Genomic DNA, 57,671 nt, shown 5'->3' on the forward strand with positions numbered 1-57,671 from the left:
AAGGCCGCCCGTTATGTTGGTTATAATTCTTTTCATCGTTTTAAATGGTATTCGAGATGCAAAGATAATATTTTTTTGAGTAGTTAAAGGAGTTAGAAGTAGTTAAAGGAGCTTGTTTAAGTGAAGAACGAAGAGTGAAGAGTGAAAAATTCGATACTCTTGTGGATTATTGTTATTTCACTTTTCATTTAACCGCTTGTGCAACCGATATGAATCAACAAAACTAATGTGCCGGCTGATTTGTAATCTGCCGGAATTAAGTATAAGGATTTTAATCCGCTTGCTTCCTATTTTTGATTAATAGGTATGAATCTCGGATCAAAGATCCTGATACTTTATGCTGTCGGATAGCATATCCGACAGAACAATAGCCATGTTGTTTCTTTTCGTTCCAAGCCGCAAATTCTTTGGATTGCCTTATAGTTACAAGACTAATGCGCCACTTGTACAATAGATTTGAGCCAACAAAGCTAATGTGCCGGCTGATTTGCAATCTGCCGGAATTGAATATAAGGATTTTAATCCGCTTGCTTCCTATTTTTATTTTAGGTATGAATTTCTAATCAAAAAAATAGCTATTAAGGTATGAGTTTTGGATCACAGATCCTAATATTTAATGCTGTCGGATAACATATCCGACAGAACAATAGCCTTGTTGCTTTCTAATGTTTTTATAGTTTCCAAGCCGCAAATTTTTTGGATTTCATTTAATCAGCAGTTCTTGCTTTAAGTAAAAACTTAGGACAAAATATTTTTTCAATCTGGAAAATCAAAAGATAACGGATGTTAATTGCATGGCGCGAAAACGCTAAATGGTTAACATTCGTTTGCTTATCAGGATGGATAACGAGTCAAAAAACATGGATTTTGAGCTGTAAAAGCATGGTTTTAGAGTCATTAAAGGGTGGTTTTGAGAGTATAAGTCGGCCACTTTTGGAGCGTAAACGGCAGAGTAATATTTTTTAACTATTGAAGTTTTGAGCTTGAAACGGCATAAGATATTGAATGACAACGACTTAACCATAAAGTCTGTTTTTTGCCGTTTTTCACGCCAAATCACAGACTTGCGATGAACATCGCTATTCTGAGAGCGTCAAACGGACGGAAAACATCGGAAATATTTACAAACAAAGAAACGTTATTAAGTGAAAAACGAAAAGAGAAAAGTGAAAAATCCGATACTCTTGTGGATTATTATTTGGAGTTAAAGGAGCATATTTAAGTGAAGAACGAAGAGTGAAGAGTGAAAAATCCAAATGCCAAGTAGCAGATTATACCCACGAGGCATTTGACTTTAACTACTTTAACTACTATAACTACTTTAACTCCAAATAATAATCCACAAGAGTATTAATTGATATCCGCGCCTGCTCTTCGCTTAAATTTATTTTCTCAATGTGAAGTCGAAGCGGAGACCGCCTGTGAGGTTGTTGCTAACCTTAATTGTTCCGCCATGCAGCAGCACGGCGTTCTTTACAATGGCAAGACCAAGACCTGTGCCGCCCATCTTGCGGCTGCGGCCCTTGTCTACACGATAGAAACGCTCAAAGATGCGTGCCAGATGCTCATGAGGAACACCGACACCATTGTCGCTGAAGGTGAAACGCCAGCAGTCGTTGTCATTAACGGCTGAAAGAGTTATGGTGGTGCCTTCGCCGGCATAAGCTATGGCGTTGTCTGTCAGGTTGCGGAACACGCTGTAAAGCAGCGACTGGTTGCCCTTAACCTTGATGCCGTCAGGCAGCATGTTGCTGAATGTCATCTTGCGTTCAGACAGCTGCAGCGCCGTGTCGTTGACAATATTAGACACCATCTGGCTGACGTCAACCACATCGAAGTCGACCATCTCGGGAGCATCGTCGAGCCTGTTGAGCGTAGAAATGTCATGAAGCAGAGAGGTGAGGCGCTGCGACTGTGCATAGCAGCGCTGCAAGAACTGCTCCTTGGTGGCCTCGTTGATGTTGGGATTTTCGAGTATTGTCTCAAGATAACCCTGAATGCTTGCAACGGGCGTCTTCAGTTCGTGGGCGATGTTCTGCGTCAGCTGGCGCTTCAGGATGTTCTGTTCCTCCTTGGTTTTCTGCAGGCGCTTGTATATCTTTATTATACGCTCTGCAATCTCGCCGAGTTCGTCGCCGGGAAAGTCAACAAGGTCTTCGGTGTCGAGACTCTCGTTGTGGTCAGCACGGCTCGCAAAGAGGCGCAGCTTGGTGATGTTGTCGCCCAGACGGCTCACAAAGCGGTAAAGGATAAAGACAAGCACAAGCATGGCCACGAGCGAGAACCACAGATAATGCTGGTCGGCACGCAGAGTCTTGGCAAGACTGTTGTCGTAGGGCAAGGCACTGCGCACAATGAGCGAGCACTGCGGAACATAGGTGGCAGAATAGAAATAGTCTTGATTGAGAGTGGAGCTTACGCGGCTGAAGTCGTAGCCGCTGCCGTCCTTGAGTGCCTCTCTGACCTCCCTTCGCGAAAGATGGTTGCCCATCTTCTTATAGTTCTTATATACATTGTCATAGACAACCTTTCCGCTGCGGTCGATAAGCGTAACGCGCAGACCATGAATGTAATGGTTGGCCACGTAGCCGTCGAGCGTCTTGTCCGACCTGTCGTCAAGATAGCGCAGCGACTCCATCATACGCTCGTTGTAATCCTGCAGACGCGTGTTGAGCGTATTGATTTTATACTCACGCTCACGTGCGTGCTGAAAGATGATGAAGGCCACAGCGAAGACCACAAATACGGACAGCACGCTGATGTAAAGACGCGTGCCAACAGATGTTCTGCACATGTTTGCTTATTTTTGTATGTTGATGTTATGATTAATGCCGGCTCAGGCGTCGAAGTAATAGCCGAAGCCGAGGCGTGTTACGATGCACTTTGAGAAGCGCCCTATCTTCTTGCGGAGGCGCGTTATGTTTACGTCGACAGTGCGGTCGAGCACTAGCACATCCTTGGGCCAGATGCGGTCGATAAGTTCCTGACGGGAGAACACACGGCCCTTCTCGTCGAGCAGAAGGTGAAGAATTTCAAACTCGGTCTTGGTAAACGGAATGTCCTCGCCGTCTATGCTTACGGTCTTTTTGTCGAGGTTAAGCTCGAGTCCCTGATAACTTATCACGTTCGACTGCGGAACACCGTTGTGCTCGGCTGTACGGCGCAGCACGGCGCGCACTCTTACCAGCACCTCACGTATAGAGAATGGCTTCGAGATATAATCGTCGGCACCGAGATTGAAGCCTGTAACGGTGTCGTTTTCAGTGTCACGCGCCGTGAGGAATATTATTGGGATGTCTTTTGTGGCAGGTTCGGCCTTGAGCTGCTTAGCCAGCGCGAAGCCCGACATGCCGCCCATCATAACGTCGAGCAGCAGAAGGTTGAAACTCTCGATGTTCATCTCGAGAGCCTCCTCGGCTGAGTTTGCCATCTCAACGGTATATCCGTCGGTCTCAAGGTTAAACTTCAAAATCTCACAAAGGTCTTGTTCGTCGTCAACCACCAGTATTCGATAATTATTATCCATAAGTCATTCTGTTTTTTAATAATAACCGTTGCAAAAGTAATGATAACTGTATTCATATTTATTACAGACGTGTTACAATGCCGTTACAACACAATACGCCACAAGAAGGCAGCCACGCAGCGACTGCTCACGGACGGCGTCAGGCCTGAGAGTCGTCGTCGGGCGATATGTCTGGCAGCGGACGGCGCGGATTCTCCTTCGCGCCCATCTCAACGAGCTTGCGCGCCGACACGATGAAGCTCTGATTGCCTTTTATGGCCTTGCGCGCATCATCAAACGATTTCTGCACGGTTTCAATGTTCTTGCCTATCTTCTCGAAACGTTCAACAAACAACCCTACGCGCTCGATGAGCGTGTCGGCAAGTCCGAACACGAGTTCCTGGTTATCGGCCTGGCGCTGCTGTGTCCACGCTATCTGCAAGAGGCGCAACAACGAGAAGAGATTCTGCTCACCGGTGATGACCACCTTGCGCTCAAAGGCATAGTTCCAGAGCGACGGGTCGGCAGACACGGCAAGCTGCATGGCTGCCTCCTGCGGCACGAACATGATGACAAAGTCGAGAGTGGTGCCGCCCTCCATTGAGTATTTGGCGTAGTTCTTTGCCGAAAGCTCGTCTACATGGCGGCGAACGCTCTTAACATGCTCGTCGAGAGCCTTGCGGCGCTCGTCGTCGGTCTCGGCGTTTACATAATTAATAAAGGCAGTAAGCGAAGCCTTCGAGTCGATTATCACGTCCTTATGGTCGGGATAATGCAGCACCACGTCGGGGCGCATCATGTCGTTGGTGTCGTCGTTGTGTATCACGTTGCCCTTTGCGTCGCGCATGGTGTACTGCACGTCATACTCAACGCCCTTGGTAAATCCGAACTTATCGAGAAGGTCGTTGAGCTTCATCTCGCCGAAGTCGCCCTGAATCTTAGGACCTGTCTGAAGCGCACGCGACAGCTTTTCGGCCTCAGCGCCGAGCGATGCCGTTGTGGCATGCATCTGCCTTATCTGTTCGCCGAGCGATGCCGTGCTGCGTGTGAACGACTCGCGGTTGTCGTCCATCGACTTTTTCATCTCTGTCATTACGGCTTTCAGCGGAGCTATTATCGAGTCCATCTGGCTGCGGTTGCTCTTGTCCAGTTCGTCAGCCCGCTGCTTAAGGAGTTTCTCGGTTGTTGTGCGCAGCTGTTCCTGCAATAGCTGCAATCTCTCCGCGAACTGTTTCTCCATAAGCATCTCGCGCCCTGCCCTCTCTTCGGCATGCTTGCGCTCGGCATCAGCCATGAGCCGTTCATACTGGCGGCGCAATTCGGTCAGCCGCCGTTCGGCATCCTCACGCGCATCGCCCAACTGTGAACGCAACATGTCGGCCTCGCGGCGGCTTGCGGCAGCCTCGTTAGACAAGCGTGCGTTGTTTTCTTTTGAGCAGCAGCGTTGCGCTGCGACACTATCATCATTGCCACTACGGCAATAAGAAATCCTGCTATAAAAAATAAGAATGATGTCATTATAACTATTTATTTTTTACTTGAAAAAGACTAATTACACTATGTGAAGTAATGAATGCAGAATAATATAAATGTCACCCTTCCGTCTGCGTCTTGGGCCAGTTTACGAGAAAGAGTTTCTCTGTGGCACGCGTGAAGGCTGTGTAGAGCCAGTGGATATAGTCGGGCGAGAGCATGTCGTCGGTCATGTAGCCCTGGTCAACATATATGTGCGCCCACTGTCCGCCCTGCGCCTTGTGGCAGGTAACGGCATAGGCATATTTTATCTGCAAGGCATTGTAACAAGGGTCTTGCCTTACCTTCTTCAGGCGGTCGGCTTTCAGCGGCACATCCTGATAGTCTTCCATAACTCCGTTGAAGAGCCGCTCGCTCTGTTCGCGCGTAAGAGCCGGAGCCTCAGCCATAAGACTGTCGGTTACGGCGGTTACCATTATTTCATAATTGTCGTAATCTGGAAACTGAAGCCACACGTCGGCAAAATGAAGGCCGTAGAACTCGCGCAGGTTTCTAACCCTTACCACCATGGCCCTGTCGCCGTTGGCAATAAACGGCAACGCCTGGCTTTCGGCTTTACGTCCGTCGCCGTTGCCCGTGCTGCTGTCCTCGAGAGCCTTTTCCTCGGCGGCAGCCTTCTCGGTCCAGTAGTAGTTGTTTCTCACCACCATGAGCATGTCGCCCGTAGTCAGTTCTTCCTCACGGCCCAACACCATGCCGCGTATGCCGGCGTTGTAGGCATTGGCGCGCTTGTTGCTGCGCGTTATCACGATGGTCTCGTCGGTGCCCACTTCAGAGTAGCTGCTGTTAAGCTGCTCAATGAGTTCGCCGCCCGACACCATGCGTATGTCGGCAAAGCCTGAAAAAGTTATTTTAGGAAGACGCGTAACCTCGTCGTGGGTTATCATACTTCGTATTATCGTGGCATTGTAAAGAATGCCCGAACCTGATGCCTGTCGCAAAATTTCATTAAGGTCGCACTGATAAACCTTCAGTCCGTAGCCCGCCATAAAATCAGCCATCAGCGCGGGCGACTCTTCCTCGCCCACCGGCGGCAGCTGTGCCATGTCGCCAATGATCATCATGCGGCAGTTGCGGCCGCCGTAGACGAAGCTAACCATATCGTCGAGCAGGCAGCCCGTGCCGAAGACTGCGCCCTCGCCGCCTCCGCCGTTGGCTATCATCGACGCCTCGTCGACAATGAAGAGCGTGTCGTGATACATGTTGTCGTTAAGACTGAAGCCCGTCGACTCGCCCGCAAAGGTCTTCTGACGGTATATGCGGCGATGTATGGTGAAGGCCGGACGACAGGCATTGACCGAAAACACCTTGGCGGCACGTCCCGTGGGGGCAAGCAGGATCACCCTCTGGCGCAACTTTACAAGCGTCTTAACGATGGCTGCGGCAAGCGACGTCTTGCCCGTACCGGCAGAGCCGCGCATAATCATCACCGAGCTGCCGTCGCGGTCGAGCAGAAAACGGCTGAACACGGCCGTGGCCTTAGCCTGGTCGGCAGTAGGAACAAAGCCGAAAGTCTGCATTATCTGAGTTGCCAGTTCTTCAACAATCATCAGTTTTTATGCCAAAGGTTTGATTTTACGAATTATTTAGTGTAATTTTGCAAATGCACAGAATGCGAAAGCATAATGCAAACTTACATAAAATAATTGATATTTTATGCCATGTGAACTAAGAAAATATTGTTCTTAACCACAGCCGGCCATAAATAGCAGGTCAATAAGGCAATGATAAAAATCAGCAACAATCACATTCTGGCACTCATAGCCGCCATGCTGGCCATAACATGCGTCATGAGTGTGTGCTCGCCCATAAGATTTGAGCGGCAGCAGGCCGGACGCGAGCAGGCGGTGAAGGAGCGGCTGGTGAAGATAAGATATGCCGAAGAGAAATACCGCAGAGCCAACGGCACTTACAGCGGAAGCTTCGACATACTGGTCAGAGAAGGCTATCTGGCCGACTCGCTGCAATACATTCCCTTCGCCGGAAAAAAGAAATTCGACCTTACGGCAACGACGCAGATAAGCAAGTCGGGCAGGCAAATACCGCTGATGGAATGCGGAGCCATGTATAACGACTACCTGTCGGGGCTCGACGAGAACAGCATAGCCAACCTCATCGAAGAGGCTAACAACGCGGGGAGATACCCCGGACTGAAAATTGGAGACATAACCACACCTAACGATAATGCAGGAAACTGGGAATAACATAATAACAAAAAAGCCGAGGCTTACCATACGCATAGGCAGGCACTCGCTGTCGTTCTCTGCCCTGAGCGCAGAAAATCCCGAGGGTATAACCTTTGAGCCTTATACCGTGAGGAGCGGCATATCCATGGCGGCTAACCTCAGAGAGGCGTTCAGGGAGATTGACCTGCTGAACAACGGATGGCAGAGAGCAATGGTGATGATCGACTCGCCCGTGATAATGATACCCATAGACGAGTTTAAGGACAGCCAGAAAGAAATGCTCTACCACTATGCCGTTACCGGACATGAGGGCGAAGTGGTGATGTCGAGCGTGCTGCCTTCGCTAAACGCCGTGGCCGTATACTCTATAAACAAAGACCTGAAGCTGGTCATCGACGACCACTTCGGCGACGTAAGGTTTGCACACGTGTGCGAGCCGGTGTGGAATCATCTCTACCGCCGCAGCTTCACCGGCATAAGGATGAAGCTGTATGCGTATTTCCACGACAAGAGGATAGACGTGTTCAGCTTTCAGCAGAACAGATTTAAGTTTACAAACAGCTTTGACACCGACCTGGCACCCGACGCCGTATACTTCATACTGAACGTATGGAAGCAGCTTACCTTCGACAACAAGCGCGACGAGCTGCACCTCGTAGGCGAACTGCCCGCCAGGGAGGAGCTGACACAGGAGCTGCACACTTTCATACAGAACGTATACGTGATAAACCCGAAGGCCGAGTTCAACCGCGCTCCGATTACGGCAATAAAGAACATTCCTTACGACCTGATAACATATTTCGTGAAGAGCTGAGCCGCAGGCTGCACACGGACAGCGGTAACGCCTGAAAGCCTACGCCGCAGAAACAGCATGAGGCGAAACTGCAGGCAGATCACTACAAGCCCCCAGACGGAGCACTGACAGGCAGCAGGCCTCAACAGAAAGCCACAACAACATTAGGAATAAACTGAAATGAGAATAATTACAGGAATATATAAAGGACGCCACTTTGACATACCGCGCACGTTCAAGGCAAGACCGACGACGGACTTTGCCAAAGAAAACATATTCAATGTGCTTAACGGATACATCGACCTTGAAGACGCCATTGCGCTCGACCTCTTCTCGGGCACGGGCAGCATATCGCTCGAACTGGTGTCGAGAGGATGCCAGAGCGTGATAAGCGTGGAGGCCGACCGCGACCATCATGCCTTCATAAAGCAATGCCTGAAGAAGCTCGGCACCGACAGATGCATCGCCCTGCGAGGCGATGTGTTCCGCTTCATAAAGAGCTGCCATCAGCAGTTCGACTTCATCTTTGCCGATCCTCCCTACGCCCTGCCCGAACTGCCCACCCTGCCCAAGCTGATACTTGAGCGCGGACTGCTGAAGCCCAACGGCATCTTCGTATTCGAACACGGCAAGAACAACAGCTTTGAGGATGTGCCCGGATTCATTGAACACAGGGCATACGGCAGCGTGAACTTCAGCATCTTCTCTAACAGAGAGCCGGAAGGCGAGGATGAATAACCGCCGTCCGGCCTAAGCCTATTATTATTTGCATTTTCGATTGAAAGTCAGACTCAACTGACATGAGTTGAAAAGATGACGGATTATAACATCTAATCTGAAAGAGATTACGGCTGAAGCAAATAAGAATATACCATAAATAAAATACAAAAGGCGGCAAACTGCATCGCAAAAGGTATGCTTTTGTATCCTGAAACACGGCCTTTTGCAAGACCAAAGCACAGCTTTTCGGCTGAATAAGTTATTCTGTTAATGCGTAATACCATAAAAAAGTTTTGTTAAAAACTCGTCACTCATCACAAAGCCGCTTAATTCACTAATAATCAAGATGTTATAGTGTGACGAGTTTAATTTGCAACTCATCACATCGAGGTCTACCAAAATCAGGAAAGGCCACAAAGGCCATGGTGTGACGAGTTGCGAAACCAACTCATCACACCATAACGCTATGTATATCAACACGTTACGCACGAATGTGATGAGTGATGAGTTTTAAAGAAAATTATTTACTGTTGATTTACGGATTGTCCTTTCCTAATTTAGGTCGACTTCAAACAGAGTCGTACAAATCAGCACTGTCAAAGATTTTTTATTACCAGCCATTAACATCAACGGCTGCACAGGCAGGTACATAAAAAAGGAAGAGGCTTCCCGCATACAGCAGAAAGCCTCTTTGTAATAAACCCAGAATATTGAATTATCTCTTTACAACTTTAACAGCATGTTTCTGTCCGTTCTGAGTGTAGACAAGGATGTAAGCGCCGTTGGCAACATCAGACAAATTAAGACTGCCTGCCACAACACCGCACTTGCGTACGAGTGAACCAGAAACGGTATATACACATACGTCATTAACCGGCTGTGATGTATAGAGAGTGTTGCCGTCGAAACGAACAGAAGCTTCGTTGTCAACACCGTTAATACCGGTTGAGCCCTTAGCCACCAGATTAAGCTTGCTCCAGTTAGCATCTGCTGCAAAGATGTCATAAACATCCTCATTTACAGTAAGAGTGATGGCCTTAAGGTCAGATATGCCGTCGAACATTCCTGAATAGAATATAGGTGCGCTGTCTTTTGTATAGCTTGTCCAGTCGATGTTTGCCAAAGCTGTACAGTCGCTGAATGTAGCTGAAGCGAAAGCTATCTCTTCGGGCAATACGACATCTGTAAGAGCCGTACAGCTCTTAAATGTGCTGGCCATGCTGCTAACGCCGGTGAGAGACTTAGAGTTGAGCAGATTAACCTTTGTCAGAGATGTACAGCCCATGAAGGCGCTGTTAAGACTCGTAAGGCCTGCACAGTTCTGCAAGTCGATGTCAGAGAGTTTCTCGCAGTTCATAAACGCATTTGTAAAGTCCTTGAAGTTTGCAGCCTCGGCAGCAGCCGGCATAGCCACCTTCTCAAGAGCCTTGCAATTTACAAAAGCACCATTCTTTGCCAGTCCGCCCTGAACATAGAGGTCAGTACCTTCTTCAATAAGAGCCTCTGACATATCAACAGAAACGAGCGTGGTGTTAGATGCTCCGAAAGCAGTAGTACCTATAGCCTGAGCCAGTTCAGTAAATTTGCTTGTGTTCCATGTTCCAGTCAGTTTGATTTCAGCTGCCTTCTTAAGGTCGCTTGGAATATCGTCAGAAGGTACAGTAACAACGTCTTCGTCACCGCCGCCGGGAGTAGCACCGCCAGGACATGCAATCTCAATAGGTTTCTTCTGATAGCTGGTCTGCAGCTGTTCCAACTCTGAGCCGTCGCCAAGCTGTCCACCCTTGTTTCGTCCCCATGCATAGAACTTTCCGTCTGTAGTAAGCACGAATGAATAGCTCTGTCCTGATGCCAGCATTGAGTAAGTTGCGCCTTCTGGCAGAAGTGGCTTAACAGGTTTTGCCGAGAACGGCATTTCGTCTGAAGATGATGTAGCTGTAAGCAGTTTGCCGTTGCCGTCGCCGAGAGCTCCGTCACTGTTGCTGCCAATAGCATAAATCTCCGTGATGACACCGTCTTTTCCTATGGCAATGGTCGTAGTGTTCTCGCATCCTGATACAGAAAGCACACCATCAGGAACGGTCGTTACCTTTGTGAACTCATAGTAAAGCGACACAAGCTCCTCGTCAGACTGATTAAAGCCGAGCAGGTTTGAATAGTTGTCACCTGTTGCCCACAATGTACCATCAGCCTTTATCGCATAAGTACGGTTGTCGATAGCCTTGACGTAAACCCAGTCGTTAGCAGTTCCGATCTGTACCGGAGAAGACTGGCTCGTAGCATTGCCAAGTCCTAACTGTCCTGAGTTATTCTGTCCCCAGCCCCATATTGTGCCGTCTGTCTTCAAGGCTACACAGTGAGAACTTCCTAAAGACACTTGTTTCCAGTCTGTATCAGTTCCAATCTGTACCGGAGTAGTGCGTGTATTTCTGTCACCGAGACCCAGCTGCGAACTGGTATTTTCGCCCCAGCCCCATATTGTGCCGTCAGTCTTGAGTCCGATTGCGCTATATCCCCAGAAATGACTTGCCGTAACGTCAGCCCAGTCATTATCAGTTCCTACACGTACAAGTTCTTTATGGTCCATTCCGTCACCGGTTCCCTGCACACCGCTCTCTGATGTACCTGCTGCCCATAGAGAGCCGTCTTCCTTTATGAAGAAGGCGTAAGCCTTGCCACCTATCACTTTCTTCCAGTCTGTATCAGTTCCTACACACTGCCACTCAGCTGTTCTTTCCGACACAGCCGGTGCACCCAGCTGTCCTTTCTCGTTCCAACCGCAGCTCCACAGAGTGCCGTCGTCACGAATAGCATAGGTAGAGGCGTCTCCTGTTGCAACGTATTTCCATACATGCTCCTGTGCATTAACCGATGTAGCCAGAGCCAATAGCCCCGCAACTACAAATGAACGTGTAATCTTTTTCATAAGCATTATTATTTAATTCAAAATTTGGAACAAATGTTCCCTTCTTATTTTTGTCATTTATTTACCAGAACTTTCTTGACATCAATCTGCTTTCCGTCGCGGAACACCTGCACAAGATAAAGTCCTGCCCCTGGCAGTGTAAGGCTAACATCCTGTCCCTTGACCATATTACGCTCACACACCTTCATGCCGGCGGCATTTACCACGCTTACAGATGTTGCATCGTCGTTGCCTATTGTAAGATTGAGCGAGCTGACCTGCAGCCTTGTTTCGCAGCCACTGACAAGACTCGGAGTTATGCCTGTAGCGTCGCCGTCCTTATTGTCGACAATAGGACAGATCATAAACGAAGCACCCGGCGCAGCGCCGAAATAATTAACCGGCATGTTATAGCCCATGTCGTTATAGTTTACAAAAGAATTGTGAGCAAGCATGCTGGTCATCTGCTCCTCGGGTATATCCTGCCCCATTACTTCAGTCAGCATAACGATATCAGACTCTGACGGATCGTCGCCAAAACCTTCAACGGTAACAAAGAACAAAGGCTTGTCCCATATCTGCAGAGGCTGTTCAAAACGGAACTCGCCAACTGCCACATTCTTTATAGGAAACTCGCCCTCATAAGCATCACGAATTTCGCTCACCGGCAACTCAACCACCTCTAACGGCAGACCTGTGAACTCCATGTTGCCCTCGCTCTCCATAGGGTACCACACACGAAGCATCAGCTTTGCATCGGCAGGATATTTTGTAGGCTTAAAGGCGAAATACACGTTTACGCCTGTAATATGGGCATTACCGTGAGCCGTCATGAACAAGTTGCCATAGCCCTTCAGTCCGGCACTGTTGGTTCCGCCGAGATAGCCAGCCGAACCACCGTTTAAAGGCAGATAGCCAAGCTGATATGTCTCGTTCCATTTACGGCAGTTTGCCGTGCTTATTTCGGCCTTACCGCTCACAAGCAGCTCGCCTTCGGCCTGATACGTGCTCTTTTTGCCAGACGCGTCGGTAACTTCAAGTGAAGGAAATGCGTAATGACCTAATTTAGTGTATGTTGCAGTTGCGCTTTCTGTTGCGGAAGTTTCTTCTGATGTTCCAGGCAAAGACCAATTATAGGCGGATGCGCCGCTCACATTACTTATATATGTAACAGGCTTGCCTGTAGGTGCCCATAAGAAGTAGTTGCCGTTGGTAAGGCGGTTGGGCGAAAGATAATTGCACACAGGCTGATTCTCAGAAGAATATGTGCCAAGACGGCTCAGTCCGTCAGGATAACTGTATGCAGGCTGATTGTCGGCACGGGTTATGGGATAACTGTCGGACAAGACAGACACTACCGGTTTTTCAACTTGCGGCAACAAAACGCCGACATCATCCTTGGCTCCGTCCACTGCAGAAAAAGCATTCTGGGCCAACAGGCATGACAGAATAATAAAATGCATCCTTTTCATAGTAAAAAATTGTTTAAGAGATGACTAATATTGAAAGTATATAACTAAGCACCTGAAGTGTTTTATGGCAAACATGCAACGCCTGTATACTTACATCTTCTGCGTTCAGATATTACTCAGCATCCGGAATATTCAAGCCGCCCACAGCCTTTGTTGGCCGAAAGGAGATTTGCATATAGCGAAAGCTGTACCGGCGGCAACACGTCCTATTATTGCGTTCAATCTGAATTCACCGATAAGCTGTAACAGATATCTGTTTTGGTTTACACCACTATCATTCTCACATTTAAAAAATCCGCATGGCGCAAAACTAAAACTTAACAATGACAAAGGAGACAAAGTCAGCAACGACAACATCATTTCACTCATAGCATTTAAGTTTTAGGTTGCTTCTTATACTCCCCAAATTCAGCGTTAACAAACTGGTATTAGATTAATGGAAACAAAAAAGGCATGGGAGTTTCTACTTCTCGCCCATCCCTGCTCTCAGGCCTTCGCATTGCCTCAACTCAAGGATAAGCAACGCAGCCAGCCCACGCCAAGTGGAATTATATATACAACACACAGCCATATAAAACTTATATGGCCATCATTGGGATATAATTCACCCACGCAGACGTTCCGTTGCATTATTTCTGTGAGCTGATTCAAAGTTTGCGAAGTTTTGAGAGCACAGAATTAACGTCCGTAAACGCCTTTCCGAAGTCAGCATCCTAAAAATGCCGAAACTTCAATCCATCGATGTTATGACCCCGCCCGTTCCCAGGGAACTGGCATCGTCGGTGGCAAAAATAACAATATTATATCAAATAAAAAAGTTTTTATGTTTATTTTTTATGTCACACGGTATTATTTTTACACACAATTGCCAATTTGTCTAGCATTGAAACGATTTTATAGACAAACGGTCGGCTGGCAGTATATTGGGTTTATATTATACAATTAAACTTATGTTTTCAGCCGTCTTTTTGTTTCCTATTTGCGGCTTGCCGCCTGAACAAACTGCGGCATACGTCAACATAAAAATATCCCGGCCATAGACTGCCGGATAAACGGGCTATACATGAAACTAAAGACAATTAAGACATTAAGGATAATATTGACTGAAAATCACATCAGCGGCGAGAACACACGCATCAGCGACTCAAGCAAACGGTGAGGGAACGAAAGGCGGCGCGTGCTCATATACTTCTCATAGTCGACACACTGCTTCACGTCTTCCATAAAGACCGACTTGATGCGAAGGGCCATATCACGGTCGTATATAAAGGCGTTGACTTCAAAATTGTTGTCGAAGCTGCGGAAATCGATGTTGGTAGAGCCGCAGGTTGACAGGCTGTCGTCGCTGACAAGCAGCTTTGAATGGTTGAAACCGGGCTTATACAGATAGACCTTAACACCGGCATCGACGCTCTCCTGCACGTATGAACGGCTTGCCCACTCAACGAATTTGGCGTCGGAGTGCAGCGGAACCATCAGCCTTACGTCTACTCCGGCAAGGGCTGCGGTGCGCATGGCAAAGAGCACCGGCTCGGTTGGCAGGAAATATGGCGTCTCCATATATACATATTTCTTTGCCTCCAGCAGTATGCGGACATACCCCTGCATCATCTCGGGCCACGGACTGATAGGACTGCTGGTAACTATCTGCATTATGCAGTCGTTGGGGCGGATGTCGTCGTGGGGCGGATAATAGCAGCGGTTGCTGATGAGCGTGCGGTCGACGAAAAACCAGTCGACAAGGAAGGCGCGCTGTATGCCGTAGACGGCGCCGCCCCTTATGCGCAGATGAGTGTCGCGCCATGCGGTTCCGTTGCGGCCCTTGATATATCGCAGGGCGATGTTCATGCCGCCGATAAAGCCCACGCGGCCGTCTATAACGCACAGCTTGCGGTGGTTTCGGTAGTTGACCTTGCTGGTGAATGCAGGAAACTTGACCGGCATGAAGGCATGCACGTCTATTCCGGCATTGCGCATACGCTCGAAGAACGAATTGGGAACGTTCCAGCAGCCCACGTCGTCATAGATGAAACGCACCTCAACGCCCTCTTTTGCCTTGGCAATGAGTGCGTCGGAAACGAGATAGCCCAGAGGATCGTCGCATATAATATAGGTCTCTAGATGTATGTGATGGCAGGCTTGGGATATGTCGCGCAGCAGAACATGAAAGAATCCGTAGCCGTCGGTATAGATGTCGGTCTCATTGTTCTTGAAAGGCAAAGCCCAGTTTTGGCTGGCAAAGAGCTTTATGAGCACGCTGTGTTCATCTGGCAACACGAGGTTTTGCTGCTCGGCAAATCCGAGCATGGAGCGCTTTGTCAGCTGGTCCATGCTCTGCTGGCTGATGAGCTTCTCCTTGCGTGTGTTCTGTCCGAAGAAGAAATATAGCACGAAGCCCACAACGGGAAGGAACACAAGCACGAGTATCCACGCCATGGTCTTGGCCGGCTGACGGTTGTCCATGAGCACGGCTACCATTGCTGCTATCACTATGAATGCATAGAGCAAGAAGAATATCCAGTGTACGTAAATCATACGGTATGCCTTTTTACGTTATCTATTCCGCCTGCACGCAAGATGCCTGCGGCTGTATTCTCACTGCCTGAGTGCAACGTCCGGCCACGCAGCATGATGCTGCATGAGATGCCACGTCACACGATTATCTCGCTGCCGAGTTCTTTGGCTATCGAGTTGCGTATGCCCTGCATGTCCTTATATTCGGCCATGAGGCTCATCATCTTTTCGGTGTCGCCTGATGCCTGGGTTATCTCGCGCTTCAGGTCTTCCATCTTATGCTCAACATAGTCAAGGCGGAAGTCGAGTATGAGATGTATCACCTGGTTGCGGAGCGTGTCCTCATCTCTCTTCACCTGCAGGCTGCGGCTCAGCTGAAAATGGTCGATGGCCATGTCGGTGGCCACGCGGCTCACTTCGATGTCGGGATGATGGGTGAAGTAGGCCTCTGAGTTGAAGCCTTCGTCGTCGTTGTGTTCAACGGCTTCCTGCAGTATGCGGTTGTAAAGCTCGTTGTGGAACTTGAGTCCGTCTGCCCCAAGGTCATAGCTGATATACTGCGACACACTCAGGTTGATCTTTCCGCCGTCCTCGGTCTCCACATCTTTATATAGCACCTCGTTGCCGTGGCGTACCACCATCTGCGTGAGCATGTATTCGACCTTCGACTCTACATCCGACTTGGCGTCTACCTCCACTGCAGGCGGCTGTGCGGCGGCTCTTGCCTCCTCGCGCCTTGCCTCCTTGAGCTGCTCCTCCATCTCGCCCTGTATAAACTTGTTGACAGTGCTTACGAGCGTAGCCTCGTTTATGCCAAGCCGGTGTGAGCATTCGGTCATGTATGTGGCCCTGGTTATCTGGTCGTCTATTACAGACACGCTCTTGATAATGCTGCTTATGGCCTGCGAGCGCTTTATCGGGTCGGTTACGCCCTTTAGCAGCAGGTTGGTCTTAAACTCGATGAAGTCGGTCTGATGCGCTTCGATATAGTCGCGAAACTCCTGTGCGGTGTGCTTACGCGCAAAGCTGTCGGGGTCGTCGCCGTCGGGCAGCAGCAGCACCTTTACGTTCATTCCCTCGGCCAGGAGCATGTCTATGCCTCGTATAGAAGCATGTATGCCGGCAGAGTCGCCGTCGTAGAGCACGGTGATGTTTTTCGTAAAGCGGCGTATGAGGCGTATCTGCCCCGTGGTGAGCGATGTTCCCGACGATGCCACTACGTTTTCAACGCCGCTCTGGTGCATCGATGTAACGTCGATATATCCCTCGACTAGATAGCAGCGGTCGTTTCGCGTTATAGCCTGCTTGGCCTGATATATGCCGTAGAGCTCGTTGCTCTTGTGGTATATCTGCGACTCGGGCGAGTTGACATACTTTGCCACATTCTTGTCGTTGGTAAGTATGCGCCCGCCGAAGGCCACCACGCGCCCCGTTATTGTATGCACGGGAAATATCACACGGCCGGCATATCTGTCCTGAAGCTGTCCGTTCTCCTTGCGGTAGCACAAGCCGGTCTCTATCAGAAACTGCTCCTTGAAGCCTTTTGCCAGGGCTGCACGTGCCAGCGCGTCGCGTTCAGGCAGCGCATAGCCCAGCTGGAACTTATATATCGTGTCGTCGCGGAATCCGCGCGAACGGAAATACTGCATGCCGATGGCCTGCCCGTCGCGGGTGTTCATCAGGTTGTCCTGGAAGTATTTAAGCGCCCAGTCGTTCACGATAAACATACTCTCGCGCTCGCTCGCCTCGCGCTTCTCCTCGTCCGAGAGTTCGCGCTCCTGTATCTCTATGTGATATTTCTTGGCAAGCCACCTCAGCGCCTCGGGATATGTCATCTGTTCGTGCTCCATGATGAAGCCTACGGGATTGCCGCCCTTGCCGCACGAAAAGCAGTGGCAGTAGCCCTTGGCGGGCGACACCACGAACGAAGGAGTCTTCTCGTTATGGAAGGGGCACAGTCCCTTATAGTTTACGCCCGCCTTGCGGAGCGAAACAAACTCAGACACCACGTCAACAATGTTGGCGGCATCCATTATCTTGTCTATCGTTGCCTGATCTATCATAAGCATTAAAACGTCCGGCATATCACCGCCCTGCCGCCTTAGGCTGACAGAACGGCTGCGGACGAACTAATGCAAAATTAAATATAAATAGCGAGATAAGCAAGTGGCCGACTGATTTTTGTATAATCGGAACATATATTTATCGGTACGACGGAACGGCAAACAGACCTGTCATGAAGGCATTACGGGATATTATGAACAAAGTGAGCCATGACGGCAGAATGACACTTTGCAAACCGGCGGAGCAGCATGACGCGCAAAACGTAAACAGAGAAAATACAACTTTACTGACCATTCTGGAGAAATATCCGCACCGAAAGCCACAAGGGGTAACGCAGACCGGCAGCCTCAACACGACAAAACGACCAACACAGCAGTAAAAACGAACTGCACCGCCGATATAACACAGTGCTTTTTAATGCCTAAAAGAGTGCAAAGCACAACCCGAAACGGCAGCTTTCGACATGCAAAAGGCATGCTTTCAGCCAATAAAGCGCATCAAAAAGATGCACACGTCGACAGCAGCAGCCCGTAAACCGCTGTAGAAGTGCGCCTTACACGCTGCACACCAATATCTGCATTATTTTCGTCCGGCGGAGTTTTATCTGCAAATATCGCGGTATGGGAGCGTCAGCAGAAATCAATATGTAAGCAAAACAGCCGATTAAACGACATGAATTTTCATAGTCGCAAAGCCGCCGGAAAAGGCGCGCCGCACCACTGATGCAACGGCATACGGCAGGCGTAATGACCACGCATAAGGCCATATGCAAAAAAAACGGAATTATGCGAAACATTAGTTATTTATGGTCTTTATTTTACTTTTTCATCGATAATTTACTTAAATTTGCACCCCAAATGGTCAAAAAGGCCACTGCAATCAGGCTGGAAGCACCGGCCAGAAAGACCGGACGCAACCGGCAAAAGCCTGAAAGACAACATTTTATTAACAATAAAGAGTAAAAGGAATGAAAAAAGTATTTGTAGCATTATGCATGGCAGGACTGCTCGCAGCCACAACGTCATGCAAGACATCTAACAGCGCTGCATCATCAGTGTCTGCACTAAACGGAGAATGGAAAATAACCGAAGTTAACGGTCAAAGCATAACAAAGGCAGACAACGACAACGAAGCCTTCATAGGATTCGATGTTGAAAAGAAGAGCATGTACGGAAGCACAAGCTGCAACCGCATCTTCGGCCAGCTTGACGCTGACGCAAAGAAGGGCACAATATCTTTCGGCACAGTAGGCAGCACACGGATGATGTGCCACGACATGAAGACCGAGGAGCAGGTGCTCAAGGCTGTCAACGAAGTTAAGGCTTACGAGCTGAAGGACAACAGCACGCTTACGCTGAAGTCAGCCGACGGAAAAGTGCTGATGACTCTGCAGAAGCGCAACAAGTAACAACAGCCTGCAAGACGGTGAGGCGGCATCAGCGCCTGACATCAGTGAAGCAGAGCATTATTATGTGTGCGGACACAACACGCGTTGCACATGCCGCAACCGTTTAAAAGGGTTTAAATACACGGGTAAAAACGTACGTTTTTGCCCGTTTTTTTTGTCAAAAAGCAAAAATAGTGTATTTTTGCAATCTAAGAATTTACATTATAAGCTTAATCTATGAATTTGAAAATCATCGTACTTGCAAAACAAGTACCCGACACGAGGAATGTGGGCAAAGATGCGATGACAGCCGAAGGCACTGTTAACCGCGCCGCGCTGCCGGCAATCTTTAACCCTGAAGACCTTAATGCCCTTGAACAGGCACTCAGACTGAAAGAACAGAATCCGGGCTCAACCGTAGGAATCCTCACCATGGGACCTCCGCGTGCAGCCGAAATAATCCGTCAGGGACTTTATCGTGGAGCCGACACAGGCTGGCTGCTTACCGACCGCCTGTTTGCCGGAGCTGACACCCTGGCCACTTCTTACGCACTGGCTACAGCCATCAAGAAGATTGGCGGAGCCGACATCATTATAGGCGGACGTCAGGCTATCGACGGCGACACCGCACAGGTAGGACCTCAGGTGGCTCAGAAGCTGGGCCTCGCTCAGGTTACCTATGCAGAGGAAATACTGAAATGCGAGGACGGAAAGCTCACCATACGCCGCCACATCGACGGAGGCGTTGAAACCGTAGAGACTCCGATGCCCGTGCTGATAACCGTAAACGGAAGCGCAGCACCATGCCGCCCCTGCAACGCAAAACTCGTTATGAAATACAAATACGCCACCGTTCCGCTCGAGCGCACACCCGACATGCCTTATGCCGAGCTCTACGAGAAGCGTCCTTATCTTACACTTAACCAATGGTCAGTGGCCGACGTTGACGGCGACCCGCAGCAGTGCGGACTGGCAGGCTCGCCCACAAAGGTGAAAGCCGTTAAGAACATTGTGTTCCAGGCAAAGGAATGCAAGACTCTCACATGCTGTGACGACGAGATCGACTGCCTCATCAAAGAACTGTTGGACGAAAAGATTATTGGATAAAAAGAACCTGCGGAACTGCCCGCGGCACATGTCTTCCGCCGCCTTAACGGCAACTGCGGACGCATGATGCCACAGAAATGCACAAGGACACGTTCCCGGTTTTCTTTCACAAATAAAGCAAGTAAATTATGAATAACGTTTTTGTTTATTGCGAAATAGAGGGTACTGCCGTTGCCGAAGTATCTCAAGAATTACTCACCAAAGGACGCAAGCTGGCCAACCAGCTCGGTGTTGAGCTCAACGCCGTGGTTGCCGGTACAGGCATCAAGGGCAAAGTGGAAAGCCAGATACTGCCCTACGGCGTCGACAAGCTGTTTGTATTCGACGCAGAAGGACTGTTCCCCTACACATCCGCACCGCATACATCTATCCTGGTAAATCTGTTCAAGGAAGAACAGCCGCAGATTTGCCTCATGGGAGCAACCGTAATAGGCCGCGACCTCGGTCCGCGCGTATCGTCATCTCTCACAAGCGGACTCACCGCAGACTGCACACAGCTCGAGATTGGCGACTACGACGACAAAAAGACAGGCAAGCACTATGAGAACCTCCTGTATCAGATACGCCCCGCTTTCGGCGGAAACATCGTTGCCACTATCGTCAACCCTGACCACCGTCCGCAGATGGCTACAGTGCGCGAGGGCGTGATGAAGCGCGAGATTCTCGACGAGAACTACAAGGGCGAGGTGGTTTATGCCGACGTTGCGAAGTATGTTCCCACAACCGACTATATCGTAAAGGTTATCGACCGCCATGTTGAGAAGGCTAAGAACAACCTTAAAGGCGCACCCATCGTTGTTGCCGGAGGCTACGGCGTAGGCAGCAAGGAAGGCTTCGACATGCTGTTCAAGCTGGCAAAGGAACTTCACGGAGAGGTTGGAGCAAGCCGCGCCGCTGTTGACGCAGGCTTCGTTGACCACGACAGACAGATCGGACAGACCGGTGTAACCGTTCATCCTAAAGTATATATCGCCTGCGGTATCTCAGGCCAGATACAGCACATAGCCGGCATGCAGGACTCAGGCATCATCATCTCGGTGAACAACGACCCCGACGCTCCTATCAACCAGATTGCCGACTACGTAATCGTAGGCAACGTTGAAGACGTGGTTCCGAAACTCATCAAGTATTACAAGCAGAACAGCAAATAATCAAATAAACCGGGAGTTGAACCTCACAGCCACAAGCCGGCACAGCATGCCCTACGCATCGCGACAGCCGGCGCACGGCGGCAGACACAAGGCAAGGCCCTGACACGACGCCAGCCGTAACACAGCTCCCATTTATCTCATAAAAAGAATAACAACAATGGCAAACTATTATACAGACCATCCTGAGTTTGAGTTTCACCTCAACCATCCTTTAATGAAAAGGATTGTCGAACTGAAGGAGCGCAACTTCGCCGACAAGGATGAATATGCAGACGCACCTGTTGACTATCAGGACGCTTTGGAGAATTATAAAAGAGTGCTTGAGATTACAGGCGACATTGCTGCCAACGTGCTCGAGCCCAACAGTGAGGAAGTAGACCTCGAGGGTCCGCACCTCGTTGACGGACGCATGCACTACGCATCGAAGACCTACGAGAACCTTGACGTTACACGCAAGGCAGGACTCTGGGGCATATCAATGCCTCGCCGCTACGGCGGCCTCAACATGCCGGTTACGCCATACTCTATGGCTTCTGAGATTGTTGCCGCAGCCGACGCCGGCTTCCAGAACATATGGAGCCTTCAGGACTGCATAGAGACTCTCTATGAGTTCGGCAACGAGGAGCAGCGCCAGAAGTATATTCCGCGTGTCTGCGCAGGCGAGACAATGAGTATGGACCTCACCGAGCCCGACGCAGGTTCCGACCTGCAGCGCGTAATGCTCAAGGCTACATACAGCGAGGAAGAAGGCTGCTGGCTGCTCAACGGCGTAAAGCGCTTCATCACCAACGGCGACTCTGACATCCACCTCGTTCTGGCAAGAAGCGAAGCCGGCACACACGACGGCCGCGGACTGTCAATGTTTATCTATGACAAGCGTCAGGGCGGCGTAACAGTGCGCCACATTGAGAACAAGCTGGGTATCCACGGCTCACCTACCTGCGAGCTTGTATACAAGAACGCCAAGGCTGAGCTTTGCGGAAGCACACGCATGGGTCTTATCAAATATGTAATGGCACTTATGAACGGCGCACGTCTGGGCATCGCAGCACAGAGCGTGGGCGTAAGCCAGGCTGCATACAACGAGGCTCTTGCATACGCCAAGGAACGCAAGCAGTTTGACAAGGCCATCATTAACTTCCCGGCCGTATACGACATGCTGGCACGCATGAAGGCAAAACTCGACGCCGGACGCAGCATTCTGTATCAGACAGCACGCTACGTTGACCTCTACAAGGCTCTCGAGGACATCTCGAAGGAGCGCAAGCTCACACCTGAGGAGCGCCAGGAGATGAAGACCTACACACGTCTGGCAGACGCATTCACACCGCTGGCAAAGGGTATGAACTCTGAATATGTAAACCAGAACGCCTACGACGCAATACAGGTTCACGGCGGTTCGGGCTTCATCATGGAGTATAAGAGCCAGCGCCTCTACCGCGACGCACGTATCTTCTCTATCTACGAGGGTACGACGCAGCTGCAGGTGGTTGCCGCTATACGCTACATCACCAACGGAACTTACCTCTCTATCATCAAGGAGATGCTGGCTGAAGAGGTTGCCGAAGAGCTGAAGCCGCTGCAGATACGCGTTGCCAAGATGACAGAACTCTATGAGCAGGCCGTAAACTATGTTAAGGAGGCCGGCAACCAGGAGGTTCAGGACTTCCTTGCACGCCGTCTGTACGAGATGACCGGCGACATAATCATGTCACTGCTCATATTGAGCGACGCCACACGTGCTCCTCACCTCTTCACAAAGAGCGCCAACGTATATGTACGCCATGCTGAGGCTGAGGTGATTGGCCACTCTGCTTATGTAAAGAGCTTCATCGAGGAAGACTTGGTAAACTTCCGAACAGTTGAGGAGAAAGCCGCAGAGGAATAAACAATGAACAAACGAAAAGACATGAAGACGGTCTCGGCAAAGATATCTGAAAGTCTTTTTATTTGATACGTTACGATGCGTAACAACAACAGCCAGGCACATACGGAACCGGTTTCCGCTATGTGCCTGGCTTCGTTTTTACCATATTCTGTTATCTGCCATATAACAATCTGCCCGACTTATGCTGCCGCTCGCTGCCAGGCAGAATGACAGAAAAACTTTTTCTTAAAAAACTCGTCACTCGTCACAACCGGCCTTAACATGCAGAATATCAGCAAGATGCAGTGTGACGAGTTGAATTGTCAACTCATCACAACTCGTCACATGACGCTTTTTCGCCCCCAAAACCGGCCATCATAAATCAGCATTGTTGCGGTATGTTTCCGGCAGAGAATGCTGACCACGACACGAAAGGCAGACGGCAAGACGACAACAGAAAAGAATAGAACGGCTTAGAGCATATATGTGTCTATAGGATAAAATCACATTCGGGCAATGAACGGTTGACGGTTAAACGAGCTGCACCACACTACGAAAGTTTCAGGCACGTCCGCATGACGCTCATTTCCACACCTGCCATCCGTCTACAAGACTGAACAGACGGCCGAGCGACTTGCTGTATGCCGCCGGATAATGCAGCGCATAGACAAACCATACATTGTCGCCCTTGACATATTTTGCATAATAACGGAATCCGTCGATGAGCATCCCGTCCTCATAAAGCGGCGACGACACCACAAAACTGTTACCCCTGCGGCGGCATGAGTCGGCCTTCATGGCAGAGGCTATCGAGTCCATATACTCCCTAAAGCCGCGCTCCTTTCTGTCGTAGACCACGTAGCACTCTATCGTGAGCTGCCAGAAGTCGAAGCGCGAGCATCCGAAATAGCGGCCGGTGGTGTCGTTGTTCTTTACGAATATGTCGGGATAACGTGCCACGAAGCCAAAGTCGCGGTCTTTATATTCTGCAAGCGGCGCCACGTTGAGCCGCTCCATGAGCCGCCGTTCCATGTCGGGCATATCGTCCTTGCGGTCAAGGGCGTCTATGCCGAAAGCCAAAGCCGTGAGCAAGATGGCAAAAACAAGTATCTTTCGCATAATGCTTAAATCTGAACTATCCGGGTTGTTATATTGCGCAAGCATGCTGCCGCTGCTGCCGGACATTCAGTCTGCATGCCGAAGGCACACATACCGACGGCTGAGCGGCAGCAGCCCGGCGCAAGCTGTGGCAACTATGCAAAAGTAACGATTTGGCTTTTTTGCAGTGAAAAAACTTACTGACATTTGTCTGACATTTCACGGATAACGCCCCGAAATGAATGTCAGACAGCAAAGACTGTCTTGTCCTGGCAAAAGTTGACACATTTATGAACAATAAAAAATGTGTAAAACAATGCGAAAGAGTCCAACAAAGTACAGCGATGAGTTCAAATTGAGCGTCCTTCGTGAGTATTACTCGTCAGGCATGAGCAAGCGCAAGTGTGCAAAGAAGTATGGCCTGTGTAATCCGACGTTATTGTCGTCATGGCTGTCAAAGTATGGGGATAAAACCTTATCTTTGCCGTCGGAAGAAGAATACGACGGCATGGCAAGACGCAGCAAAGAGGAATACAGGGATGAGAACGCGGCCCTGCGCAAGCGCGTGCGCGAGTTGGAGAAAGCGCTTGCGTACTCACGTTTGGAGACGGAGGCGCGCGACGTGATGATAGACATCGCCGAGCGTGAGTATGAAATATCCATAAGAAAAAAACATGGGGCCAAGCAGTGACGGAACTGGTCAGCGGACGCGGCGTGGAAGTCTCGTCCGCGTGCCGTCTGTTTGGCCGCAGCCGCCAGGCCTACTACCGGTTGCGGGCCTGCGGCGTGAAGCCCTCTTTGAGCGAGCGCAGCATATTGGAGAAGGTGGACGCCATACGCTCGGAGGCCCCTGGCATAGGCTGCCGCAAGCTGTGGCTGATGCTCTGCTCTGTCTTCGGCCGCGAACGTATGCCCGGCCGCGACCGCTTCTTCCGCCTGCTCCGCCGTCGTGGCCTCGTGCTGGCGCGTCCGAAGCCCCGCCGCACGACCGACTCGAACCACCGCTACCACAAGTGGAAGAACCTGGTTCGCGGCTTCACGCCCACCGCCGCGAACCAGCTGTGGGTGGCCGACATAACCTACATACCACTCGAATGCGGTAGCACGTGCTACCTGCACTTGGTCACCGATGCCTACTCGCACAAGGTCGTAGGCCACAAGGTCTCGCCGTCGCTGCGCGCCTCGGAGTCGCTCGACGCCCTCAGGCAGGCCATAGCCCATGCCGTGGCGGTGCGCGGCACGGACCGTCTTGACGGCCTCGTCCACCACTCCGACCGCGGGGTGCAGTACTGCTGCGACGCCTACATCGGCGAGCTGGGGCGACACGGCATATCGGTGAGCATGACCGAGGACTACAACCCCACCGACAACGCCGTGGCCGAGCGCGTCAACGGCATAATAAAGCAGGAGGCCGTAAACCGCCGGCGCGCCTTCGCCGACATAGCCACGGCCGGCGAGGTCATCGGAAGGTACATCGACTTTTACAACACGCGCAGGCCCCACATGAGCATCGGCAACAACACCCCGGAGACGGCGCACGCCGGGAGCGGCGAACAAAAACGGCTGTGGAAAAGGAAAAAAAAGGTGGGGCATGGAGAAAATGACAATGGAAGATAGTATCTTTGCTGCGATTTTGTCAGGCGGCCCCGCGGGGCCGCCTGACAAAGACCGGGAATGTAAAGTAAAGCGGCACATTTCCCGATGCGATGTCAACCATTCCAGTACCTCTATCCAGAGTGTGTAAAATAATGTAGTTTATTTAAACAAAAACTGTCAACCTATTTCAGGAAAAGACAGACCGGGAACACCCGCTTTGCAAAAGGCCATCTTTCGGCATGCAAAAGGGCACCTTTTACATGCTAAAAAGCCGTCTTTCGGAAGGTGAAAGACGGCCTTTTGTAACGTGCTGAATATGTGTAGGTTACGAAAGACATAAGCAACGGCGATATGATGCGGCAAGAGCATCAAGCAGGCATGGCTGCATCAGCCCACCGGCCAAGCCCAACCGGCGATATGCATCTGCCTCAGCAGCTACCGCCAAGCCCTGAGATTATCCTATTTCAGCATTATTATGCGGCGCAGGATGAGCGTCTTATACTGATGCTTCATGTCTTCCGGCAGGAACGACATGTCGATAAGCTCAAACCACTTAGGCAACACACGGCTGAACTTGCGCGCCATGTTCTCTATCACCTTCTCCTCAATGCCCGACGAAGCTATCGACTTTATGAAGTCGGCCTTGCGCAGCTTGCGCTTCTTTCCGTTGAGCGTCAGAGCCAGTTCCTCGGTGTCCTCGGGCATTACGAGGGCCGTTGAGAGCATGTCGTAAGCCGGAGTGAGCGTATACGAGCCGTCCATGGCGTTGTAAAGCGAGAAGTTTTTCAGGTGCATGTCGGCGTTGCCCGTTATCCATGAGAAGACAACAACCTCCCAGAAGTTTACCACATCGAGCTTCGGCGTGGCCGAATATTTCTTTATCGCCTTGGCTATCTGCTCGTAAGAGCCTTTATATTTATACTCGGTAAGCCTCTCCGTCAGCTGGCACATATCCTCCATCGGTATCTTGTGCCCGTCGGCCGTGCGGTCTATTCGCCTTGTTATGTAGCACAGCTCGCCGTCGCTGAAGCGTATAAGGCTATGCGGAACGACGGTAATCTTGGCAGCCTCGGCCAGATGCATCGTCAGGTCTTCAAGCTCGGGCAGCGCGCGGTATGTGGTGGTCTGAGGCTTCAGGATGAAGCGTCCCCACAGGCCAACGATGGTAAAGCGGTCGGGCTCGTTCCTGCCTCCGCGGTCGATGTCGAGCGAGAGCTTTGCCTGCACACCCGTAAGCGTAGTCTGACTGCGCACCACCTGACGTGCCAGGTCGCCCAGCTGCGCCCTGACATAAGGCAATGAAGGCGCATTGCGCGTGCCGAAAAACTTGCGGGCACAAGCCGGATGAAAGTCGGTCTGCCCCTCCTTCAACTCCTTGTAACAATAAAGACACCTCATGGTTAATTCATAATTATTAATTCATAATTCATAATTGGATAAACAAAAGAACACCGAGAAAGAGGATTTAAATTTTTAATTTTTACCTTTTAATTTTTCATTCTTCCCGTTCTTCTTCCTTGTCGTCCTGTTCCGGCACCACGCTCACAGCCCCTATGCAGTCCTTGCAGCAGGCAAGAAGCAGCGACATGCGGTCGCGCTGGTTTATCTTCCAGCTCTTCTCGGCAATGTTGAGGAGCCATCCCTCAGGAATAAGTCCGTCGAAAAACGGAAACAGCACGGTGTCGTGATAAGGCTTGTCGGTAAGCGGCAGCGTAAGGCTGACGGCCTCCGCCCCGTCGGAAGCAAGAAAGTCTGGGTCGTACAAGAACGTAAATCCGTTCTCGTCTTCAGTGAGTCGCCCTGCCAGACGGTCGTAAAGATATACTATCGCTGTTTTCATAGGCACAAGGTTTTAGTCTGTAAGGAATAAAAAACACGGAGACAAACACGCCATACGGCCATGCCCCGCATAACGGCACACGGCACAGCCTACTCATGTTCGCGCCCGGAGCGTATCTCCACGGCACCCACCTGTCGGCCAAAAAGGCTCAGCACCTGGTTCACTTTGTCCATGCGCAAGGTCTGCTTGCCCTGCTCCAGCTCACGGACAAAGCGCAGACCAACGCCCGACTTGTCGGCCAGGTCTACCTGAGTGAGGTTAAACTTCTTTCGCATTTCTTTAACAAAATCTGCTATCAGTCTGTCGTCCATTTTATACCCGTTTGGGTACAAATATACAAAAGAAATATAACAATTATACCTTTTAGGGTATAATTTTATTAATTTTATCTCATATTACACCCTATCGGGTATAAACATAAGTAATATTACCAAACTTTTTATTAAATAAAATTAGGCATAAAAACTAAAAAGGCAGGCTAGCCATGACGGACTAGCCTGCCTTATGGTCAAGGACGGCACAGCGCCTCGCACACGCGGTCTTGAAAACGGCGGCCCGAAGACGAGTGTCTTATGCCCATGTTGATTATCGAGAAGCACAGCACATGGCCGTTGGCAGCCGTGCAATAGCCCGCAAGGGCACTCACACCGGTAACGGTTCCGGTCTTGGCATGCACGTTGCCGCGAGCATATCCACGCAGCATGCGGTCGTCGAGCGTGCCGTCAACGCCGGCCACAGGCATGAGTTCGCGCAGCGGCTCATATATCTTTTTATGCTTATAGGCATATTTCAGGAATGCCACCTCAAGCTCGGGCGACACATAATTATACAGAGACAGGCCGCTACCGTCGGCAATGTAATACTTTGAAGGCTTGAATCCGAGCTGCTGAATCAGCCGGTTCATAACCTGGCGGCCCTGCTTAGCCGTGGCAGGAGCATAAGAACCGGAAGACGCTGCCAGATGATAGAACACCGATTCGGAATAAAGATTGTCGCTCTTTTTCATCATGCGGATCATCACGTCGCCAATAGCCCGCTCAACGGTGCATATCCTGCGGGCGTTGCCGGGCGTGCGGCATGAGCGCACGCTGCCGTCTACGACGATGCCTGCCCTGTCAAGCTTCTTTCTGAACGACTCCACGAATTCGTCCTTTCGCGATACAAGCAGCGGCGATAGCACGGGGTTGTCGTCGTCCCAGCACCATCCCTCGCCGAGGCGGTCGTCGTCTTTCATGGAGAAATCGGCACAGATGTCGCCTGCAATAGTGTCGATGCCAAGACTCTTCAGGCTGTCTACGAAGTCGTTAAGGTCGGACGTTGTGAACGCAGGGTCAAAGTCGCCCTTGCAATAAATATCACCCCTGAGCACACAGCTGTCTATCGTACCTGAATAAGAAAGCGTGGTCTTATACTTATAGCCATAGCCCAGCCTGTCGAGCGCGGCCACAGCCACCATCATCTTCAGCGAGCTTGCCGGACGCATAAGCTGCCGCGCGTTGTGGCAGAATATAGCCGAGTCGGCCGTAAGGTCGTACACCATAATGCCCACTGTCGACGTCTCGAACATGTCGTTCTCAAGAAGCGAGCCTATCCTTGCCTTTACATTTGCCGGCCAGGGCAGGTCTTCTTCGGATATAACGGTGTCGGCGTCGGCCGTATCTTCGTCATTAACAGCGTATGCCGCCATGCTTCCGCGCCCGCTTGCCGCGCCTGCCATGCCCGTAACAGACACCATGGCAACCAGCATCAAGGCAAAAAATAGCTTTATTGCAGATTCTGTATTTCTGTTATTCTTTATCTTCATCTTTATTAATGTTTAAGCTTATGCGCTCCTGCCGGTCTCTCACCTCGCGCATGAAGGCCTCCTCATTGACCGGCTGCACAGTGGTTTCATGGCCTGCGCCATACTCTATAAGGATGTATCTCACGCCAAGCAGACCGGGCCTGACCACCCTCATGCGGATAATCTCGTTGACGGGGACAGACAGGCTGCGCGAAAAGCGGCCGCGGCTGATGATCAGCCGTCCGTCGGACGTGAGCACATAGACCGTATGTATTATCCTCTCTATCATCAGGACGACGACACCCATAAGCAAAAAGCCCACAAGGGCATTGACGGCAGAGCGGTGCCATAGAGAATATATGGCTGCCCCTGCAACTACAGCTATGCACGTGTAATTGAGCCACGACGCACGATAATGGAAAGAACGGTTCACTGAAACACTGTTTTTAAATATTTGCCGTATGGCAGAATGCCCTTGCCGGTCTTACGGCACGAAAGCAGCGCATCGGCAGACAACACGCCTGCGGGCGACAAAAGCGCGCCGACGAAGCCGGCAGACAGGCCACACGGACCACCAACATCTATTTTTTTGACCATGCAAAGGTAGCTATTTTATCATTAAAAGTGGCATTTTGATGTTTTAAAGTAACCTTATATATGTCAAAAATAGAAATCAGGCACACTCAATTTCAAAAATTCTTATTACTTTTGCAAATGTTTTATAATATATCTTTATGGTATTCAAATACGACTTTTTGATTATCGGCGCAGGAGTTGCCGGTATGAGCTATGCCCTTAAAATTGCAAGAGCACACAAAGGCAAGATATGTATTATTTGCAAAACTACACTTGACGAGGCAAACACAGCGTTTGCCCAAGGCGGCGTAGCGTCAGTAACCAACCTCAAGGTGGACAACTTTGAAAAGCACATTGAGGACACAATGATTGCGGGTGACTACATAAGCGACCGCAAGGCTGTGGAGCAAGTTGTAAGAAACGCGCCGGCGCAAATAGCAGAACTCGTCAAATGGGGAGTGAACTTCGACAAGAAAGAGAACGGAGAGTTTGACCTTCACCGCGAGGGAGGACACTCTGAGTTCCGTATCCTTCACCATGCCGACGACACGGGAGCCGAGATACAGAGAGGCCTGATGGAGGCTGTGAGGAACACGCCGGAGATAGAAATAAAGGAAAATCACTTTGCGGTAGAGATTATAACGCAACACCATATGGGCATCGAGGTGACAAGACGCACACCAGACATTGAGTGCTACGGTGCCTACGTGCTGAATCCTGACACAGAGAAGGTGGACACTTACCTGAGCAAGGTTACGCTTATGTGTACGGGAGGATGCGGAGCCGTGTACCAGTCGACCACCAACCCGATTATATCTACGGGCGACGGCGAGGCCATGGTATACCGCGCAAAGGGAACAGTGCAGGACATGGAGTTCGTACAGTTCCACCCGACAGCGCTCTATCATCCCGGAGAGACTCATCCGGCATACCTCATCACCGAGGCAATGCGCGGCTACGGAGGCATACTGAGGCTGCCTAACGGCGAGTCGTTCATGGAGAAATACGACAAGCGCCTGTCGCTTGCGCCACGCGACATCGTTGCACGCGCTATAGACAAGGAGATGAAGATTCACGGACTTGACCACGTATGCCTTGACGTTACGCACAAGGACGCAGAGGAAACCAAGCATCACTTCCCCAACATCTACCAGAAGTGTCTGTCGATAGGCATTGACATCACAAAAGACTATATACCCGTAAGACCTGCAGCCCACTATATGTGCGGAGGCATCAAGGTTGACCTCAACGGCGAATCGAGCATACACCGCCTGTATGCCATAGGCGAATGCTCATGCACCGGACTGCACGGAGGCAACCGCCTGGCAAGCAACTCGCTGATTGAGGCCGTTGTATATGCCGACGCTGCAGCACGCCACTGCCTCGAGCATGTTGACGAATACAGCTTCAACACGCAGATTCCTGAGTGGAACGACGAGGGAACGATGACCAACGAGGAGAAGGTTCTCATAACACAGAGCGTAAAGGAGGTTGGCCAGACCATGAGCAACTACGTGGGCATAGTAAGAAGTAACCTGCGACTGAAGCGCGCATGGGACCGCCTCGACCTGCTGTATGAGGAGACCGAAGCCCTGTTTAAGCGCGTAAAGGCAAGCCGCGACATCTGCGAGCTGCGCAACATGATCAACGTGGGCTACCTGATTACGCGCCAAGCAATAGAGCGCAAGGAGTGCCGCGGACTTCACTACACGATAGACTATCCGCTCCACGCCTACGACAACAAGAAAGACTGACAAGCCGAGGGCTTTGCTGCCTGCGCGAGGAAAGCTGTCTGAACGCCGGACGCAAGCCTGAAACTGATGATAAAACAGACAAGAGTCTGCCGCCCTTAACTTACGGACGGCAGACTTTTTTTGTGCCTTTTCGCATGGTAGGCAAGGCGGGTAATTATGTACAGAGTTTTCTGTAATCTGGAAGACGGACTTCAAACGGATGTTAATTTAATACCGACTAAAGTCCCATTTCATTAACTTACGTTCACAAAATCGGCATAAAATAGCCAACGAACCATCAGTTTTGCACACTGAAAGCAGTGAATTTGTGCCATGATTTGTGCCGTTTTGCATCATGAAAGCTATGCTTTTGGCATACAAAAGGCCACGTTTTGCATTCTCAAGCCATACGCATAATCGTACATTTAAGCATAACCATCTGATAAGCAAGACGTTACATAGAACATTAAAAAATTGGAGTTTTTCATCCGAAACCATGCTTTTGCCAAGAGCATGGGCATTCTGAGAGCGTCAAAATCAAAAAGTTTTCTGTTTGCAATGCCACAAAACACGACAAGCGTAACCTGCCCGGAAAGGCTGAGGCGCATACGGCCAGGCACAGAAAAACCGTCAGACAGCATTAAGTTGTAAGCCCTGCGGCTTGCAGAAGTGACATAAATATCTTATTTTTGCAGACAGAGACACATGTTAAACCTTGCGGCAGGCTACGGCACACACCAACAGGCCGGCCGGCAAAAACAAAAGACACGGCAACATGAACAACACTTTGATAATCAAGCTGACTGCATTTCTGACGGCACTGCTATGCATGGCTTCATGCACGGTAGGCGGAGACGACGACAACGAATACGGAAAAGGAATGCTGGAAGAAGGCACCATTGCCCCCGACTTCATGATATACACCGACAGCCGGCCCGAGGGCTTCGCGCTCAGCTCGCTGCGCGGACAGTATGTTCTGATAGAGTTTTGGGCGTCGTGGTGTCCCGACTGCCAGAAAGAAACCGAAAACATGAAGCAGATGTATGCCACTTATGCTCCGCAGGGCGTGGTGTTTGTTGGCGTTTCGTTCGACACCGACAGAGACCAGTGGCAGCAGTATATCAGCGAGAACGGCCTTAGCTGGATTCAGTTCAGCGAATTAAAGCCGTGGAAAGAGAGTTCTATTTCCACGGCTTATAACGTCAGGTGGATTCCCACCTTATATCTTATCGACAAAGACGGCCGCGTGGTGCTTGGCACGGTCAGCGTGGCCGAGATGAGCAGCAGGCTCGCCGCCCTTGGTCTTAGCGGTCAGTAACGGCTGTAACAGGACTGCCGATGCTGCCGTTAGGGATCTGTATGTCTATCATGGCGCACACCGTAGGCACGATGTCTGTCATCCACACTCTTTCGTGAGTCTCGCCCGGCTCTACGTGCCATCCCATCAGCAGGAACGGAATGTGCGCGTCGTAGGGGTTCCATGTACCGTGAGTTGTTCCGCCGTCAATCTTCTCTCCATACACATCATAGTTGGCCGGCTGCACTATCAGCTGTATGTCGCCGCTGCGCATGCGGTTGTATCCGTTGATAATCTTCTCGCGGATAAGTGCAGGAACCGTTGCATCCGACACGTGCTCAAGGTCAACCACATAAGCAAACATCGGGTCTTTCTTCAGCCACTCAATGGCAGCCTTCTTAACGTCGTCAAGACTTACCGCCATAGCCTCAACGGCCTCATGGTTGATAAACACCTTGTAGCTGTCTATGCAGCGCACCAGACTGGTCTTTGAGCCGAACTTGTTCATGAGATACGCGTCAAGTTCCTTCTCAACCTTCGGCACTACAAAGCCGTCGGCAGGAATGCCGTGTTCGCGCGACAGCTGTATGCTGTTGGCAGCTCCGTGGTCGGCCATGAGGAACACGAGATACTGGTCCTTGCCTACATTCTGGTCGAGATAGCCGAACAGGTCGGCCAGACGCTTGTCGAGGTCAACATAAATCTCACGCGTCTTGTCGCTGTGAGTGCCATACTTATGGCCTATCATGTCTGTGCAAGAGAAGCTTACGGCAAGCAGGTCGGTTACATTGTCGCCGCCGAGCTGCTCTCCTGCCACGGCAGCCTTGGCCATTTCCTCAGTTATCTTGTTGCCGAGCGGCGTGTAGCATATCTGGTCTTTCGTCACCTTGCCGATGCTCTTGTTATAGTCAACGGCCCACTTCGGCAGTTCTTTCATATAGTAGGTGCTGCTTATGAAGGTGCCTGTTGAATAGTCAATCCAGTAAGCTCCGTCGGCAGCATGTCCTGCAGGGAGTATTGCGGCGCGGTCTTTGAGCGACACGCCGATGACTTTTGCCTTAAAGTCGGTGGCTATTTTAAGCTCGTCTCCGATGGTGGTTGTGAGCATGTTGCGGGGCGACATCTTGCCCTCAGCCGACTTGCTGCCTACTGTACTGACGGTTGAGTCGGAGCAGCAGTACACCATCTTGCCGTTCAGCAGGAAGTTGTTGCCTGCTATTCCGTGTATGGCAGGCACGGTGCCGGTGTATATCGACGCATGGCCAACTGCCGTTATCGAGGGCACATAGTTTATCATCGTGTTCTCACAACTGAAACCCTCGTTCATAAGACGCCTGAATCCGCCTTCGCCAAACATGTCGTAATAACGGTAAAGATAGTCCCAGCGCATCTGGTCAACAACAATTCCCACAACGAGTTTCGGCCTGTCGGCTCCCGCAGCCAACGCTCTGGCGCTGCCAAAGGCCGTGAACATCAACACCGCCGCAACGGCATTAGCAAGTAAAGAAAATCTTTTCATCTTTTGTGTATATTAATTACAGTTTGTTCAGGGTGCTAAATTAACAACACCGGTTTACACGAATGTTTCACCGGTGTTACAATTAAGCTACGCAGCACCACACAAAGTGCGGTGCTGCGTATATGCTAATAAGTAAAATTCTGTTACAGATCCTCGCCCGTGTACTCGAGCAGCGGCAGCGTTCCCCTGAGTGCTCCGAGGGCGTTGTAGGCAAGAGAGCCCATCTCGTCCTCGCCCGGACAGATAACCACAGGAGCTATATATTCTACCTGTGCCTTCAGTCTGTCGGTGCAATAAGTGTCGTAGGCAATGCCGCCGGTAAAGATTATGGCGTCCACCTTTCCTACAAGGGCCACATGCATGGCGCCTATCTGCTTGGCGATGGTGTAGAGCATGGCGTCTACAACTTTCTTGGCGTGCTCGTCGCCTTCCTCCACATTGCGCGAGATTGTTATCATGTCGTTGGTGCCGAGATAAGCCGTGAGACCTCCGCGGCCGCTTATCATCTGCTTGATCTGCTTCTGTGTGTATTCTCCGCTGAAGCACATCGCAACGAGCTGGCCTGCCGGAAGCGTGCCCGCACGCTCTGTTGAGAAAGGTCCTTCGCCGTCGAGGGCGTTGTTTACGTCGATCACCTTGCCCTTGCGGTGCGCACCAATAGAGATTCCTCCGCCAAGATGCACGACGATGAGGTTAAGGTCTTCATACTTGCGGCCTATCGAAGCGGCGTATCTTCTCGCAACAGCCTTCTGGTTGAGGGCGTGGAACACCGACTTGCGCTCCATGCCGGGAATGCCCGTGAAGCGTGCTTCGGGACAAAGCTCGTCGACAACTACCGGGTCGGCTATATATGCCGGACAAGAGCAGCGCACGGCAATCTCGTCTGCAATGAGCGCTCCGAGGTTGCAGGCATGCTCCATCTGAGCATGTATGAGGTCGTGCTTCATCTTGTCGTTGACGGCATAAACGCCTCCCTTAAGAGGCTTCAGCAGTCCGCCGCGTCCGATAACGGCGTCGAACTTCAGCTCGATGCCGGCCTCCTCAAGACACTTGAGGATGAAATCACGACGATATTCGTATTGGTCACTGATATGATGGAATGCGGCAAGCTCGCTCACCGGATGGTGTGCACCGGTCATCCATACAGACTTTTCGTCTTCATAAACAGCAAGTTTAGTTGACGTAGAGCCAGGGTTTATTACAAAAATTTTCATTCAAGACAAATTGTATAAATGATAAGTTAAAGAACAATTATCTATGGCATGGCCGCCAGAGGCAGCCACGCTCACATGGAAATGTTTTTGCCCTGAGGGCGCGTCAGCCAAGTATGCCTGTGCAGGCAAGAGCCAGACTGTAATATTTTGACTCGCACGAGTCGGCACGTGAAGCAACAACAACGGGCACTGTTGTACCGCAGAGTATGCCTGCCGTCTCGGCTTTTGCAAACAATGTGATTGTCTTATAGAAGACGTTGCCCGACTCGATATTGGGGAATATCAGCACGTCGGCATTGCCCACAACGGGCGAAGTTATGCCCTTGATGCTTCCGCTGTCGGCATCGCATGCCGTCTTGACATCCATCGGGCCTCCCAGACACACGTCGCCGTACTCGCCTGCCTCTGCACGCTTCTTCAGTTCTTCGTAGCAGATTGTGTGAGGGAACTTCTCGTTCACCTTCTCTGTGCAGTTGATAAGAGCCACGTTAGGACGGCTTACGCCCATGTGGCGGCTTGCGCTGACGGTGTAACGCAGTATGGCGTCAAACTGATCGAGAGTAGGACGCGGAACCACTGCTGCGTCTGAGAACACGATAAGCTTGCGGTAGCTCGGTATCTGGGCAATAGTTATATGGCTCAATACTCTGCCAGGCTCAAGCAGTCCGTGCTCTTTATTAAGAATGGCGCGTAAAAGGTTATCGGTGTTGAGCGTGCCCTTCATGAGCACGGCAGCCTGACCCTCCCTGACAAGATCCACAGCCTTATAGGCCGCATCGTCGGGAGTAGGCTCCAGATACACCTCTACATGTCCCTCATACATCGAGCGGAGACGCTCGAACTCGGGTTTACACTCACCTGCACACACCAACAAGAAGTCGGCAATTCCTTCCTTAAGACATCGTCCTACTACATATTCAGTGTGAGAGTCGGCCGGGCAGACTACTGCCACACGCTTTCAGTTAGTAACAGAACACTGACGGCTGACAATGTCGTCAAAATTTTGTATTGATTCCATAGCGAATAAGATTTGAGTATATAGACTGATTTTGCGGGCATGAACAGACTCACGGACTGTCATTAACTGCACAAATCGCCTTGTTTTGTGCAAAGATAGTGTTTCAACGGCAAACTTCAAAATAATTAGAGCAATAATAATGCGTTTTAAAGAATTTTAGACCAATCAATACGAAAAATGCGGTGTTTTATATCACAACGGCACTAAAACACACAGCCAACAGGTGTATATCATGGCTTATATTTACAATAAGCTCGAAGATTAGCACTTTATTACACAAAACGTTAGTTACGAATTGAAAGCAGAACCACCTAAACGGCTGTCCAGACAGGCAGAAAAGCACCCGACAGACACACCCGGAGAGGCACGAGCAGATAAAAACAGTAAGTAAAATATCTACATTTGCTTGTATCTATCACGAAAATCCCATAAATAGTTCTATAATCAAAAGAAAACAACAAGCATTTGGTTATAAACTAAAAGCTATCCTTTCAGGATGCAAAAGGGCATCTTTCACACTGCGAAAGGTCACCTTTTACAAGGCAAAAACATAGCAACTGAACGGCATGCGCCCCACCCTGCCGGCACGACGCACGCAAACAAAACGGCACAATAGTACTGCAAGGCGTCTGGATGCTTACAGACTGTAAGATGCAGGACGCTAAATGAGCGACAGACCATAGTCGTGCTTTATCTCGTCCATGACAAAGACGCTCTCGATAGACGACAGATAGTCGAGACGGCCGAGCACATTGAGGATGAAATCCCTGTAACTCTTCATGTCGGTAACGTTCACCTTGAGCAGATAGTCGTATCCGCCAGAGATGTTGTAGCACTCAGTAACCTGCGTCAGCGACCTGACCACGCCGGCAAACATGGCTGCCACATCGCTGTTGAGGCGCGTCAGCTTTACCTTGCAGAACACCACGAAGCCGCGGTTGAGCTTGTCGGCGTTGAGCACGGCCACATATTTCATTATATAGCCTTCGCGCTCAAGACGCTTAAGGCGCTCGAACACCGGGGTGGACGAAAGACTGACACGCGACGCCAGTTCGCGTGTTGTGAGCCGGGCGTTATCCTGCAGTGCCTGCAATATCTGTAGGTCTACCTTGTCGAGTTTGTCTGTTGCTGCCATAGAATATTTTTCTTTTTAGATGCCGAAAGCGGCATTTGCAAATATTATTTTTCTAAATACAAAGGCAAATATAGTGATATTTTCTAAATTATAGACACATATTGGCAGAATAATCCATACTTTATAACTTTGCAGGACGAAAACAACATTAAGGATAACGTATAACCCTAACAAGACAAACGACATGAGCAAGAATGACGGAAAACTGAGATTTGAGACGCTGCAGCTGCATGCCGGACAGGAACATGCCGACGCTGTCACGGGAGCAAGGGTCGTGCCCATATATCAGACGGCGGCATACGTGTTTGACAACGCTGCCGACGCCGAGGCGCGCTTCAGCCTGAAACAGCAGGGCAACATATACAGCCGGCTGACCAACCCCACGCAGGAGGCGCTCGAGACACGCATGGCAGCGCTCGAAGGCGGCATGGGCGCACTGGCAGTGGCATCGGGGGCGGCGGCCATAACGTATGCCATAATGAACCTGGCAAGGCAGGGCGACCACATCGTGGCGGAGAAAAACATATACGGGGGAACATATAATCTGCTCGCTCACACGTTGACTGACTATGGCATAAGCGTAACCTTTGTAGACATATACGACCTCGACGCCATTGAAAGCGCCATAAGAGACAACACCAAGGCTGTGATTATTGAGACGCTGGGCAACCCCAACTCTGACGTGGCGGACATAAGGGCCATAGCCGACATTGCCCACAGGCACAGTCTGCCGCTGATTGTGGACAACACTTTCGGCACACCTTATATAATAAGGCCGATAGAGCACGGCGCCGACATCGTGGTGCACTCGGCCACGAAGTTCATCGGCGGGCACGGCACTTCGTTAGGAGGAGTGATTGTAGACGGCGGAAACTTTGACTGGAATGCCGGACAAAAGTTTGAACAGCTTACGCGTCCCGATACCGGATATCACGGACTGGTGTTCACCGAGGCAGTCGGACGGGCGGCATACATAACACGCATAAGGGCAACGCTGCTGCGCGACACGGGGGCAGCCATAAGTCCATTTAACGCCTTCATGCTGCTGCAGGGTCTGGAGACGCTGTCGCTGCGCGTTGAAAGGCACATCGAGAACACGCTGAAGATAGTAAATTTCCTCGACGTCCACAGCAAGGTTGTAAGCGTGAGCCACCCCTCGCTGCCGTCGCACAAGGGGCATGACATCTACAAAAAATACTACGACAGGGGCGCAGGCTCTATCTTCACGTTCAACATCAAGGGCGGCAGGCAGGAGGCTTTCAGGTTTATAGACAGCCTCAAGATATTCTCTCTGCTGGCAAACGTGGCCGACGCAAAGTCGCTCGTGATACATCCTGCCAGCACAACTCACTCTCAGCTCACGCCCGAAGAGCAGATGAGCCAGGGCATTGGGCCTGACACGATACGCCTGTCGGTAGGCATAGAGAATGCCGACGACCTTATAGACGACCTGAGTCAGGCTCTCGACAACATCTAACCCAAATCCGTCATTAGGCCGCACATAGCTTTATCAATTTTGTGTGTTCATGCTTTCAGCCTGCCTTTTTGTTTCTATTGGCGTCTTTTTGTTCGCTTTTTCTTGACATAGCCCGCTATGCCTGCAAAAGATCCAACAAAAAGCTGTTCAATATAAAGCAAAAATACAGACCTAATCATAATAACGGATTGGGGGTTAACTTTAACAGGCTGTACATAAAAACGCCAAGGCGCACATATCCCGAGGGGCCATGCCGCATGGCATAGGCTTTGTTCCGTAGGGATGTGTGCGCCTTGACGTATGTCTTTATCGCGTAAGCGAGAACTTCAGACTCAGGCCAAAGTCCTGAGTGGTGGTAGGATAGCTGCTGCTCGAAAGCAACGGCGTGTTGGTCTGGCGGTCGTAATAGAAGCTCATTGTGAGCAGGCGCGACAGCGTGTAGTCAGCCGAGAACGACAGCTTGAACGCCGAGTTGCCGCTGCTGGCAGAGCTTGTCATCGAGGCTATGTCGCGGCAGATGGACGCCTGCTTGCGGTAAGACAGGTCGAGACGCAAGTTGAGGTCGGTGTTGAATCCGGTGCTGCGCGAGCTGTTCGACGTTGAATTGTTGTTGTTTTCGTCGTTGCTGCGGCTGCTCTTCACCTTGCGACGGCGGCGTCCGCCAAACAGTTTGAAGTTGTTTATCTTGTAACCCATGCCCACAACCCAGTCGTGACTGGTGGCCTCGTTGATCTGTATACTTGTCATACTGAGGCTGAGCACTCTCGTTGTGCGGTACTCCAGCTTGCAGGTAAGGTTGTTGTTGAAGGTCATGTCTATTCCGAGCAGCGGCGAGAAGGCCTCGTTGATGCTCACGGTGCTGATGTTATACATGCTGCTCGGCACGGGGTTGCCGGTTGACACGTCGCTGACGAAGCCCAGACCGTTCATATATTCCATAAACGTGCTGTAAGAGCTGTATGAGCCGATGGCATAGATGCTCTTGTAGGCATGGTTGATGTTGAAGCTCTTGAACACGTCGCGGAACCACGGCAACTGTGACAGTCCGCTATATTTCACCGTCCAGTTAGGCAGCAGGCGCGACAGTGCGGGGAATATGTTCAGCGAGTTGCCGCCCATGCTCGTATAGGCCGAAAGGAAAGCCGGTATCATTACGTCGGCGCTGTACTTGCTGACTGATCCGTTGGCAGGGTCGAACTTCTGTCCGGCAAGCGAGCTTCCGGCTGGATATTCGGCATTGGTGTACTGTGCCTCGACACGGCTTCGGAACGACTCTAGCGAGTTGCAGAACTTCTCGAATGTAGCCGAATGATAGCCGTTTGTGGCGTCGCCCATTCCCTCAAAAGCGCTGCCAAGACTTATCGTGGTCATGGTGAGCGTTCCGCTCTGTGTGGTCGGCGAGCCGGAGTACATATATTGTATGCTCTTCGACTTGGTTTCGGTGCGGCTTGCGTTGAGGTCTATCTTCAGGTTCTTCACCGGTTCGAGTGTCATTCTGAGCTGCAGGTCTTCAGTCAGACTTGTCGTGGCAGGCGTGGCCACGCTGTCGTTCATGAGCAGCCAGCCGCGCTCGGCACTCTTCTCGATGTAGCTGTCGTCAACAAAGCCGAACGCAAAGTCGAGACCCGGAGCCATTGTTCCGCCGCTGCGCTGACCGAACACGTCGCCAACGTTGGGCATGAAGCCCGGCAGATACATGCTGTACTGATTGCGGTAAGAGAAGCTAACGTTGCGCACGAGCATCAGTCCGCGTGCCACACACTGGGCTGTCTTATACCAGACGTTCTCGTCCAGCGGAGCCTTCGGTGTAACGGTGAGCTTCAGCGTCGTCGTGCTGTCAACCTTCGACGTTATCTTTATGCGGTTGTTGTCTACAGCCTTATACTTCAGCCTGAAGGCCTTGCCGTCCTTTGTCTTGGCCGTCACCATGAGTCTCTTGCTGTTCTTGCCGTGAGACACTATCAGCGTGGTGTCAGGATTAAGCACAATCTCCTTTTCAAAGCTGCGCTTGTTCTTCGGCAGCAAGCTTTTTTCCTTGTCGGCGTCCTTTCCGTCCTTACCGCCGTTTCTGCCATTCTTGTCGTCGGCCTTCGACGTCTTGTTGTTGGCCGAGTTCTTTGCCTGCTTCAGCTGGTTGCGTCTCTTCAGCTGAGACGTGCGCGACGTTCTCGAACTCTTGTTGAATCTGTCGTTGGCCTTCTTCAGGAACGGCACATGGTTGTAAAGCCTTTCAAGATTGAACGTTCCGTTAAGGTTGAACGTGCGGTTTGTAGATATCTCGTTACCCAGCGACGTTCCGTCCTCAAGGTCGGTTCCGCGGGTCCAGCTGTAAGTTGCATTATAGTTGGCATCAGAGTTGATCCAGTCGAATATCGGAATAAGATTCAGCGGCAACTGATACGACATGTTGAACGTCTGGTTATAGTCAAGCGGGCGTCCAAAGTCCTTTATACTTGTCCACACAGAGTCTTTCCATGCCGCATACTGGTCGGGATAGAGGTCTTTGTTTATCGGAGTATAAGGCTCTTCTATCTCGGCATGTGTGGCACTGTTGAAGTTCATGTGGAGATTCTTGGTCAAGTCCCAGCGTATCGAGAACTCACGGTTCCACAAGAACTGCTCACTGAAGGTCAGCGGCAGCTGATTGCCGTCGGTGCTTTCCATGTCGCGCTCCTGAAGTTCATAATAGTTGCGCAGCATTTCCGTGTCGAACGTTATGTTCTGCGGCAGCCAGTTAAGACCAAAGTTCTTCACGATGTCATACCACTTGCTCTTGCTCTTTATCATCTTCTTGAACGGCTCGAAGGTCTTGTAGACAGGAGTGTAGCTGTAGTTGATGGCTCCGCGCCAGTTGTCTTCGTTCTCATAGACGGTTGTCTCGCCGCTCGTGTGGCGGTGGCTGTGGCTGTAAGAGAACGAGAAGTTAGCCGGGTCGTACGGCATGGGGTGACGCTTGGTCTGTATTCCGACACGCACATTCGACAATGAGAAGTTGGTGTTTGTGGTCTTCGTCACGGCAATGCTCTCTATAGAGTCGCGCTCATGCTCGTTGGCAGTTGCCTCGAGAGCATCTTCAAGGAGCATATCCGTATCAAGCGGATTATACTTCGGACGTGTTTCTTCCTGCGTTATAGAGTAATAAAGCGGAGCCGTAACCTTGGCCTTGTCGGGGAAGAACTTGCCCAGCTCGACGTTTGCCGTGAAGCTGTAAGTCTTATAGTCGTCCTGCGAACGCTCGGCTACGCCGTCTTCAAGTCCGCCGAATCCGTCGGTAACTATTTTTCCTGTAGCGTTTATAGTTCCAACATCCGACAACTGAACATTGAGCGCTCCCTGTGCTGCCCATCCGCCTTCGTTGTTATATTCCTTCAGACGGAGCTCGTTGACCCACACCTCTCCTGACTTCATCTCGCCCGAAAGGTTGCGCACACCTATCATCATGACCTTAACCTCGCCAAGGGTAGGATTACCCATGATGCTCACCTTGTTGTTAGGCTTGTCTTCATCATAGGCCGAATACACGGTGTTGTATGATGCAAGTCCGAGTCCGCGTGCCTTGTTGCGTTCTTTCTTCAGTGATGTGAACACGCTCAGCGGTATGTCGAGCATATTCTCCTCCGGCCATACGAGCTTACAGTCAGCCAGGCTATATCTGTTGTATTCACCCGGAGCAGTAAGTTTCAGGGGTATCTCATACTCGTAGTAGTTGTTCTTATAGTCGCTTCCAAGACGGACAAACACGGCAAGCTGATTGTCTGTCAGATTGGTTGTATTCTGCTCAAAGGCATTGGCATGCACAAACATCTGCAGGCGCTTATACTGGCGTATGTCGAGCGTGGTGTTCTTGTATACGGCCTTCGACTCATTTGTCGACATGTTCTCTATCACTATGTTGAGAGCCTGTTCGTTGTCTTCAGTAAGCTGCGGCTGTGTGGGGTCTTGTCCGCGCTGTATGCCCGGAGGCAGCACATAGTTGACAGGCGTCTTGTCGCTGTTTTCCTCAATGCTCACCGCACTTACCGACATGCTTCCGGTTTCATTTGCTCCGGTGTTGAGCGACTGGTCGTAGACGCGCCATTCACCTCTTACAAGGTCGAACGTGGCGAAACGCAGCACGATAGGCTTCTGGAAGTTTGTAAGGAACATACGCATGAAGCGCACTGATGTGAAATCGTTTATCGAGCCTACACGCTCCTCATACTCGCTCAGAGGTATTCTGAACTGATACCATGTGGCATGTCCTGGCTTGCCGTTACGCAGCGTGGGCGATGTCTCGCGCTTGTCGACAATGAAGTTTCGTCCCACCACGAGGTCTTCGGGGCGGATGCTTATCTTGTACTGATAATACTTTTCATATTCGTTCAGCGTGTAGTCCTGGTTGATATCCTCAACGTCAGGCGTCGTCTTGTAAGACGTGTCATAGCTTTCTGTACGGCTGTCGCTGTCAGGCGAGTTGCCCTGAGGATTGTTTATCCTCTTATATCTCTGCAGGATAGACGCCTCTATCTGGTCGAAGTCTGATCCGCGGAAGTAATGGTAGTCGTCGTTGGCGGGGTCGTTCATAATAGAGTCGAGCTGTGCCGCTGACACCTTACCCTGAATGGCTGTGAGGAACTCCTGATATGGTCCGAACTCTCTTTCCTCTGCGTCGGTAAGTCCGTTGTAACCTACATCCTGCAAGGCTCTTGAACCGGTTGTGGTTGCAAAGGCGTAAGTAACGGTGGCCTGCGTAGGTATCTTACCCCACTGTGTGGTGGTGTAGCTGCCTGAACCGTCGACAGACATGCCGCTCTCATAAAATTTCTTACCGTCGCGCAAGATGTCTTCGCTCACTTCTCCGAGGTTGATGTAGAAGTCGCCGCCATATTGGTTGGCATCGCTCTGTTCATTAGAATAGATGAACGGGTCGAGCAGCCAGAACTCGATATACTCAATGTTGGCAGTCTCAAAGTCGCTTGTGTCGAGCTTACGCATCATACCGCCCCAGTGCTGCGTAGGATTCTGCAGCGTTCCGTCATAGTTGAGGTTTGGATTAAAGTTGTAAGGACCGCGCTCAGAAGGATAATATGCGAGGTTGAGTATAGGCAAGGTGGCTGTTGCGCCGCTGTAGCTGTTGTTGTCGCGGTTAGGGAAAAGTTCCTTTACATACACCTCACGCACGTAATAGTTGCTTAGCTGCTCAAGGTCGCCCTTGATGTGAGCCGGAGTGAGCGATGAACTGCGGCGCGTGAACAGCGGGTCGATGTTATACCATGCCAGCAGCGCACGGTTGTATCCGCTGGAAAGCGTCGTCTTGTCCGACTGCTCAGGGAACATGGAAGGCACGCTCGAAAGCACCCACGATGTAGGCGATGAGACGTCAATAGTGTTTTTGGTGTTCTCAAAGTCGTCGATATACGACGCATTGTCCTGCACTCCGCTTGCCTGACCTGCTATGAGCTGAGCAAACTCTCCGGTGAATGATATCACAGAGGGCTGCGTACAGTGAAGGAAAGGCAGCTTGTCGAGCATATTCGTCAGCCACTGGCTCTCTTTCTTCCAGTTGATGTTGAAGCCCCATAGGGTGTTGTTCAAAGGTTCAGAACCCATCGTAACCTTCGTGGTGAGCGCCTGTTCCGACAAGTGCTGTATCGTACCGCTTATCTGGAAGTCCTTCGAGAAGTCGTATTGCCAGTTGAGTCCGAGCATGGTCTTGCGCTCCTGGGCATAGTCGGTGTTGCTCTCGAGCGACACATTAATGGCCGTGCCGGCGTCAATGATGCTCTGATTAAGGATTGTCACCTCGCCTGACGAATAGTCAACGGTATAGTCAGAACCTTCGGTAAGCGTAACACCTCCGGCCGTAACAACTACGGATCCCTGCGGCACATTGTATGCACCGAGCGATATTACGTTGGCAAGTGTTCCGCGGAACTGTCCTACAAGCTGATACTTGTCTTTCTCGGCTATCTGCTTTGCCACAGTCTTTGTTGAGTCGTAAAGCTCTGTAAAGCTATATTTTGCAGCCACATCCGGAGCCACGCCCTTGGCTGTAAGAGCCTTATACATATAGTCGCCGAACGGCTCTGCCTCAGGGAAGAACACGCGTCCGTTGCTTATGGTATAGCCTTCAACATAGTCGAAATATCCGTTGCTGTTTGCCTTGTTGTTATTGTCGAGTCGGTCGGCACCGAGAAGCTTTATGATGGTCTGGTCCTTCACCTGCTGTTCGGGGATATAAGACAGGTAGACGCCCGTGGTGTCGCTCTGGAACTTGACGTCAAGACGGAACTTGTCTTTCTCAACAGACGAAGCAAGATAATAAACGTTCTTCATCATCAGGTCCCAGTTGCCCTGCTGCGGGTTGTTGCTCGTGTTCTTGAGTGATTTTACGAACAAGGCCTGGTTGACGTCCTGTATGTCGGAAGCAAACTCTCCCACCTGATATGTAACGCCGCCATAAGTATATTCGTAAGCAATGGCCAGCACCTGGTCGGTCTGCAGCGTCGACTTCAGCGAGATGTATCCCAGCGATGTGTTGACGGTATATTCAGAACTGTTAAGCAGGCGTGCACTCTCCAGTTTCTCATAGTCAACACCACCCACGAAGCCCGGAATAGCATCGAGTACGGAAGAGGTCTGGTTAATATCACGTGCAGCAGCATAGCTGTTCACCATTGTCGAATATTCGCTGTTGGCATTGTTTCCCGGCACATTCTGCCCTGTCAGTCCCCACATGGAGTTGCTCACCTTGGTGTTCTCTCCAAGGTCGGTCAGAGCCACGATGTTGCGCGAGTTTGATGTCGTACCCGTCTTGTTGGTCACCCATATCTCCACGCGGTTGATGGTTATACCTGTGGTTATGTTAGGCAACTTCTGCATGGCTGCGTCATACTTGTCGCGGAAATATTGCGAAAGGAAGAAGTGGCGGTTTTCCTCATAGTCGGCAGCATCGATCTCGAACGGCGTAAGCTGCACACCACCCTGCGACGACACGCTCTTTGACGACGACTTCTTCTGTGAAATTACGGTCTGCAGCGACAGCTTGCCAAACTGCAGGTCGGTTCTGATACCAAAGAGCGAGGTGGCTCCATTGACGAGCGACGAGTTGCTCGGGAACGACACGTTACCGCCCTCAACCAGCTTTATTATCTCGTCTTCCTTGCCTTCATATTTCAGCTTCATGTTCTGCGAGTCGAAGTCGAAGGTAGCGTCGGTGTTGTAGTTGAGGTTCATGTTCACCTTGTCGCCCACCTTACCGTTCACGCTCAGGTTTATCTTCTCGTCGAAGTCCATCGTCGTGGTCTTACGGTTTCTGATAGGCAGCGAAGGGTTGTCTATGTTCTTGAGCGTGGCTCCAAACTTCAGTTCGGCCGTACCCTGCGTCTTTATCCTCACGCCGCCGGGACCGAATATCTTTTCAGCCGGTCCGAGGTCGAAGTGCATGTCGGTGAACGAGAATTTCTCCTTGCCCTGCTCCTTTACTATCTCGTCATTCTTTGAACGGAAGAAGCGGTCGAACTCCTTTTTCTCGCTCCACGCGCGATACTCCTCAGGCGTCATGGCTATCGGTGCCGAAAGATATCCCTCGCCCATCTTTGAACCTATGTAGTAGCGGTTGAGCGTGTCGTTATAGACAACCTCCTGCGAAATGTTTCCGGGCATAGACAGGTCGGCCATGCCGCGGTCGAGATCGTCCTGAGTGATCGGCACAATGCGCTGTATCTTCCAGCGCGGATGCAGCAGCGAGTCGGGTATAGAGTCGTCCTCTATTATCACTTCGGGCATGGCCACTGCCGTGCGCTTGGCCGTATCGGCCTGAGCCACATTGCCGCGCGCACTCTGCTGGCGGTTGTTCTGCCGTGTGCGGTCGTCCTGAGTGTAGGGCAAAGCCAATCCGTAGCTGGCCGCACTCACGGCAAGCATTATCAGCAAAAGCCCATAAATCACCCTTTTTATACGCATATCAAAGTTAATGATGAAGAATGGCCGGCAATCAGAAAGGCCGGTTCGGCCACACGTGCCAACAATACAAAACCATTCTTCGCTTTTTGAGTTATTCTTAAATTATCCGTTTATCGCTATATCCAGCACTTTACTTTATCTGCTTCAAGGCCAGCTTAACCACCTGCTCAACCGGCAGTTCGGGCTGCTCCTTCAATATTGCCACGACAACCTTGGCCGACGGTGCAGGTGCAAAGCCGAGCATTGTGAGCGCGCCTACAGCCTCGTCCTTCACTTCCTTGTTAACCATGTCAGCCTGCTGTGCTGTCTCCTGCGGCACTTCGCCCGTTATGCCCAGAGATGCTATCTTGTCTTTCAGGTCTACTATTATGCGCTGTGCCGTACGCAGACCTATTCCTTTCACGGTTTTGAGCACGCGCTCGTTGCCCGACGATATGACGCCGCACAGTTCTGCCGGCGAAAGCTCGGAGAGAATCATTCGGGCCGTGTTGGCTCCTACGCCCGACACAGATATGAGCAGCAGGAACATGTCGCGCTCCTCGCGTGCGGCAAAGCCGAAAAGCACATACGCGTCTTCGCGTATGCTCTCATATACGTGCAACTTTACTTCCTTCTTGCCTTGAATGGCAGTATATGTGTTTAGCGAAATGTTCAGTCCATAGCCCACGCCGCCCGTGTCTATCACGGCATAAGCCGGGCTAAGTTCTGCCAGTTCGCCTCTTACGTATTCTATCATTATCTTGTCTGTATTGCTTTTTTACCTTATTTATAACGAGCATATTTATCTTTTATTGCATGACGCCGGGCTATTTAACCAAAAATGTCGCCGGGCACATGCTGCCTGACGACATTTTGTCTATATCTGATTATGCTTTTCTGCGCATCGGTATGTGCTTACCGTGGCGCTTATTTGTATCTCATCCACTTTATCATCTCGCCTATCGACGGCTTCTTGCCGTACATAAGTATGCCTACTCTGTAAATCTTGCCTGCCATCCATATCAGGGCCAGGGCCGACGCGTAGAGCACAACGAGCGAAAGTACTATATGCCATACAGGAGCACCGAGCGGCAGTCTTACCATTGACACTATAGGCGAGGTGAACGGTATGAACGAACACCACACGGCCAGAGGTCCGTCAGGATTGTCGGCGCTGTACATTGCGGCATAAAGGGCAAAGACAAGCACTATGACGATGGGCGTCATAAACTGCTGCGAGTCTTCCGACTGGTTGACCGAAGCACCTACGGCGGCGAATATAGAGGCGTAAAGCAGATAGCCGCCTATGAAGTTGAGAACGAACACCAGGCCGAGCATGGGCAGGTTAAGTCCGGCTAAGGCCGACATGAAGGCGGCCATATCGTCTGAAGCCATGTCGGGAGTGGCAGCCATGCTTGTGGCCATCATGTCGGGATTAGACAGGCCGAAGCCTACTCCTGCAACGCTCATTATCACGGTTATCATTATTCCCCAGATGGCAAGCTGCAGTATGCCCACAAGGCCGATGCCAATAATCTTGCCTATCATGAGCTGGAACGGGCGCACCGACGACACCATAAGCTCCACTATGCGGTTGGTCTTTTCTTCCATTACGCTCTGCATCACCATTCCGCCGTAAGACATCACAAACATATATATGAGGAACGTGAGCACCATGCCTGCCAGCATTGCCAGTTCGGCGCTCGACTCCTGCTCTGAGCCGTCGTCGGTCCATTTAACGGTTCTTATGTCGTAGCTCTTGTCGAAGTCGTCCATTATCTGCTTGAGCTGCGGGATGTTGTATTTCACGAGTTTGTCGTGGCGTATCTGCTCGTCGAGCGTGTTGTTCACAATGCGCGAGAGACCCTGCGGCACTTCCTTGCGCGAGTAGATTGTGGCTGCCTCGGGATGCTCCAGCAGGTCGGCCTTTATCTCTATCACGGCGGCAAAGGCGGTGGTGTCCGACTTAAACTCGCCCAACATCATGGGCGTGGGCACAAAGCGGTACGACTCGTCGTCCTTGAACAGTTTGGCATATTTGCCGGTATGGTCTATCACTGCCACCTGTTTCTGCTCGCCGCTCTTTATCGTCGACAGCATCAGGGGCACAAATATCAGTGCCGCAAAGACAAAGGGCATGAGTATGGTGAGCAGGATGAATGATTTTTTGCTCACGCGGTTGATAAACTCGCGCTGTATTATTATTAGTGTCTTGTTCATGATTTGCTCTAAGTTTATTTATTGTTTGCTATCTTCTCCGGCCTTTTCTTCCGTCGCGCCGTCGCCTCCCACGGTCCTGATGAATATCTCGTTCATAGAGGGCAGACATTCGGCAAACGATGTTATCTCGTTGTTTGCCGACACTGCGCCCAGCAGCTGCGCGTTGCTCATATCGGCCTTCTTGCGCAGGGTATATATCGTCTCGCCGCCCTTGTTCTCTGTCTCTGTCACCTCAATGCCTTCCACGGGCACAAGCTGCTTGCCAGCAGCCAGTCCGAGGCGGTAAGTGTCTGTCTTGAAACGTGAGCGCACCTCGTTGACATCGCCCTGCAGCACCACTTCCGAATGGTTTATCAGGGCTATGTTGTCGCATATCTCCTCCACCGACGACATATTGTGCGTAGAGAATATTATGGTGTGGCCTTCGTTTTTAAGTTCAAGTATCTCGCGCTTCAGCAGTTCTGCGTTCAGAGGGTCGAAACCCGAAAACGGCTCGTCGAATATCAGCAGCTGCGGCCTGTGCAGCACGGTTATAACAAACTGCACTTTCTGCTGCATGCCCTTCGACAGCTCTTCGAGCTTTTTGCCCCACCACGGCATTATGCCAAACTTATCAAACCATTGTCTAAGTCTTTTTTCTGCCTCTGCCTTATCCAGTCCTTTCAGCCGTGCCAGATAAATGGCCTGCTCGCCCACGCGCATCTTCTTGTACAGTCCGCGTTCCTCAGGCAGATAGCCGATGTTGCAGATGTCGTCTACCGACAGCGGATGTCCGTTGAAGGTAACGCTGCCTGAGTCGGGCACGGTTATGCGGTTGATTATTCTTATCAGGGTTGTCTTTCCGGCGCCGTTCGGTCCAAGCAGTCCGAACACCTTGCCTTCGGGCACTTTTATACTTACTCCGTTGAGTGCAGTATGGTTAGCGTAGCGCTTCACTACGTCGTGCGTCTCGAGGAATATTTTGTCCATGTTATTTAAAAGTATGATATGTTATTGTGCCACAAAGTTAAGGTTTATTCGTCAACAAGCAAAAAAATCTGCAATCTTTATTAAGTTAAAAGTGAAAAGAGAAAAGTGAAAAATCCAAATGCAAGTAAGTAGATAATACCCACAAGACATTTGACTTTAACTACGGAACGTTAGAAAACAACAAGACTAATGTTCTGTCGGATATGACATCCGACAGCAATAAATATCAGAACCAACGGTCAGCGAAGCTAATTTGTGATCCGAAATTCATACCTAAGATAAAAATAGGAAGCAAGCGGATTGATAAATCCTTATACTCTATTCCGGCAGATTACAAATCAGCCGGCACATTAGCTTTGTTGGTTCATATCGGTTGCACAGGCAGTTAAGTGAAAAATGAAAAGTGAAATAACAATAATCCACAAGAGTATCGAATTCTTCACTCTTCGTTCTTCACTCTTCACTTAAAACGCTATTAGCGTTAACACAGAGTCGACTACAGACGCAATGGCGTCGCCGATGGTGAACTTGGCATGAAAGAATATTCTTACACACAGGTATGCGAGAAAAATCGTAACCAATATAAACAACGCGGCAGCAAGCAGCGTAGCCCATGAAGGATACAGCGCCACAGCCAGCGTGGCACCACTGATAAGCATATATTCTATGCCTGAAACAATACGTATTCCGCGCAGGTCTGACTTGCTTAATGTTCCCGGGTACATTCTTTTAAGTCCTGGTATCAGCATGTCTGCCTTACCCGACATCACCACAGGCGCAACAATAAAGATGATGCAAGCAACGATGAACAAAGATATTTTCATAGGCTCGGTTTATATATTATCGCCACAAATTTAACTTGTTTACATCAAAAGAACCGCAAAAAAGCTTTTAAATTTTCATAATAATACTGTCAGTCCATCTAAAACTCTCACAATATGATGCCTACCGTTATTTCTGCAGTAATGGCTCCAACTTAATGTATAACGAGACCTCCCAAACCTTATCAGGAATTGACAAATCTTTCGAAATATTTCTGTCGAGCATTGCCTCTTTTGGAATAGTCAATATTTCTTCCCAACATGATATGCGTTTCACCCTACGATTATACTTTTTCAACATTATGCTCAGGTCTTCTGCCAAAGGAGTCTTCGCAAGTTCTTTTTCAATATCCGAATGCCAATAATAGCCATGCTCGTTAAGCTTACAATTTGCATTCAGCAGATTGGTTGTCATTACGGCTATATCGCCAAATGTAGACAAAAATCCAGACATCGCATCCATTGTTGTTAAATCGTAGACCTTGGATGCTGCGTCTAAACATAGCTCTATTTCATGGATTGTTTCTTTATATGTGGGACTATAAAAATCATAAGAAATAGGAGATGCATATCCCACTGCCGCAGTGTCATTTTTACTGATATTTTTTCCAGTAAAACAAATTTTTGGACCAACCAAATTATAAAACTCAACATTTTTCACTTTACCATCTCTTGTCGTTATTATACACGAAAGCGCAGAAGTATCTTTTTTTGTTGTCACATAATATTCTGTGTCCTTCCATTCATCAGATGAATCAACAAACTCTGCACGTACTATCGTGTCCGGCTGTGTATTGCCTTTAGGCATACTGCAACTTTGACCAGTTAAGGTAAAGCTTGCAGATGCGGCAAGAAACACTGCCGGCAACAAAATCTTTTTTAATCTATCTTCCATATTTCCACAATTATTCTTTCACGATATGATGCCTACCGTTATTTCTGCTGCAACGGCTCCAACTTAATATATAACGAGACCTCCCAAACCTTATCAGGAATTGACAAATCTTTCGAAATATTGTTGTCGAGCATTGCCTCTTTTGGAACAGACACGAGTCCTTCCTGACATGATATGCGTTTCACCCTACGATTATACTTTTTCAACATTATGCTCAGGTCTTCTGCCAAAGGAGTCTTAGCAAGCTCTTTCGTCATATCCGAATGCCAATAATAGCCATGCTCGTTAAGCTTACAATTTGCATTCAGCAGATTGGTTGTCATTACGGCTATATCGCCAAATGTAGACAAAGATCCAGACATCGCATCCATTGTTGTTAAATCGTAAACCTTGGATGCTGCGTCTAAGCATAGCTCTATTTCATGGATCAGTTCTTTATACTCAGGTATATGATACTCATGATTTCTAGAATCTGATATCCTAAAAGCCGTAGTGTCATTACTGCTACCATTTATATATTGAAAATATTTTTGGGTAGGGAACATACGAAATTCTATCCATCCCACTTTATTTTCTCTCGTTGCTACGATAAGCGAAAACGCAGAGGTGTCATTTTTTGTTACTACAAAGAATTCTGTTTCCTTACGCTCTTCATTTTTAGGACCTACAATTTCCGAACACACTATCGTGTCAGGCTGTGTATTGCCTTTAGGCATACTACAACTTTGACCGGCTAATATAAAGCTTGCAGATGCGGCAAGAAACACTATCGGCAAAAAAAATTTCTTAATTCCTATTTTCATCTTTACACAACAAGGTTTTTATTGTTTTAGATTTAAGTTACAAAGTGTACAGCCCCATAATTCTTTATCACAAAAGACATCAACATGCCTAATTACACTTTAATCATCGCCACAAATTTAATAAAATTAAGACAAATGAACAATTAAGAGACTCACTTTTTCATTTAACATCAGAAGTTTTATAGACTGAAATTAGCTTTACTGACCATCGGCTATTTTATTATATTTTGCTGCGTTCAACAATTAGTATAAATCTGCCGCAATATTAGTTTTGTTGTTTCTTTACGCAACAAATGAAAACAATCAGCCCGGAGTGCTAAGAGTTAGCCTTAATCAGCTGCAACGCATTTGAATTCTTCACTCTTCGTTCTTCACTCTTCACTTAAACTCAAATTTCCTCTTTTTGCTTACACTCTGATTTTCCTTGACGCTCTCAGACGGCGATATTTGAAAAATAAAATCTGTCGGGCGTAAAAACGGGCCGTTTTCGTGTGCAATTATAATTAGCTGACTGAATGTGTGTTATCATGAATCGCAGCTGTTATGTGCAACAAATTCAGACCTAACACGGCATAAAATCAGGGCTTTTTGCCTTGAAAAGCGGGCTGTTTTTGATGCGAAAACGGGCCACTTTCGGATAAAAAGTGGCCGAGTAATTTTTCAAAAGCATACCTTTTGCGATTTATTGTAAATATGCTTTACCATAAGAACCGTATTGGAGGCTCTCTAAATTCTATTTCGGCAGAAAATCCTGACAAAAACAGAATGACACTTTGCATAGTATTTACTAAAAACAGCTTACGGCATGACATATTTTTTTAAATCAAACAATAGTTTACTCAAATCAAACAATTATGATTCTGCACGCATTATCCGTGCCCCGCCATGACGTCTGCCTGTATCCGCGTAAACTGTTTTCACAAAAAAAAGCAGCGGCATCAGCCCGCTACTTCTCTGAGCTCGGTAGGCGAACTGCCCGTCCGCTTCTTTATAAAGTTGCTGAACGAAGACAGCTCCTCGAAGCCGAGGCTGTATGCTATCTCGCTGATGCTGAGCCTGCTGTGCTGCAACAGCTGCACTCCCTCCTGCGCAATGCGCGAGTTGATCAGGTCGGACGTGGTGCGCCCTGTCGTGGCCTTCACCACCCGGTTAAGATGGTTGACATGTATAGACAGGCGGTCGGCAAAGTCGGTGGCCGACTTCAGCCGCAATATTTTCTTCGGCCATTCTATCGGAAACTGGCGGTCGAGCAGTGCCAAGAACAGCTCGGCTATGCGCTGGGCGGCATTCTTGTGGGGAACATAAGTGCTGGTGGGTGCTGCCTTCATTGCCTCATGCACCATGAGATGGACATAGCACCGCAGGATGTCGAGCTTCTGCGAATAGTCGGTCTGCAGCTCACGGCGCATCTTATCGAATATCTCGGTTACGCTTTTCAGCACATCGTCATTCAAGAAATAGATGCGTTCTTTCGACAGGTTGAAGAGCGGCGTATCGGCCAGTGTGCCCATTTTCTCGCTTGCCTCTATAAATGCCTCGTTGAATATACAGAAGCATCCTCTGCCCTTAGCGTTGCCCATGGCTTCCCAGGCATAGGGTATCATAGGATTAGAGAACATCAGGGCCGGACGGTCTATCATAATCCACTTGTCGGCATAATAGAGCTTGCCCGTCTCAAGCACAAGCGCCACCTTATAGAAATCACGATAGCTGAACGACACATGCCCTATGCGGCACGCGCTATCCTGCACGGTGAAATACGGCTTGTCCTTGATGTATGCCTCGGCGGCAAGGTCGCTGCGCCCGATGCGCTCATAAAATTCAGCAAGATTCTCTATCATAACTTCATTCTGTTTTCGTTCACTGATTACAAAGATAAGCCTTAAAGCTGACATAAACAAGCTATAATGACAATAATGCAACTTCAGGCTGTATGCCAAATGCCCCGGTCATACAGTCTGAAGTCTACATTCTGTCAAGATGTCTTCAGCATCGGCAGGCCTTACTTGCCCGAAGCCTTATTCGGCTTGCGGCATAAAGCGGCCGTCCTTTTGTCTGCCGACACTTGCGCTGCCATATCAGACAAAGGCATCAAGGGCGAAGCGGACCATAGAAATAAGACGCTGTGGCTCCGCCGTCTACAAGAAAGTCGGAACCGGTGATGAAGGCTCCGCGGTCGCTCATCAGCAGTTCGGCAACATTAGCCACCTCGTCTGCCGTGCCGGGACGGCCTGCCGGGCATTTGGCAAACATATTCTTGTAGAAGTCGCCACGCGGACCGTTAAACTCGTCAATGGCAAGCGGCGTGACTATAATGCCCGGCGAAATGGAGTTGATGCGCGCACCGCGCCTGCCCCAGCGGACCGACTCGTACATGACGCGCTTCACGTTGCAACGCTTTGCCAGCTGATAGGCGTGCAGAGTGTCGCGTATATTGGCCGGCTGAAGCACATCCAGTTTCAGAAGGTCTTCTGTGGGCGTCATGGCGAGCTGCTCGTCTATCTCTGCTCCAAGGGCAGGCATGCGGTGGCCCGACTGGCTCGATATGGTTACGCCGACGCCGCCTTCGGCTATCACCTTGCCGACCTCTTCAAGAAGAACCGCCGTTCCGTAGAGATCTACGTGCAAAATGGTCTCAACCGACGCCTGACTGGGCGACACGCCGGCGGCATTTACAAGCATGCGTATGTCGCCGTATCGTCTTGCCTCGTCTATCATCGACAGGACCGACTCGCGCGACGAGAGATCCATAACCACAGGTACGGCGTCGAATCCGGCCTTGTTCATAATGTCGGCTATTGCATCTGCGTTATCCTTGAGCTTGTCGCCTATAACAATCTTCATACCGTAGCCCATCCTACGGGCAATGGCCATGCCTATCTGACCGGCACCGGTCAATATCATTACATTATTTTTCATCGTCTGCTTATTCTCTTTTTAATTGTCCTATACTTTTTCATGTTATTTAGGATGCACATGGTTTTAATACTGCAAACAGCCGGACGTTTTCAGCCGTCTTATTGTTTTTCTGTTGTCGTATTGCCAAATCCGGATAATCGGTTTGGGGTTAAAAATTCATTCCGCCAAGCCATCCGGCCACATCCTGACCGGCCTGCGAACGGCTGTTCTGGGCGGTTATGCCCTGCACGGCAAGTCCTTTCATAAAAGTTGCTCCCACACAAGCCCTCTTCAGTCTGCTCTCAGTGGCACCAAGTCCGCTGCCCTCATGCGTGCAGAACGGTACGACTATTTTGCCGTGCCAGTCATGCTTTTCGATAAACGTATAAACAGCCATCGGAACATCGCCCCACCAGTTGGGATAACCGAGAAAAACCACATCATAGTCTTCTACGCTTACATCTCCTTTTATCTCAGGGCGTGCATTGGCGTTAAGCTCCTTTTTTGCCACTTCGATACATTCTTCATATCCGGCGGGATAAGGCGTTACAGGCTCAATGTGAAACAGCGTGCCGCCTGTTTCGGCAGCTATCATCTCGGCTACAATCTGTGTGTTGCCTTTCTTTATGTAGCCCACGTTATAGTTCTCATCGGCACGCGAGAAGAAGGCCACCAAAATTTTCTTTTCGCTCATGTTATTTTCTTTTTTATGATTACTCTGCGCACAAGATGCCAACGTCAGAACACTCATCAGCATAGTGCAAACAACTGTCAGTATTGCCCTCATGACTCTCAAACCAACGGTGGAACAGATGTATAGACAAAATGCTGTTCACGCTCGGAGATCCACCAGCGTCCGGCTGTCTTGACATACTTGTCGTAATAGCGCACGGCGTGCATAGTGAGTTTGTCTTTGCCGTCTTCTTCAGTTACCAGGGTGGCAATGGCATAGCAGATGCCTGTGGCGTGTGTCTCGTCTGTAAAGTCAACCACCTGCTGTCCGTTCTGATGAAATGATGCCTTGGCTGCACCGAAGGCCTTATACTTGGCTATCATGTCTTCAACATTGTTGATGTCCATACCGAGAGTATCGCCGAAATAGACTTTCAGCTTTATGTCTGGAGTGAATATCTCACGATAATAGTCTTGGTTGTTCTTGTCAGATTCTGTCGCATAACGGTCTACTAAATCCTTCAATGCCACGCGGTCTTGCAATTCCTGTTGTGTCATCATTCTTTTCCTCTTTTGTTTGCCATTTTTTAATCTGCCGCAAAGTTAGCTGTTTTAATACGAAAGTGACTTTTGCGAATCAAACCATAAGTTGCTCAAATCAAACAATCATCGCCGGCATGAAAAGAAAAGTTGACAGATATGCATATAGTCAAGCCACAGAGAAAAACACATACGAAACAAGACTGCCGTAATATTACAATACTTAAGCACTTAAGACAAAACTTAACACAAAAAGTAACAAACACCATATTTTCAGTTACATTTAATAACATTAACGCTGTTTGTTGTTGAAAAAACACATATAATTGTTTCTTCTCCTAAAAATTTGCATTATCTTTGCATAAGATAAGCTGCATCTTTGCATAAATAAAAAGAAATAGGATAATAAAGAATCAGATAAATTTTTAGACAATATGAAG

44 protein-coding genes and 1 pseudogene (1 of these 45 running past the window's edge) are annotated in these 57,671 nt (G+C 49.9%); 15 read left to right on the forward strand and 30 right to left on the reverse strand.

The features are described from left to right. Positions 1-1,384: 1,384 nt before the first annotated feature. The 4 genes from ACU52_RS04630 to ACU52_RS04645 all read right to left on the reverse strand — a co-directional run bounded on the left by ACU52_RS04630 (position 1,385) and on the right by ACU52_RS04645 (position 6,588). Positions 1,385-2,794 (reverse strand): sensor histidine kinase, encoded by a 1,410-nt coding sequence (locus tag ACU52_RS04630; protein WP_053397930.1) that lies wholly within the window; start codon positions 2,792-2,794, stop codon positions 1,385-1,387. A 42-nt stretch (positions 2,795-2,836) separates the two neighbouring features. After that, the gene (locus tag ACU52_RS04635; protein WP_021855662.1) at positions 2,837-3,526 is read right to left on the reverse strand and encodes a two-component system response regulator PhoB; all 690 of its coding nucleotides are present in this window, start codon (positions 3,524-3,526) and stop codon (positions 2,837-2,839) included. A 139-nt stretch (positions 3,527-3,665) separates the two neighbouring features. Then, positions 3,666-4,919, reverse strand: a complete 1,254-nt coding sequence (rmuC, locus tag ACU52_RS04640) for a DNA recombination protein RmuC (RefSeq protein WP_053397931.1) — start codon at positions 4,917-4,919, stop codon at positions 3,666-3,668. A gap of 178 nt (positions 4,920-5,097) precedes the next feature. Continuing rightward, on the reverse strand, positions 5,098-6,588 hold the full coding sequence (locus ACU52_RS04645) for an ATP-dependent DNA helicase (protein ID WP_053397932.1): 1,491 nt from the start codon (positions 6,586-6,588) through the stop codon (positions 5,098-5,100). A 174-nt stretch (positions 6,589-6,762) separates the two neighbouring features. Between ACU52_RS04645 and ACU52_RS04650 the strand changes: the two genes are divergently transcribed. The 3 genes from ACU52_RS04650 to ACU52_RS04660 all read left to right on the forward strand — a co-directional run bounded on the left by ACU52_RS04650 (position 6,763) and on the right by ACU52_RS04660 (position 8,755). Continuing rightward, on the forward strand, positions 6,763-7,242 hold the full coding sequence (locus ACU52_RS04650; protein ID WP_021855665.1) for a hypothetical protein: 480 nt from the start codon (positions 6,763-6,765) through the stop codon (positions 7,240-7,242). After that, positions 7,223-8,038, forward strand: coding sequence for a DUF3822 family protein (locus ACU52_RS04655; RefSeq protein ID WP_053397933.1), 816 nt, complete (start codon positions 7,223-7,225; stop codon positions 8,036-8,038). The genes ACU52_RS04650 and ACU52_RS04655 overlap by 20 nt, the downstream gene beginning before the upstream one ends. Before the next feature lie 159 nt (positions 8,039-8,197). Further along, positions 8,198-8,755, forward strand: a complete 558-nt coding sequence (locus ACU52_RS04660; protein WP_021855667.1) for an RsmD family RNA methyltransferase — start codon at positions 8,198-8,200, stop codon at positions 8,753-8,755. A gap of 697 nt (positions 8,756-9,452) precedes the next feature. On the opposite strand, the gene ACU52_RS04665 is transcribed toward ACU52_RS04660, so the two are convergent. The 4 genes from ACU52_RS04665 to dnaG all read right to left on the reverse strand — a co-directional run bounded on the left by ACU52_RS04665 (position 9,453) and on the right by dnaG (position 17,691). Continuing rightward, on the reverse strand, positions 9,453-11,663 hold the full coding sequence (locus ACU52_RS04665; protein WP_162207747.1) for an RCC1 domain-containing protein: 2,211 nt from the start codon (positions 11,661-11,663) through the stop codon (positions 9,453-9,455). Positions 11,664-11,716: 53 nt separating this feature from the next. Next, positions 11,717-13,114, reverse strand: a complete 1,398-nt coding sequence (locus tag ACU52_RS04670) for a T9SS type A sorting domain-containing protein (protein WP_053397935.1) — start codon at positions 13,112-13,114, stop codon at positions 11,717-11,719. A 1,110-nt stretch (positions 13,115-14,224) separates the two neighbouring features. Continuing rightward, positions 14,225-15,649, reverse strand: coding sequence for a cardiolipin synthase (gene cls, locus ACU52_RS04680; RefSeq protein WP_053397937.1), 1,425 nt, complete (start codon positions 15,647-15,649; stop codon positions 14,225-14,227). A gap of 116 nt (positions 15,650-15,765) precedes the next feature. Next, positions 15,766-17,691 carry a DNA primase gene (gene dnaG, locus ACU52_RS04685; RefSeq protein ID WP_053397994.1) on the reverse strand — a complete coding sequence of 642 codons (1,926 nt, stop codon included), beginning with the start codon at positions 17,689-17,691 and terminating at the stop codon, positions 15,766-15,768. Between the two features lie 173 nt (positions 17,692-17,864). On the opposite strand from dnaG, the gene ACU52_RS04690 reads away from it, so the two are divergent. The 6 genes from ACU52_RS04690 (at position 17,865) to ACU52_RS04715 (ending at position 23,225) form a co-directional block, all read left to right on the forward strand. Then, on the forward strand, positions 17,865-18,071 hold the full coding sequence (locus ACU52_RS04690) for a hypothetical protein (RefSeq protein WP_053397938.1): 207 nt from the start codon (positions 17,865-17,867) through the stop codon (positions 18,069-18,071). Between the two features lie 406 nt (positions 18,072-18,477). Continuing rightward, complete coding sequence (locus ACU52_RS15470) at positions 18,478-18,654, forward strand: hypothetical protein (protein ID WP_204374654.1); 177 nt, start codon at positions 18,478-18,480, stop codon at positions 18,652-18,654. Positions 18,655-18,659: 5 nt separating this feature from the next. Continuing rightward, a complete protein-coding gene (locus ACU52_RS04700) occupies positions 18,660-19,100 on the forward strand; it encodes an META domain-containing protein (RefSeq protein ID WP_021855676.1) in 441 nt (146 codons plus the stop codon). A gap of 216 nt (positions 19,101-19,316) precedes the next feature. Beyond that, a complete protein-coding gene (locus tag ACU52_RS04705) occupies positions 19,317-20,186 on the forward strand; it encodes an electron transfer flavoprotein subunit beta/FixA family protein (protein ID WP_053397941.1) in 870 nt (289 codons plus the stop codon). 128 nt (positions 20,187-20,314) lie between these two features. After that, entirely contained in the window at positions 20,315-21,337 is a 1,023-nt protein-coding gene (locus ACU52_RS04710; protein ID WP_021855678.1) for an electron transfer flavoprotein subunit alpha/FixB family protein, read from the forward strand. 157 nt (positions 21,338-21,494) lie between these two features. Further along, the gene (locus ACU52_RS04715) at positions 21,495-23,225 is read left to right on the forward strand and encodes an acyl-CoA dehydrogenase family protein (RefSeq protein WP_053397942.1); all 1,731 of its coding nucleotides are present in this window, start codon (positions 21,495-21,497) and stop codon (positions 23,223-23,225) included. Positions 23,226-23,786: 561 nt separating this feature from the next. Here ACU52_RS04715 and ACU52_RS04720 read toward each other — a convergent pair. After that, positions 23,787-24,323, reverse strand: a complete 537-nt coding sequence (locus tag ACU52_RS04720; protein WP_147630772.1) for a hypothetical protein — start codon at positions 24,321-24,323, stop codon at positions 23,787-23,789. A 295-nt stretch (positions 24,324-24,618) separates the two neighbouring features. Here ACU52_RS04720 and ACU52_RS04725 point away from each other — a divergent pair, with 295 nt between their 5' ends. Together ACU52_RS04725 and ACU52_RS04730 are read left to right on the forward strand one after the other, a co-directional pair. Continuing rightward, complete coding sequence (locus ACU52_RS04725; protein ID WP_053397995.1) at positions 24,619-24,993, forward strand: transposase; 375 nt, start codon at positions 24,619-24,621, stop codon at positions 24,991-24,993. Further along, positions 24,990-25,919, forward strand: a complete 930-nt coding sequence (locus ACU52_RS04730) for an IS3 family transposase (protein WP_162207748.1) — start codon at positions 24,990-24,992, stop codon at positions 25,917-25,919. Before ACU52_RS04725 ends, ACU52_RS04730 begins: the two co-directional genes overlap by 4 nt. 438 nt (positions 25,920-26,357) lie before the next feature. Here ACU52_RS04730 and ACU52_RS04735 read toward each other — a convergent pair whose 3' ends face one another. From ACU52_RS04735 to ACU52_RS15020, 6 genes are all read right to left on the reverse strand, one after another. Further along, on the reverse strand, positions 26,358-27,296 hold the full coding sequence (locus ACU52_RS04735; protein WP_053397944.1) for a HipA domain-containing protein: 939 nt from the start codon (positions 27,294-27,296) through the stop codon (positions 26,358-26,360). Between the two features lie 97 nt (positions 27,297-27,393). Then, positions 27,394-27,738: a HipA N-terminal domain-containing protein gene (locus ACU52_RS04740; protein WP_021855682.1), complete on the reverse strand. Its 345-nt coding sequence runs from the start codon at positions 27,736-27,738 to the stop codon at positions 27,394-27,396. 89 nt (positions 27,739-27,827) lie between these two features. After that, complete coding sequence (locus tag ACU52_RS04745; RefSeq protein ID WP_021855683.1) at positions 27,828-28,049, reverse strand: helix-turn-helix transcriptional regulator; 222 nt, start codon at positions 28,047-28,049, stop codon at positions 27,828-27,830. Positions 28,050-28,246: 197 nt separating this feature from the next. Then, positions 28,247-29,542: a D-alanyl-D-alanine carboxypeptidase/D-alanyl-D-alanine endopeptidase gene (gene dacB / locus ACU52_RS04750; RefSeq protein ID WP_053397945.1), complete on the reverse strand. Its 1,296-nt coding sequence runs from the start codon at positions 29,540-29,542 to the stop codon at positions 28,247-28,249. Then, positions 29,526-29,954, reverse strand: a complete 429-nt coding sequence (locus ACU52_RS04755; RefSeq protein WP_021855685.1) for a PH domain-containing protein — start codon at positions 29,952-29,954, stop codon at positions 29,526-29,528. Before ACU52_RS04755 ends, dacB begins: the two co-directional genes overlap by 17 nt. Then, positions 29,951-30,118 (reverse strand): hypothetical protein, encoded by a 168-nt coding sequence (locus tag ACU52_RS15020; RefSeq protein WP_156316885.1) that lies wholly within the window; start codon positions 30,116-30,118, stop codon positions 29,951-29,953. Before ACU52_RS15020 ends, ACU52_RS04755 begins: the two co-directional genes overlap by 4 nt. 137 nt (positions 30,119-30,255) lie before the next feature. Here ACU52_RS15020 and nadB point away from each other — a divergent pair, with 137 nt between their 5' ends. After that, positions 30,256-31,851, forward strand: a complete 1,596-nt coding sequence (gene nadB / locus ACU52_RS04760; RefSeq protein ID WP_021855687.1) for an L-aspartate oxidase — start codon at positions 30,256-30,258, stop codon at positions 31,849-31,851. Positions 31,852-32,605: 754 nt separating this feature from the next. Next, entirely contained in the window at positions 32,606-33,148 is a 543-nt protein-coding gene (locus tag ACU52_RS04770) for a TlpA family protein disulfide reductase (protein ID WP_021855688.1), read from the forward strand. On the opposite strand, the gene ACU52_RS04775 is transcribed toward ACU52_RS04770, so the two are convergent. The 4 genes and pseudogenes from ACU52_RS04775 to ACU52_RS04790 all read right to left on the reverse strand — a co-directional run bounded on the left by ACU52_RS04775 (position 33,135) and on the right by ACU52_RS04790 (position 38,013). Then, a complete protein-coding gene (locus ACU52_RS04775) occupies positions 33,135-34,646 on the reverse strand; it encodes an alkaline phosphatase family protein (RefSeq protein ID WP_053397948.1) in 1,512 nt (503 codons plus the stop codon). The two genes, ACU52_RS04770 and ACU52_RS04775, sit on opposite strands and share 14 nt — an antisense overlap. Positions 34,647-34,789: 143 nt before the next feature. After that, complete coding sequence (buk, locus tag ACU52_RS04780; RefSeq protein ID WP_053397949.1) at positions 34,790-35,860, reverse strand: butyrate kinase; 1,071 nt, start codon at positions 35,858-35,860, stop codon at positions 34,790-34,792. 103 nt (positions 35,861-35,963) lie between these two features. Further along, positions 35,964-36,878 (reverse strand): annotated as a pseudogene (locus ACU52_RS04785) (phosphate acyltransferase). Positions 36,879-37,539: 661 nt separating this feature from the next. Further along, positions 37,540-38,013, reverse strand: a complete 474-nt coding sequence (locus ACU52_RS04790; RefSeq protein ID WP_021855694.1) for an Lrp/AsnC family transcriptional regulator — start codon at positions 38,011-38,013, stop codon at positions 37,540-37,542. Positions 38,014-38,197: 184 nt separating this feature from the next. On the opposite strand from ACU52_RS04790, the gene ACU52_RS04795 reads away from it, so the two are divergent. Further along, positions 38,198-39,490, forward strand: coding sequence for an O-acetylhomoserine aminocarboxypropyltransferase/cysteine synthase family protein (locus tag ACU52_RS04795; protein WP_082335167.1), 1,293 nt, complete (start codon positions 38,198-38,200; stop codon positions 39,488-39,490). A gap of 306 nt (positions 39,491-39,796) precedes the next feature. Here ACU52_RS04795 and sov read toward each other — a convergent pair whose 3' ends face one another. The 11 genes from sov to ACU52_RS04850 all read right to left on the reverse strand — a co-directional run bounded on the left by sov (position 39,797) and on the right by ACU52_RS04850 (position 57,252). Then, positions 39,797-47,395, reverse strand: a complete 7,599-nt coding sequence (sov, locus tag ACU52_RS04800) for a T9SS outer membrane translocon Sov/SprA (protein WP_455570154.1) — start codon at positions 47,393-47,395, stop codon at positions 39,797-39,799. Positions 47,396-47,564: 169 nt separating this feature from the next. Further along, on the reverse strand, positions 47,565-48,170 hold the full coding sequence (gene ruvA, locus ACU52_RS04805) for a Holliday junction branch migration protein RuvA (protein ID WP_021855697.1): 606 nt from the start codon (positions 48,168-48,170) through the stop codon (positions 47,565-47,567). Between the two features lie 170 nt (positions 48,171-48,340). Beyond that, positions 48,341-49,633 carry an ABC transporter permease gene (locus ACU52_RS04810; RefSeq protein ID WP_053397952.1) on the reverse strand — a complete coding sequence of 431 codons (1,293 nt, stop codon included), beginning with the start codon at positions 49,631-49,633 and terminating at the stop codon, positions 48,341-48,343. Between the two features lie 18 nt (positions 49,634-49,651). Beyond that, positions 49,652-50,602 carry an ABC transporter ATP-binding protein gene (locus ACU52_RS04815; RefSeq protein ID WP_021855699.1) on the reverse strand — a complete coding sequence of 317 codons (951 nt, stop codon included), beginning with the start codon at positions 50,600-50,602 and terminating at the stop codon, positions 49,652-49,654. Between the two features lie 464 nt (positions 50,603-51,066). Then, positions 51,067-51,426 (reverse strand): hypothetical protein, encoded by a 360-nt coding sequence (locus tag ACU52_RS04820; protein ID WP_053397953.1) that lies wholly within the window; start codon positions 51,424-51,426, stop codon positions 51,067-51,069. A gap of 127 nt (positions 51,427-51,553) precedes the next feature. Then, entirely contained in the window at positions 51,554-52,318 is a 765-nt protein-coding gene (locus tag ACU52_RS04825; RefSeq protein WP_147630774.1) for a hypothetical protein, read from the reverse strand. Between the two features lie 38 nt (positions 52,319-52,356). Then, positions 52,357-53,121 (reverse strand): hypothetical protein, encoded by a 765-nt coding sequence (locus ACU52_RS04830; protein ID WP_053397955.1) that lies wholly within the window; start codon positions 53,119-53,121, stop codon positions 52,357-52,359. Between the two features lie 938 nt (positions 53,122-54,059). Further along, a complete protein-coding gene (locus ACU52_RS04835; RefSeq protein ID WP_053397997.1) occupies positions 54,060-54,962 on the reverse strand; it encodes a helix-turn-helix domain-containing protein in 903 nt (300 codons plus the stop codon). Between the two features lie 250 nt (positions 54,963-55,212). Further along, positions 55,213-56,040 carry an SDR family oxidoreductase gene (locus tag ACU52_RS04840; RefSeq protein WP_053397956.1) on the reverse strand — a complete coding sequence of 276 codons (828 nt, stop codon included), beginning with the start codon at positions 56,038-56,040 and terminating at the stop codon, positions 55,213-55,215. 148 nt (positions 56,041-56,188) lie between these two features. Further along, positions 56,189-56,713: a flavodoxin gene (locus ACU52_RS04845; RefSeq protein ID WP_239684870.1), complete on the reverse strand. Its 525-nt coding sequence runs from the start codon at positions 56,711-56,713 to the stop codon at positions 56,189-56,191. Between the two features lie 98 nt (positions 56,714-56,811). Then, positions 56,812-57,252 (reverse strand): nuclear transport factor 2 family protein, encoded by a 441-nt coding sequence (locus tag ACU52_RS04850; protein ID WP_053397958.1) that lies wholly within the window; start codon positions 57,250-57,252, stop codon positions 56,812-56,814. A gap of 413 nt (positions 57,253-57,665) precedes the next feature. On the opposite strand from ACU52_RS04850, the gene ACU52_RS04855 reads away from it, so the two are divergent. Next, positions 57,666-57,671: the beginning of a diaminopimelate dehydrogenase gene (locus ACU52_RS04855; RefSeq protein WP_053397959.1), read on the forward strand. Its footprint extends 894 nt past the window's final position; the window shows 6 of its 900 coding nt (coding positions 1-6); the start codon lies at positions 57,666-57,668; the stop codon falls past the right edge of the window.

Origin of the sequence: Xylanibacter rarus, assembly GCF_001275135.1 — a bacterium.
In the GTDB taxonomy this organism is placed as follows: Bacteria; Bacteroidota; Bacteroidia; order Bacteroidales; family Bacteroidaceae; genus Prevotella; species Prevotella rara.

What these genes read in the sequence shown, in the direction of transcription:
- ACU52_RS04630 (WP_053397930.1), bottom strand. Translation starts at nt 2,794, where the DNA reads ATGTGCAGAACATCTGTTGGCACGCGTCTTTACATCAGCGTGCTGTCC.
- ACU52_RS04635 (WP_021855662.1), bottom strand. Translation starts at nt 3,526, where the DNA reads ATGGATAATAATTATCGAATACTGGTGGTTGACGACGAACAAGACCTT.
- ACU52_RS04645 (WP_053397932.1), bottom strand. Translation starts at nt 6,588, where the DNA reads ATGATTGTTGAAGAACTGGCAACTCAGATAATGCAGACTTTCGGCTTT.
- ACU52_RS04650 (WP_021855665.1), top strand. Translation starts at nt 6,763, where the DNA reads ATGATAAAAATCAGCAACAATCACATTCTGGCACTCATAGCCGCCATG.
- ACU52_RS04655 (WP_053397933.1), top strand. Translation starts at nt 7,223, where the DNA reads ATGCAGGAAACTGGGAATAACATAATAACAAAAAAGCCGAGGCTTACC.
- ACU52_RS04660 (WP_021855667.1), top strand. Translation starts at nt 8,198, where the DNA reads ATGAGAATAATTACAGGAATATATAAAGGACGCCACTTTGACATACCG.
- ACU52_RS04665 (WP_162207747.1), bottom strand. Translation starts at nt 11,663, where the DNA reads ATGAAAAAGATTACACGTTCATTTGTAGTTGCGGGGCTATTGGCTCTG.
- ACU52_RS04670 (WP_053397935.1), bottom strand. Translation starts at nt 13,114, where the DNA reads ATGAAAAGGATGCATTTTATTATTCTGTCATGCCTGTTGGCCCAGAAT.
- cls (WP_053397937.1), bottom strand. Translation starts at nt 15,649, where the DNA reads ATGATTTACGTACACTGGATATTCTTCTTGCTCTATGCATTCATAGTG.
- dnaG (WP_053397994.1), bottom strand. Translation starts at nt 17,691, where the DNA reads ATGATAGATCAGGCAACGATAGACAAGATAATGGATGCCGCCAACATT.
- ACU52_RS04690 (WP_053397938.1), top strand. Translation starts at nt 17,865, where the DNA reads ATGAAGGCATTACGGGATATTATGAACAAAGTGAGCCATGACGGCAGA.
- ACU52_RS15470 (WP_204374654.1), top strand. Translation starts at nt 18,478, where the DNA reads ATGCGAAACATTAGTTATTTATGGTCTTTATTTTACTTTTTCATCGAT.
- ACU52_RS04700 (WP_021855676.1), top strand. Translation starts at nt 18,660, where the DNA reads ATGAAAAAAGTATTTGTAGCATTATGCATGGCAGGACTGCTCGCAGCC.
- ACU52_RS04705 (WP_053397941.1), top strand. Translation starts at nt 19,317, where the DNA reads ATGAATTTGAAAATCATCGTACTTGCAAAACAAGTACCCGACACGAGG.
- ACU52_RS04710 (WP_021855678.1), top strand. Translation starts at nt 20,315, where the DNA reads ATGAATAACGTTTTTGTTTATTGCGAAATAGAGGGTACTGCCGTTGCC.
- ACU52_RS04715 (WP_053397942.1), top strand. Translation starts at nt 21,495, where the DNA reads ATGGCAAACTATTATACAGACCATCCTGAGTTTGAGTTTCACCTCAAC.
- ACU52_RS04720 (WP_147630772.1), bottom strand. Translation starts at nt 24,323, where the DNA reads ATGCGAAAGATACTTGTTTTTGCCATCTTGCTCACGGCTTTGGCTTTC.
- ACU52_RS04725 (WP_053397995.1), top strand. Translation starts at nt 24,619, where the DNA reads ATGCGAAAGAGTCCAACAAAGTACAGCGATGAGTTCAAATTGAGCGTC.
- ACU52_RS04735 (WP_053397944.1), bottom strand. Translation starts at nt 27,296, where the DNA reads ATGAGGTGTCTTTATTGTTACAAGGAGTTGAAGGAGGGGCAGACCGAC.
- ACU52_RS04740 (WP_021855682.1), bottom strand. Translation starts at nt 27,738, where the DNA reads ATGAAAACAGCGATAGTATATCTTTACGACCGTCTGGCAGGGCGACTC.
- ACU52_RS04745 (WP_021855683.1), bottom strand. Translation starts at nt 28,049, where the DNA reads ATGGACGACAGACTGATAGCAGATTTTGTTAAAGAAATGCGAAAGAAG.
- dacB (WP_053397945.1), bottom strand. Translation starts at nt 29,542, where the DNA reads ATGAAGATAAAGAATAACAGAAATACAGAATCTGCAATAAAGCTATTT.
- ACU52_RS15020 (WP_156316885.1), bottom strand. Translation starts at nt 30,118, where the DNA reads ATGGTCAAAAAAATAGATGTTGGTGGTCCGTGTGGCCTGTCTGCCGGC.
- nadB (WP_021855687.1), top strand. Translation starts at nt 30,256, where the DNA reads ATGGTATTCAAATACGACTTTTTGATTATCGGCGCAGGAGTTGCCGGT.
- ACU52_RS04770 (WP_021855688.1), top strand. Translation starts at nt 32,606, where the DNA reads ATGAACAACACTTTGATAATCAAGCTGACTGCATTTCTGACGGCACTG.
- ACU52_RS04775 (WP_053397948.1), bottom strand. Translation starts at nt 34,646, where the DNA reads ATGAAAAGATTTTCTTTACTTGCTAATGCCGTTGCGGCGGTGTTGATG.
- buk (WP_053397949.1), bottom strand. Translation starts at nt 35,860, where the DNA reads ATGAAAATTTTTGTAATAAACCCTGGCTCTACGTCAACTAAACTTGCT.
- ACU52_RS04790 (WP_021855694.1), bottom strand. Translation starts at nt 38,013, where the DNA reads ATGGCAGCAACAGACAAACTCGACAAGGTAGACCTACAGATATTGCAG.
- ACU52_RS04795 (WP_082335167.1), top strand. Translation starts at nt 38,198, where the DNA reads ATGAGCAAGAATGACGGAAAACTGAGATTTGAGACGCTGCAGCTGCAT.
- sov (WP_455570154.1), bottom strand. Translation starts at nt 47,395, where the DNA reads ATGCTTGCCGTGAGTGCGGCCAGCTACGGATTGGCTTTGCCCTACACT.
- ruvA (WP_021855697.1), bottom strand. Translation starts at nt 48,170, where the DNA reads ATGATAGAATACGTAAGAGGCGAACTGGCAGAACTTAGCCCGGCTTAT.
- ACU52_RS04810 (WP_053397952.1), bottom strand. Translation starts at nt 49,633, where the DNA reads ATGAACAAGACACTAATAATAATACAGCGCGAGTTTATCAACCGCGTG.
- ACU52_RS04815 (WP_021855699.1), bottom strand. Translation starts at nt 50,602, where the DNA reads ATGGACAAAATATTCCTCGAGACGCACGACGTAGTGAAGCGCTACGCT.
- ACU52_RS04820 (WP_053397953.1), bottom strand. Translation starts at nt 51,426, where the DNA reads ATGAAAATATCTTTGTTCATCGTTGCTTGCATCATCTTTATTGTTGCG.
- ACU52_RS04825 (WP_147630774.1), bottom strand. Translation starts at nt 52,318, where the DNA reads ATGGAAGATAGATTAAAAAAGATTTTGTTGCCGGCAGTGTTTCTTGCC.
- ACU52_RS04830 (WP_053397955.1), bottom strand. Translation starts at nt 53,121, where the DNA reads ATGAAAATAGGAATTAAGAAATTTTTTTTGCCGATAGTGTTTCTTGCC.
- ACU52_RS04835 (WP_053397997.1), bottom strand. Translation starts at nt 54,962, where the DNA reads ATGATAGAGAATCTTGCTGAATTTTATGAGCGCATCGGGCGCAGCGAC.
- ACU52_RS04840 (WP_053397956.1), bottom strand. Translation starts at nt 56,040, where the DNA reads ATGAAAAATAATGTAATGATATTGACCGGTGCCGGTCAGATAGGCATG.
- ACU52_RS04845 (WP_239684870.1), bottom strand. Translation starts at nt 56,713, where the DNA reads ATGAGCGAAAAGAAAATTTTGGTGGCCTTCTTCTCGCGTGCCGATGAG.
- ACU52_RS04850 (WP_053397958.1), bottom strand. Translation starts at nt 57,252, where the DNA reads ATGATGACACAACAGGAATTGCAAGACCGCGTGGCATTGAAGGATTTA.